Origin of the sequence: Herbaspirillum chlorophenolicum, from assembly GCF_001189955.1 — a bacterium.
Taxonomy (GTDB): domain Bacteria; phylum Pseudomonadota; class Gammaproteobacteria; order Burkholderiales; family Burkholderiaceae_D; genus Herbaspirillum; species Herbaspirillum chlorophenolicum.
This window is the reverse complement of the sequence record NZ_LFLT01000013.1, coordinates 57,000-114,670: the sequence shown is the minus strand read 5'-3', so window position 1 is coordinate 114,670 and position 57,671 is coordinate 57,000. Positions and strand designations below refer to the sequence as shown.

The 57,671-nt window shown below is 61.3% G+C and carries 44 protein-coding genes and 1 tRNA gene (1 of these 45 only partly in view); 23 read left to right on the top strand and 22 right to left on the bottom strand.

The genetic code is table 11. The annotated features are described in order from the left end of the window. On the top strand, window positions 1-3,041 hold the 3' portion of the coding sequence (carB, locus tag AKL28_RS10725; RefSeq protein WP_050468121.1) for a carbamoyl-phosphate synthase large subunit. It extends 193 nt beyond the left edge of the window; the window shows 3,041 of its 3,234 coding nt (coding positions 194-3,234); the start codon falls outside the window, past its left edge; it ends in the stop codon at window positions 3,039-3,041. Between the two features lie 393 nt (window positions 3,042-3,434). Further along, window positions 3,435-3,911: a transcription elongation factor GreA gene (gene greA, locus AKL28_RS10720; protein WP_050468120.1), complete on the top strand. Its 477-nt coding sequence runs from the start codon at window positions 3,435-3,437 to the stop codon at window positions 3,909-3,911. A 146-nt stretch (window positions 3,912-4,057) separates the two neighbouring features. Here greA and yhbY read toward each other — a convergent pair whose 3' ends face one another. Then, a complete protein-coding gene (yhbY, locus tag AKL28_RS10715) occupies window positions 4,058-4,516 on the bottom strand; it encodes a ribosome assembly RNA-binding protein YhbY (RefSeq protein WP_050468119.1) in 459 nt (152 codons plus the stop codon). Window positions 4,517-4,591: 75 nt separating this feature from the next. On the opposite strand from yhbY, the gene AKL28_RS10710 reads away from it, so the two are divergent. From AKL28_RS10710 to AKL28_RS10690, 5 genes are all read left to right on the top strand, one after another. Next, window positions 4,592-5,236 (top strand): RlmE family RNA methyltransferase, encoded by a 645-nt coding sequence (locus tag AKL28_RS10710; RefSeq protein ID WP_050468118.1) that lies wholly within the window; start codon window positions 4,592-4,594, stop codon window positions 5,234-5,236. 348 nt (window positions 5,237-5,584) lie between these two features. Beyond that, window positions 5,585-7,474, top strand: a complete 1,890-nt coding sequence (gene ftsH / locus AKL28_RS10705; RefSeq protein ID WP_050468117.1) for an ATP-dependent zinc metalloprotease FtsH — start codon at window positions 5,585-5,587, stop codon at window positions 7,472-7,474. A 192-nt stretch (window positions 7,475-7,666) separates the two neighbouring features. Beyond that, complete coding sequence (folP, locus tag AKL28_RS10700) at window positions 7,667-8,515, top strand: dihydropteroate synthase (RefSeq protein ID WP_050468116.1); 849 nt, start codon at window positions 7,667-7,669, stop codon at window positions 8,513-8,515. A gap of 128 nt (window positions 8,516-8,643) precedes the next feature. Then, the gene (gene glmM / locus AKL28_RS10695; RefSeq protein WP_050468115.1) at window positions 8,644-9,978 is read left to right on the top strand and encodes a phosphoglucosamine mutase; all 1,335 of its coding nucleotides are present in this window, start codon (window positions 8,644-8,646) and stop codon (window positions 9,976-9,978) included. A gap of 66 nt (window positions 9,979-10,044) precedes the next feature. Next, the gene (locus AKL28_RS10690) at window positions 10,045-10,743 is read left to right on the top strand and encodes a winged helix-turn-helix domain-containing protein (protein ID WP_050468114.1); all 699 of its coding nucleotides are present in this window, start codon (window positions 10,045-10,047) and stop codon (window positions 10,741-10,743) included. A gap of 67 nt (window positions 10,744-10,810) precedes the next feature. Here the strand turns inward: AKL28_RS10690 and AKL28_RS10685 are convergent, their stop codons facing one another. Both AKL28_RS10685 and AKL28_RS10680 read right to left on the bottom strand, forming a co-directional pair. After that, window positions 10,811-12,106 carry a c-type cytochrome gene (locus AKL28_RS10685; protein WP_050468113.1) on the bottom strand — a complete coding sequence of 432 codons (1,296 nt, stop codon included), beginning with the start codon at window positions 12,104-12,106 and terminating at the stop codon, window positions 10,811-10,813. Next, window positions 12,103-12,879 carry a c-type cytochrome gene (locus AKL28_RS10680; RefSeq protein WP_169801834.1) on the bottom strand — a complete coding sequence of 259 codons (777 nt, stop codon included), beginning with the start codon at window positions 12,877-12,879 and terminating at the stop codon, window positions 12,103-12,105. The genes AKL28_RS10685 and AKL28_RS10680 overlap by 4 nt, the downstream gene beginning before the upstream one ends. A 222-nt stretch (window positions 12,880-13,101) precedes the next feature. Between AKL28_RS10680 and AKL28_RS10675 the strand changes: the two genes are divergently transcribed. Further along, window positions 13,102-13,177, top strand: a tRNA-Arg gene (locus AKL28_RS10675). A gap of 55 nt (window positions 13,178-13,232) precedes the next feature. On the opposite strand, the gene AKL28_RS10670 is transcribed toward AKL28_RS10675, so the two are convergent. After that, window positions 13,233-15,680, bottom strand: coding sequence for a penicillin-binding protein 1A (locus AKL28_RS10670; protein WP_050468112.1), 2,448 nt, complete (start codon window positions 15,678-15,680; stop codon window positions 13,233-13,235). Window positions 15,681-15,920: 240 nt separating this feature from the next. On the opposite strand from AKL28_RS10670, the gene AKL28_RS10665 reads away from it, so the two are divergent. Further along, entirely contained in the window at window positions 15,921-17,834 is a 1,914-nt protein-coding gene (locus tag AKL28_RS10665; RefSeq protein WP_050468111.1) for an ATP-binding cassette domain-containing protein, read from the top strand. Window positions 17,835-17,893: 59 nt separating this feature from the next. Here AKL28_RS10665 and AKL28_RS10660 read toward each other — a convergent pair whose 3' ends face one another. Next, window positions 17,894-18,742, bottom strand: coding sequence for a SirB1 family protein (locus tag AKL28_RS10660; protein WP_050468134.1), 849 nt, complete (start codon window positions 18,740-18,742; stop codon window positions 17,894-17,896). A gap of 133 nt (window positions 18,743-18,875) precedes the next feature. Further along, window positions 18,876-20,429, bottom strand: a complete 1,554-nt coding sequence (gene murJ, locus AKL28_RS10655) for a murein biosynthesis integral membrane protein MurJ (protein WP_050468110.1) — start codon at window positions 20,427-20,429, stop codon at window positions 18,876-18,878. A 389-nt stretch (window positions 20,430-20,818) separates the two neighbouring features. Here murJ and rpsT point away from each other — a divergent pair, with 389 nt between their 5' ends. Beyond that, window positions 20,819-21,085, top strand: coding sequence for a 30S ribosomal protein S20 (rpsT, locus tag AKL28_RS10650; protein WP_050468109.1), 267 nt, complete (start codon window positions 20,819-20,821; stop codon window positions 21,083-21,085). A gap of 176 nt (window positions 21,086-21,261) precedes the next feature. Here the strand turns inward: rpsT and AKL28_RS10645 are convergent, their stop codons facing one another. The 3 genes from AKL28_RS10645 to AKL28_RS10640 all read right to left on the bottom strand — a co-directional run bounded on the left by AKL28_RS10645 (window position 21,262) and on the right by AKL28_RS10640 (window position 22,817). Continuing rightward, window positions 21,262-21,726 (bottom strand): DUF192 domain-containing protein, encoded by a 465-nt coding sequence (locus AKL28_RS10645; RefSeq protein ID WP_050468108.1) that lies wholly within the window; start codon window positions 21,724-21,726, stop codon window positions 21,262-21,264. Between the two features lie 183 nt (window positions 21,727-21,909). Next, window positions 21,910-22,080 (bottom strand): hypothetical protein, encoded by a 171-nt coding sequence (locus AKL28_RS24825; RefSeq protein ID WP_169801833.1) that lies wholly within the window; start codon window positions 22,078-22,080, stop codon window positions 21,910-21,912. Window positions 22,081-22,256: 176 nt separating this feature from the next. Next, complete coding sequence (locus AKL28_RS10640) at window positions 22,257-22,817, bottom strand: pseudouridine synthase (protein ID WP_050468107.1); 561 nt, start codon at window positions 22,815-22,817, stop codon at window positions 22,257-22,259. 188 nt (window positions 22,818-23,005) lie between these two features. On the opposite strand from AKL28_RS10640, the gene icd reads away from it, so the two are divergent. Next, the gene (gene icd, locus AKL28_RS10635) at window positions 23,006-24,262 is read left to right on the top strand and encodes an NADP-dependent isocitrate dehydrogenase (RefSeq protein ID WP_050468106.1); all 1,257 of its coding nucleotides are present in this window, start codon (window positions 23,006-23,008) and stop codon (window positions 24,260-24,262) included. A 172-nt stretch (window positions 24,263-24,434) separates the two neighbouring features. Here icd and cspE read toward each other — a convergent pair whose 3' ends face one another. Continuing rightward, complete coding sequence (gene cspE / locus AKL28_RS10630) at window positions 24,435-24,638, bottom strand: transcription antiterminator/RNA stability regulator CspE (RefSeq protein WP_050468105.1); 204 nt, start codon at window positions 24,636-24,638, stop codon at window positions 24,435-24,437. Window positions 24,639-24,969: 331 nt separating this feature from the next. Here cspE and clpS point away from each other — a divergent pair, with 331 nt between their 5' ends. Further along, entirely contained in the window at window positions 24,970-25,284 is a 315-nt protein-coding gene (clpS, locus tag AKL28_RS10625; protein WP_050468104.1) for an ATP-dependent Clp protease adapter ClpS, read from the top strand. After that, window positions 25,281-27,584: an ATP-dependent Clp protease ATP-binding subunit ClpA gene (gene clpA / locus AKL28_RS10620; RefSeq protein ID WP_050468103.1), complete on the top strand. Its 2,304-nt coding sequence runs from the start codon at window positions 25,281-25,283 to the stop codon at window positions 27,582-27,584. Before clpS ends, clpA begins: the two co-directional genes overlap by 4 nt. 166 nt (window positions 27,585-27,750) lie before the next feature. On the opposite strand, the gene AKL28_RS10615 is transcribed toward clpA, so the two are convergent. From AKL28_RS10615 to AKL28_RS10585, 7 genes are all read right to left on the bottom strand, one after another. Continuing rightward, a complete protein-coding gene (locus AKL28_RS10615) occupies window positions 27,751-28,845 on the bottom strand; it encodes a M48 family metallopeptidase (RefSeq protein WP_231602390.1) in 1,095 nt (364 codons plus the stop codon). An 11-nt stretch (window positions 28,846-28,856) separates the two neighbouring features. Further along, entirely contained in the window at window positions 28,857-29,306 is a 450-nt protein-coding gene (gene dut / locus AKL28_RS10610) for a dUTP diphosphatase (RefSeq protein WP_050468101.1), read from the bottom strand. 66 nt (window positions 29,307-29,372) lie between these two features. Further along, window positions 29,373-30,569, bottom strand: coding sequence for a bifunctional phosphopantothenoylcysteine decarboxylase/phosphopantothenate--cysteine ligase CoaBC (coaBC, locus tag AKL28_RS10605; protein ID WP_050468100.1), 1,197 nt, complete (start codon window positions 30,567-30,569; stop codon window positions 29,373-29,375). Between the two features lie 65 nt (window positions 30,570-30,634). Further along, window positions 30,635-31,150 carry a signal peptidase II gene (gene lspA, locus AKL28_RS10600; protein ID WP_050468099.1) on the bottom strand — a complete coding sequence of 172 codons (516 nt, stop codon included), beginning with the start codon at window positions 31,148-31,150 and terminating at the stop codon, window positions 30,635-30,637. A gap of 74 nt (window positions 31,151-31,224) precedes the next feature. Further along, window positions 31,225-34,119, bottom strand: a complete 2,895-nt coding sequence (gene ileS, locus AKL28_RS10595; RefSeq protein ID WP_050468098.1) for an isoleucine--tRNA ligase — start codon at window positions 34,117-34,119, stop codon at window positions 31,225-31,227. Window positions 34,120-34,242: 123 nt separating this feature from the next. Beyond that, window positions 34,243-35,220 (bottom strand): bifunctional riboflavin kinase/FAD synthetase, encoded by a 978-nt coding sequence (locus AKL28_RS10590; RefSeq protein WP_050468097.1) that lies wholly within the window; start codon window positions 35,218-35,220, stop codon window positions 34,243-34,245. A gap of 146 nt (window positions 35,221-35,366) precedes the next feature. Continuing rightward, window positions 35,367-36,092, bottom strand: a complete 726-nt coding sequence (locus tag AKL28_RS10585) for a 16S rRNA (uracil(1498)-N(3))-methyltransferase (protein WP_050468096.1) — start codon at window positions 36,090-36,092, stop codon at window positions 35,367-35,369. Window positions 36,093-36,306: 214 nt separating this feature from the next. Here AKL28_RS10585 and tkt point away from each other — a divergent pair, with 214 nt between their 5' ends. The 4 genes from tkt (at window position 36,307) to AKL28_RS10565 (ending at window position 40,879) form a co-directional block, all read left to right on the top strand. Next, window positions 36,307-38,325 (top strand): transketolase, encoded by a 2,019-nt coding sequence (gene tkt, locus AKL28_RS10580; RefSeq protein WP_414735697.1) that lies wholly within the window; start codon window positions 36,307-36,309, stop codon window positions 38,323-38,325. A 19-nt stretch (window positions 38,326-38,344) separates the two neighbouring features. Further along, on the top strand, window positions 38,345-38,899 hold the full coding sequence (locus tag AKL28_RS10575; protein ID WP_050468094.1) for a GNAT family N-acetyltransferase: 555 nt from the start codon (window positions 38,345-38,347) through the stop codon (window positions 38,897-38,899). A gap of 214 nt (window positions 38,900-39,113) precedes the next feature. Then, window positions 39,114-40,127, top strand: coding sequence for a type I glyceraldehyde-3-phosphate dehydrogenase (gene gap, locus AKL28_RS10570; protein WP_050468093.1), 1,014 nt, complete (start codon window positions 39,114-39,116; stop codon window positions 40,125-40,127). 227 nt (window positions 40,128-40,354) lie between these two features. Continuing rightward, a complete protein-coding gene (locus AKL28_RS10565; RefSeq protein WP_050468092.1) occupies window positions 40,355-40,879 on the top strand; it encodes a hypothetical protein in 525 nt (174 codons plus the stop codon). 61 nt (window positions 40,880-40,940) lie between these two features. Here AKL28_RS10565 and glnE read toward each other — a convergent pair whose 3' ends face one another. Then, window positions 40,941-43,655 carry a bifunctional [glutamate--ammonia ligase]-adenylyl-L-tyrosine phosphorylase/[glutamate--ammonia-ligase] adenylyltransferase gene (glnE, locus tag AKL28_RS10560; protein ID WP_050468091.1) on the bottom strand — a complete coding sequence of 905 codons (2,715 nt, stop codon included), beginning with the start codon at window positions 43,653-43,655 and terminating at the stop codon, window positions 40,941-40,943. 263 nt (window positions 43,656-43,918) lie between these two features. Here glnE and AKL28_RS10555 point away from each other — a divergent pair, with 263 nt between their 5' ends. The 5 genes from AKL28_RS10555 (at window position 43,919) to AKL28_RS10535 (ending at window position 52,926) form a co-directional block, all read left to right on the top strand. After that, window positions 43,919-48,190 carry a YhdP family protein gene (locus tag AKL28_RS10555; RefSeq protein ID WP_050468090.1) on the top strand — a complete coding sequence of 1,424 codons (4,272 nt, stop codon included), beginning with the start codon at window positions 43,919-43,921 and terminating at the stop codon, window positions 48,188-48,190. 98 nt (window positions 48,191-48,288) lie between these two features. Continuing rightward, window positions 48,289-49,095: a carbon-nitrogen hydrolase family protein gene (locus AKL28_RS24400; RefSeq protein WP_050468089.1), complete on the top strand. Its 807-nt coding sequence runs from the start codon at window positions 48,289-48,291 to the stop codon at window positions 49,093-49,095. Between the two features lie 39 nt (window positions 49,096-49,134). Beyond that, the gene (gene tldD / locus AKL28_RS24395; RefSeq protein ID WP_050468088.1) at window positions 49,135-50,595 is read left to right on the top strand and encodes a metalloprotease TldD; all 1,461 of its coding nucleotides are present in this window, start codon (window positions 49,135-49,137) and stop codon (window positions 50,593-50,595) included. Window positions 50,596-51,156: 561 nt separating this feature from the next. Further along, window positions 51,157-52,227 (top strand): 3-deoxy-7-phosphoheptulonate synthase AroG, encoded by a 1,071-nt coding sequence (gene aroG / locus AKL28_RS10540; protein ID WP_050468087.1) that lies wholly within the window; start codon window positions 51,157-51,159, stop codon window positions 52,225-52,227. Window positions 52,228-52,449: 222 nt separating this feature from the next. After that, entirely contained in the window at window positions 52,450-52,926 is a 477-nt protein-coding gene (locus AKL28_RS10535) for a VOC family protein (protein WP_050468086.1), read from the top strand. A gap of 76 nt (window positions 52,927-53,002) precedes the next feature. On the opposite strand, the gene AKL28_RS10530 is transcribed toward AKL28_RS10535, so the two are convergent. Then, window positions 53,003-53,488: a YajQ family cyclic di-GMP-binding protein gene (locus AKL28_RS10530; protein WP_050468085.1), complete on the bottom strand. Its 486-nt coding sequence runs from the start codon at window positions 53,486-53,488 to the stop codon at window positions 53,003-53,005. 159 nt (window positions 53,489-53,647) lie between these two features. Here AKL28_RS10530 and murB point away from each other — a divergent pair, with 159 nt between their 5' ends. Next, the gene (gene murB, locus AKL28_RS10525) at window positions 53,648-54,673 is read left to right on the top strand and encodes a UDP-N-acetylmuramate dehydrogenase (RefSeq protein WP_050468084.1); all 1,026 of its coding nucleotides are present in this window, start codon (window positions 53,648-53,650) and stop codon (window positions 54,671-54,673) included. Window positions 54,674-54,755: 82 nt separating this feature from the next. Here murB and ppnP read toward each other — a convergent pair whose 3' ends face one another. Genes ppnP through argF form a run of 3 tightly spaced genes read right to left on the bottom strand, consistent with a single transcriptional unit; the run spans window position 54,756 to window position 57,406 of the window. After that, window positions 54,756-55,070, bottom strand: coding sequence for a pyrimidine/purine nucleoside phosphorylase (gene ppnP / locus AKL28_RS10520; RefSeq protein ID WP_050468083.1), 315 nt, complete (start codon window positions 55,068-55,070; stop codon window positions 54,756-54,758). A gap of 34 nt (window positions 55,071-55,104) precedes the next feature. Further along, entirely contained in the window at window positions 55,105-56,439 is a 1,335-nt protein-coding gene (gene argG, locus AKL28_RS10515; RefSeq protein WP_050468082.1) for an argininosuccinate synthase, read from the bottom strand. 52 nt (window positions 56,440-56,491) lie between these two features. Further along, complete coding sequence (gene argF, locus AKL28_RS10510; RefSeq protein ID WP_050468081.1) at window positions 56,492-57,406, bottom strand: ornithine carbamoyltransferase; 915 nt, start codon at window positions 57,404-57,406, stop codon at window positions 56,492-56,494. Window positions 57,407-57,671 lie beyond the last annotated feature (265 nt).

The following is a 57,671-nucleotide window of genomic DNA, read 5'->3' as shown; positions in this document are numbered from 1 at the left end:
ACATCGAGCCGATCACCTGGCAGGCGGTGGAACGCATCATCGCCAAGGAAAAGCCGGACGCCATCCTGCCGACCATGGGTGGCCAGACTGCGCTGAACTGCGCGCTGGACCTGCATCGCCACGGCGTCCTCGAGAAGTACAAGGTCGAGCTGATCGGCGCCACTCCGGAAGCCATCGACAAGGCTGAAGACCGCTCCAAGTTCAAGGACGCCATGACCAAGATCGGTCTGGGTTCTGCGCGTTCGGGCGTGTCGCACACCATGGATGAGTCCTGGGCGGTGCAAAAGACCCTGGGCTTCCCGGTCATCATTCGTCCGTCCTTCACCATGGGGGGCACCGGCGGCGGCATCGCCTACAACGCCGAAGAATTCGAAACCATCTGCAAGCGCGGCCTGGAAGCCTCGCCGACCTCCGAACTGCTGATCGAAGAATCGCTGATCGGCTGGAAGGAATACGAGATGGAAGTGGTGCGCGACAAGGCGGACAACTGCATCATCGTGTGCTCGATCGAAAACCTCGACCCGATGGGCGTGCACACCGGCGACTCGATCACCGTCGCACCGGCCCAGACGCTGACCGACAAGGAATACCAGATCATGCGTAACGCCTCGCTGGCGGTGCTGCGTGAAATCGGCGTCGACACCGGCGGTTCCAATGTGCAGTTCTCGGTGAACCCGAAGGACGGCCGCATGATCGTCATCGAGATGAACCCGCGCGTGTCGCGTTCCTCGGCGCTGGCCTCCAAGGCGACCGGCTTCCCGATCGCCAAGATCGCGGCCAAGCTGGCCGTGGGCTTTACGCTGGACGAGCTGCGCAACGAGATCACCGGCGGCGCGACTCCGGCGTCGTTCGAGCCGTCGATCGACTACGTTGTGACCAAGATCCCGCGTTTCACGTTTGAAAAATTCCCGCAGGCCGACAAGCACCTGACGACCCAGATGAAGTCCGTCGGTGAAGTAATGGCCATCGGCCGTACCTTCCAGGAGTCGTTCCAGAAAGCCCTGCGCGGCCTGGAAGTCGGCGTGGACGGCATGAACGAAAAGACCACCGACCGCGAGACCATCGAGGAAGAACTGGGCGAACCCGGCCCGGACCGCATCTGGTACGTGGGCGACGCCTTCGCGCAAGGCTTCTCGCTGGAAGAAGTGCATGGCCTGACCCACATCGACCCGTGGTTCCTGTCGCAGATCAAGGAGATCGTCGACATCGAACTGTGGCTGGAAAAGGACGTGAGCCTGGAGTCGCTGGACAAGGCCACGCTGTTCCAGCTGAAGCAGAAGGGCTTCTCCGACCGTCGCCTGGCCAAGCTGCTGAAGACCACCGACACCGCCGTGCGCGAGCAGCGCAAGAAGCTGGGCGTGCGCCCGGTGTTCAAGCGCGTCGATACCTGTGCCGGCGAGTTCTCCACCGACACCGCCTACATGTATTCGACCTACGACGAAGAGTGCGAATCGAATCCGACCGACAAGAAGAAGATCATGGTGCTGGGCGGTGGTCCGAACCGCATCGGCCAGGGCATCGAGTTCGACTATTGCTGCGTGCACGCAGCGCTGGCGATGCGCGATGACGGCTATGAAACCATCATGGTCAACTGCAACCCGGAAACCGTCTCGACCGACTACGACACTTCCGACCGCCTGTACTTCGAGCCGGTGACGCTGGAAGACGTGCTGGAAATCGTCGACAAGGAAAAGCCGGTCGGCGTGATCGTTCAGTACGGCGGCCAGACCCCGCTGAAGCTGGCGCTGGACCTGGAAGCCAACGGCGTGCCCATCGTCGGCACCTCGCCGGACATGATCGACGCGGCCGAAGACCGCGAGCGTTTCCAGAAGCTGCTGCAGGACCTGGGCCTGCGCCAGCCGCCTAACCGTACTGCCCGTACCGAAGCCGATGCACTGCGCCTGGCGCAGGAAATCGGCTACCCGCTGGTGGTGCGCCCGTCCTACGTCCTGGGCGGCCGCGCGATGGAAATCGTGCACGAGCAGCGCGACCTGGAGCGCTACATGCGTGAGGCCGTCAAGGTCTCGAACGACTCGCCGGTGCTGCTGGACCGCTTCCTGAACGACGCCATCGAAGTCGACGTGGATTGCCTGTCCGACGGCGAACGCACCTTCATCGGCGGCGTGATGGAACACATCGAACAAGCCGGCGTGCACTCGGGCGACTCGGCCTGCTCGCTGCCGCCGTATTCGCTGTCGAAGGACACCATCGAAGAGCTGAAGCGCCAGACCGCGGCCATGGCCAAGGGCCTGAACGTGGTCGGCCTGATGAACGTGCAGTTCGCGATCCAGCAGGCCGAAGTCGACGGCAAGACGGTCGATACCGTGTTCGTGCTGGAAGTGAACCCGCGCGCCTCGCGTACCGTGCCGTTCGTGTCCAAGGCCACCGGCCTGCAACTGGCCAAGATCGCGGCGCGCTGCATGGTCGGCCAGTCGCTGGACAGCCAGGGCATCAAGAACGAAGTGGTGCCGCCTTACTTCAGCGTCAAGGAGGCCGTGTTCCCGTTCGTCAAGTTCCCGGGCGTGGACACCATCCTCGGCCCTGAAATGAAGTCGACCGGTGAAGTCATGGGCGTGGGCAAGACTTTCGGCGAAGCCTTCGTGAAGTCGCAGATGGGCGCGGGCGTGAAGCTGCCGACCTCGGGCAAGGTGTTCCTGTCGGTGAAGAACAGCGACAAGCCGCGCGCCGTGCAAGTGGCCCGCGACCTGGTCGCACTGGGCTTCTCGGTGGTGGCGACCAAGGGTACCGCGGCTGCCATCAGTGCCGCCGGTATTCCGGTGACTACCGTCAACAAGGTGGTCGAAGGCCGTCCGCACATCGTCGACATGGTGAAGAACAACGAGATCGCCCTGGTGATCAATACCGTTGAGGAAAAGCGCAATGCGATTGCCGACTCCGGAGCGATCCGTACCTCGGCCCTGGCAGCGCGCGTGACCACCTTCACCACCATTGCCGGCGCCGAAGCCGCAGTGGAGGGGATGCGCCATCTGGACGCGTTGAACGTCTACGATTTACAAGGCCTGCATAAAGCTATACACTAAACCCACAACACGTTACTTTGCCGGCTGAATCAGGGTCGGCAAGCGCAGAGGGCATCTGAGCAATCGATGCCCTCTCTGACTTTTAGGACGACTCCCTGCGGCCACAACATGTTCAATGTTGCAGGGCAGCGCCGTCCAGGGGCCGCTAACAAAATCCTACCGTCGCAGTGCGGCCAGTGGGATTTTGTTAGCGGCTCTGAGTCGGACGCACGTGTTGGAGACGAGCTGACGGAACATCTGCAGCGGCGTTTCGTTCATCGGTAAAGATTGTTCCCATAAAAAGACATCGACCAGTTGCCCTGTCGGCGACGGAGTTTTCTTTTTGCGTTTTCAGTCTGTCTGGTGGGCGCCGTCGGCGTTTTCCTCAATTCCCTAACCTTGAGTAAGAGACTTATGAGCACAGTTCCCATGACCAAGCGTGGTGCAGAACTTCTGAAAGAAGAGCTGCAACGTTTGAAATCCAAAGATCGTCCGGAGGTCATCAATGCGATCGCCGAAGCGCGTGCGCAAGGCGACCTGTCGGAAAATGCCGAATATGAGTCGGCCAAGGAACGCCAGGCGTTCATCGAAGGCCGCATTGCCGATCTGGAAGGCAAGCTGGGTGCGGCCCAGGTTGTCGATCCCACCGAGCTGAGTGCGGAAGGCCGCGTGGTGTTCGCATCCACCGTGGATCTGGAAAACCTGGACAGCGGCGAGAAGGTGACCTACCAGATCGTGGGCCTGGACGAAGCCGACATCAAGGAAGCCAAGGTTTCCGTGACGTCGCCCATTGCGCGCGCATTGATCGGCAAGAGCGCCGGCGATGTGGTGGCGGTGGAAGCGCCGTCTGGCGTGAAGGAGTACGAAATCCTGGAAGTGCGCTACGTCTGATGAAAACGTGTGCTGCCGCCGGCTCATGCCGCGGCGGCATGCTCCACTTCAGGCTGGTGCTGTCGTAATGAAAATGCCCGCAATCTGCGGGCATTCTGTTTTTCAGCGTTTTCCGTTTTCCCGGTCATCCCGGCAAGCGGCGATGCTCAGCCCAACGGCTTCTTGGTGCTGCGCTGGCGCGGTTTGGCCTTGCGCACGTTGCCGCCGGCGGTGACGCGCTCATTGCCCTTGAGCATGATCTTGTTGACGGTGGGGCGCTTTGTCGTATGCGTCTTGACGATGGTGACCTCGCGCAAGCCGCCCTTGCTGCCGGACGGCTTCTTTTTCTCGTCTTCCTTTTTGGGGCGATAGAGCACCAGCAGCTTGCCGATATGCTGGACCGGCGCTGCCTTGAGCTGTTCGCAGATGGTTTCGTAGATGGCAATGCGCGCCTCGCGGTCGTCGCCGAACACGCGAACCTTGATCAGGCCGTGGGAGTCGAGGCTCTTGTCGATTTCCTTCAGTACGGAGTCGGACAAGCCGCTTTCGCCGACGATCACGACGGGATTCAAGGCATGGGCCTGGGCGCGCAGTTCGCTGCGCTCGGCGGGAGTAAGTTTCAACATGGGAATGCGATGTCGGGACCGCGCCGGGCGGCGCGAAGCTGTCCCTGAAAGAGATAAAACCAGTATTCTACGCGAATGGCAAAGAACAAATTAAACAAAAACTGGTTACACGACCATATCAACGATCCTTACGTGAAGCTCGCACAGAAGGAAGGCTATCGTGCACGTGCGGCCTATAAGCTCAAAGAGATCGACGAGGAAGAGCGCCTGATCAAGCCGGGACAGATCATTGTCGACCTGGGTTGTACGCCCGGCAGCTGGTGCCAGTATGTGCGCAACAAGCTGGCCGGGGCCGAGGGTGGTGGCATCCACGGCATCATCATCGGCCTGGATATCCTGCCGATGGACCCGATCGCCGACGTGAATTTCATCCAGGGGGACTTCCGCGAGGAAGAGCCGCTGCACCAGCTGGAAGCCTTGCTGGATGGCCGCAAGGTCGATCTGGTGCTGTCCGACATGGCGCCCAATCTGTCAGGCGTGGCGATAGCCGATGCCGCACGGGTCGAGTATCTTATCGATCTGGCAATCGAATTCGCCCAGGCGCACATGAAACCCACCGGCGCGCTGCTGGTGAAATGCTTCAACGGCACCGGCTACAACGAACTGGTGCACAAATTCCGCGCCGAATTCAAGACGGTGGCATCCAAGAAACCCAAGGCCAGCCGGGACAAGTCTTCCGAAATCTTCCTGCTAGGGAAAACCCTGAAGAATCCTCGCTGAAAAATCGGATAAAGTGAATCGAAACAGGCCGTATCTCCAAATTCTCCTGTCCCAGCTTGTTTTTGCGTCTTGTTTTGCGCCGGTTCAGCCCTATATCGCTTCATAGGAAGCATCTTATGCTTGAGATGACTATTATTTCGGCAAGATCGATGTAGCTTGCTTTCATCGCATATTTCCCCGATTCGTGATTCTGATGTTGGTTTGGCAATGCCCGCAATGGCGTTAACGCGCTTGCTGCGTTGCAGGCAAGCACGATGGGATGGGCGGTTTCCTAGTAAGGGTGTTTGAATCCGGGTAAAATCGGAGCATATAAAGGCAACGTGGCGCATCGGCGTCGGAGGAGTTCCAGTGAACAACATGTTTTCCAAGGCTGCCATTTGGGTGGTCATCGCGCTCGTTCTGTTTATGGTGTTCAAACAGTTCGACAGCCGTAGCATGGCGTCGAACGCAAAGGCGATCGCGTATTCCGACTTCATCAGCGAGGTGAAGGCTGGCCACATCAAGGATGCGACCATCGAAGACCGCACCATCGTTGCCACCACGCAGGACGGCACCAAGGTCAAGACCGCCGCTACCTACCTGGACCGCGGCCTGGTCGGCGACCTGCTCAACAACGGCGTCAAGTTCGACGTCAAGCAGCCGGAAGAGCAATCCTTCCTGTCGCAAGTCTTCATTTCCTGGTTCCCGATGCTGCTGCTGATCGGCGTATGGATCTTCTTCATGCGGCAGATGCAGGGCGGCGGCAAGGGCGGCGCGTTCTCCTTCGGCAAATCGAAGGCGCGCATGCTCGATGAGAACAGCAACTCGGTCACCTTCGCCGACGTCGCCGGTTGCGACGAAGCCAAGGAAGAAGTGCAGGAGCTGGTCGAGTTCCTGCGCGACCCTACCAAATTTCAGAAGCTGGGCGGCCGCATTCCGCACGGCGTGCTGATGGTCGGTCCCCCGGGTACCGGTAAGACATTGCTGGCGCGCGCCATTGCCGGCGAAGCCAAGGTGCCGTTCTTCACCATCTCCGGTTCCGACTTCGTTGAAATGTTTGTCGGCGTGGGCGCTTCCCGCGTGCGCGACATGTTCGAAAACGCCAAGAAGCACGCACCCTGCATCATCTTCATCGACGAAATCGACGCTGTCGGCCGCCATCGCGGCGCCGGCATGGGCGGCGGTAACGACGAGCGCGAGCAGACCCTGAACCAGATGCTGGTCGAGATGGACGGCTTCGAAGCCAATTCCGGCGTCATCGTGATCGCTGCGACCAACCGCGCCGACGTGCTGGACAAGGCGCTGCTGCGTCCGGGCCGTTTCGACCGCCAGGTGATGGTCGGCCTGCCCGACATCCGCGGCCGCGAACAGATTCTCTATGTGCACATGCGCAAGGTGCCTATCGCCCCGGACGTCAAGGCCGATATCCTGGCCCGCGGTACCCCCGGCTTCTCCGGAGCCGACCTGGCCAACCTGGTCAACGAGGCTGCCCTGTTTGCCGCGCGCCGCAACAAGCGCCTGGTCGAGATGCAGGACTTCGAAGATGCCAAGGACAAGATCGTCATGGGTCCGGAACGCAAGTCGGCCGTGATGCGCGAGGAAGAGCGCCGCAACACTGCCTACCACGAGTCCGGCCACGCAGTGGTTGCCAAGCTGCTGCCCAAGGCCGATCCGGTGCACAAGGTCACCATCATGCCGCGCGGTTACGCGCTGGGCCTGACCTGGCAGTTGCCGGAGCATGACCGTGTGAACATGTACAAGGACAAGATGCTGGAGGAAATCTCCATCCTGTTCGGTGGCCGTATTGCCGAAGAGATTTTCATGCACCAGATGTCCACCGGCGCTTCCAACGACTTCGAGCGCGCTACCAAGCTGGCCCGTGCGATGGTGACCCGTTACGGCATGTCCGAGACCCTGGGGACCATGGTCTACGAGGACACCGAGCAGGATGCCTATTTCGGCCGCATGGCGTCCAAGACCGTGTCGGAAGCCACACAGCAAAAGGTCGATGCCGAAATCCGCAGCATCCTCGACGAGCAATACGCACTGTCGCGCAAGCTGCTGGAAGAGAACCGCGACAAGGTCGAAGTGATGGCACAGGCGCTGCTTGAGTGGGAAACCCTCGATGCCGACCAGATCAATGACATCATGAACGGCGACGAACCGCGCCCGCCGCGCAACGGCGTGCCGGCCAAGAAGTCCTCGTCGGACAACAACCGTCCGGGCGACGTCTCGCCCAACGCCACCGCACCGGCCTGATTATCCCGGCCGCTGGGTTTGGCAAGCGAACCGATCAAAGGGTGAGGAGCGATCCTCACCTTTTTTTCTGCCCGGCGCATCCATCGCATCCGTCGCCGCATTACCGGCTGCAAGGCGGAGCCGCCAAGGCAATACAAGAAAAACACAAGACAGCAGCAATGCAGGCAGCAAAGAGATAGGCAACAAGGCACGATGACACAAGCATTCCTGAAATGCGGCAGGTTCCGCCTGCCGATGCAGCAAGGCCGTCGCCCTCTGGTGATGGGTATTCTCAATGTCACGCCGGATTCCTTTTCCGATGGCGGACATTACAACTCGCTCGAGTTCGCGCTTTCCCATGCGGAGCAGATGATCGCCGATGGCGTCGACATCATCGACATCGGCGGCGAGTCGACGCGTCCCGGTATCGCGCCGCTGTCGCTGGAACAGGAGCTGGAGCGGGTGATGCCGGTGATCTACGCACTGCGCGACTGCGGCAAGCCGCTCTCCATCGATACTTATAAGCCAGCTGTCATGCGCGAAGCGCTGCTGGCCGAGGTGGACATGATCAATGACATCAACGGCTTTCGCGCCGAGGGGGCCATCGATGCCGTCAAGGACAGCGAAGCCGGCCTGTGTGTGATGCACATGCAGGGCGAGCCGCAGACCATGCAGCGGGAACCGCATTACGATGACGTCGTGGCGGAAGTGGAGAGTTTCCTGCGCAGCCAGGTGGACAGGATGATGGCGGCAGGTGTGGCGCGCGAGCGCATTTGTATCGATCCGGGTTTTGGCTTTGGCAAGACACTGGAGCATAATCTGGCTTTGCTCAAGAATACCCGGCGGCTGATCGGCGCGCTCGACTTGCCCTTGCTGGCCGGGATGTCGCGCAAATCCATGATCGGTGCAGTCACGGGAAAACCGCTGGAAAAGCGCATGGCAGGCAGTATCGGGGCTGCGCTGGCAGCGGCCCAGCAGGGGGCGATGATCATCCGTGTGCACGATGTGGCCGAAACCGTTGATGCAATCAACATGTGGCAAGCCGGACGGGAAGACAATTAGAAGCAGGGCGCCGGTCCGGCAGACTGCACCGGACGGACATAAAAATAGTTTGGAACAACAGGATGGCGCCAGGCCGGCATCCTGCGATGCCGCCGCAGAGCGGCAATCAATTTAGAAGGAAACGATTTATGGCAGCAAAATATTTCGGCACCGATGGCATTCGTGGCCGCGTGGGCGTCGCCCCCATCACTCCCGATTTCGTCATGCGCCTGGGCTATGCCGCGGGCAAAGTCCTGGCCAAGGCGCGGGATGGGGTTGCACGTCCTACCGTGCTGATCGGGAAGGACACACGGATCTCCGGCTACATGCTGGAAGCTGCCCTGGAGGCGGGTTTTGCCGCCGCGGGTGTCGATGTGATGCTGGCCGGCCCGGTGCCTACACCGGCTGTCGCCTACCTCACGCGCGCATTGCGCCTGTCGGCCGGCGTGGTGATTTCGGCTTCGCATAATCCCTTCCACGACAATGGCATCAAGTTCTTTTCGGCCTCGGGCAACAAGCTACCCGACGCGGTCGAGGCCGACATCGAAGCGGCGCTGGAACAGCCCATGGATTGCGTGCCCTCGGAAAAGCTGGGCAAGGCGCGCCGCCTGGATGACGCCCAGGGCCGCTACATCGAGTTCTGCAAAAGCACCTTCCCCAATGCGCTGGACCTGTATGGCATGACCATCGTGGTCGATTGCGCGCATGGCGCCGCCTACAATATCGCCCCCCACGTGTTTCACGAGCTGGGGGCCGAAGTCATCACCATCGGCAACAAGCCCAATGGCTTGAACATCAACGAAGCATGCGGCGCCACAGCGCCCCAGGCCCTGTCGGATTCGGTGCGTGCCAACCGCGCCGACCTCGGCATCGCACTGGATGGCGACGCCGACCGCTTGCTGATGGTCGACGCATCGGGCCGCATCTACAATGGCGACGAGCTGCTGTACCTGATGGTCAAGGATCGCCTTGCCACCGGCCCGGTCGATGGCGCGGTGGGCACCCTGATGACCAATATGGCGTTGCAGGTGGCCTTCAAGAAGATGGGCGTTCCGTTCGAGCGCGCCAAGGTGGGCGACCGCTATGTGCTCGAAGTACTGCAGGAAAAGGGCTGGCTGCTGGGCGGCGAAGGTTCGGGCCACTTGCTGTGCCTGGACAAGCACACCACCGGCGACGGTATCGTCTCCGCCTTGCAGGTGCTGTCGGCGTTGAAGCGCAGCGGCCAGTCGCTGGCGCAGATGACGGCCGACATCAAGCTGTTTCCGCAATCGCTGGTCAACGTCAAGATCCCGGCCGGCTACGATTGGAAGTCGAACGCAGCGCTGCAGGCCGAGAAGCTGGCCGTGGAAGAGTCGCTGGGCGATCGTGGCCGCGTACTGCTGCGTCCTTCCGGCACCGAGCCGCTGATTCGCGTGATGGTCGAAGCCGAAGATGCGGATCTGGCGCGCAGCATGGCCCAGCGTATTGCCGACAAGGTGCTGTAATTCCATGGCGCTTGCGGTTTTTCCGTGGGCGCCCAAGCCGTGATGTAGTTTCCAGACAGAAGGACAATGTCAAAAGAGTCGCCCCATATCCTGCTGGTCGAAGATGAGCCCAGCATCGCCGAATTGTTGCGTTTCACGATGCAAGGGGCGGGTTTTGCCACCACCATCGCCACCGATGTTTCGCAAGCCCGCAAATCGATTGCCGAGTCGCTGCCGCATGCGGTGCTGCTGGACTGGATGCTGCCCGACAGCTCCGGCCTGGTATTGCTCAATGAGCTGCGCCGGGAGCCGCGCACCGCTGCGTTGCCGGTGATCATGCTGACCGCCAAGGGGATGGAAGAGGACAAGGTCAAAGGCTTGAATGAAGGCGCCGACGATTATGTGACCAAGCCGTTTTCGCCCAAGGAGTTGGTGGCGCGGGTACAGGCGCTGTTGCGCCGCAAGACGCCGGAGATTGGTAGCCAGGTGCTGAAGTATGGCGGAATCAGTATCGATGTCGAACGTCGCCAGGTATCGGTGGCCGAGCGGCCGGTGGCGCTGGACCAGGCGGAATTCAAGCTGCTGCGCTATCTGGTGGCGCATCCTGACCGCATCTTCTCGCGCTCGCAACTGCTGGACAAGGTGTGGGGCGACCATACCTTCATCGAGGAGCGTACCGTGGATGTCCACATCATGCGTTTGCGCAAGTCGCTCGGCGATCTTTCGCACTATGTGCAGACGGTGCGGGGGGTGGGATACCGGTTGAGTACGGAAGCGCAGGATTGACCTGCGGATGCAGGTTGGCAGATAAAAAAAGCGATCCATCGGATCGCTTTTTTTGCGCCTGGGACGTTCAATCCAGCGGCACGCTGCGATAGCGGTTCACTTCCGATGGGGAGACGAAGCCGGCACGGTTGCTCCAATCGTTGCGGATATACGAAACCACCGCCGCCACTTCCTGGTCGCTCAGCCTCGGCCCGAAGGGCGGCATGCCGAACGGATACGGGTTGCCCGCTGTCGATGGCGGGTAACCGCCATTGAGCACGATGCGGATGGCATTGACCGGAGATGACGTAGTCACCGCCTGATTGCCATTGAGCGGCGGGTAGTTTGGGCTGGCGCCCTGGCCCTTGTCGCTATGGCAGTCGATGCATAAGTCCCCGTAAAGCTGTTTGCCGAGTTTCATGATGCGTGCGGCTTCTGCCGGCTCAGGCTGCTGTGCTGGTGGGCGTGCAGACGCGGCGTCCGGCGGTAGCGATTTCAGGTAGATGGCCATCGCTTCGATATCCGTGTCGTCCAGATATTGCAGGCTGCGCCCCACAACTTCGGCCATCGGCCCGAAGGCCGCACCACGTGGCGAGATTCCGGTCTTGAGCAGGGCGGCGAGGTGCCCGGTTTCCCAGTTGCCCAGGCCGTTTTCCTGGTCGCCGTTGAGCGGCGGCGCATACCAGTCGAGTATCGCGATCATGCCGCCTGCCAATTCCGCCTGCGAGGCGGTGGCGCCAAAGGTGTTGCGCGCGGTGTGGCAGGCGCTGCAATGTCCCAGCCCCTGCACCAGATAGGCGCCGCGGTTCCATTGGACCGATTGCCGGGTATCGGCGCGGTATTCCCCCGGTTCGAAGTACAAGGCGCGCCAGCCGGCCAGCAGGATGCGCTGGTTATAGGGGAAACGCAGCGCGTGTTCCTGGTTGGGCCGGTCCGTGGCCGGGATTGTCTGCAGGAAAGCGAACAGCGCATCGGAATCGTCGCGGCTGACCTTGGTATAGCTGGGAAAGGGGAAGGCGGGGTAGAGGAAGCTGCCATCCTTGGAGCGCCCATGGTGTAGCGCACGCCAGAAATCGTCGGCATTCCAGCTGCCGATGCCGGTCTTCTTGTCCGGCGTAATATTGGAGGAGTAAAGCGTGCCGAACTTGGTGACGATCGCGCGGCCGCCAGCATAGGCGTCGCCGCCGCGCGGCGTGTGGCAACCGATGCAATTGCCGGCGCGCGCCAGATATTCGCCGCGCTTGATCTGCTGTGCGCGGTCGGCAACGGGAGTGGCGATGCCGGGGTCTTCGCTGCGCAGCGACTGCCACGCCACGACTGCGGCAGGTACTGCGATCGCTGCGGCGATGACGGCTGCGATGATAGCGCCGAGTGCTTTCTTCATTGTTTGGGCACTCCTGCTTGCTCCATGCTGCCGCAAGCCAGCGGCAGCGGCGCGGACGGCGACGTTGCCGGCGCGGCGTTGTGCGGGACGGGTTGGGCGGATAGCCAACTGCTGGCGGCGTTGATGTCTTCCGGAGTGAGCTTATGGACGATCGTTGCCATGCAATCGGGAGACCTGGCTTTGCGCACGCCATTGATCCATGCGCCCAATTGCGCATTGATGTAGTCGCGCGGCAGGCCGAGCAGGCCGGGGATGGCGGGTTGCACGCCGGTCAGCGCCACGCCGTGGCAGGCGGCGCAGGCAGGGACCTGGCGTTCCTTGATGCCTTGCGTCACGAGCTGTTTGCCGCGTTCCAGGACGGCGGCCGAAGCATCGGATGACGCCGGCGCGGGATAAGGCGGATGCTCGTTGGCGAAGAAGGCCGCGATCTTGTGCAGGTAGTCGTCCGAAAGATTGCCGAGCAGGTAGTTCATCATCGGGTACTGGCGCCGGCCGTCGCGGAAGTTTTGCAACTGGTTGAACAGATAGGTTTCGGGTTTGCCCGCGATACGCGGATAGTAGCCATCCGGAGTGGCGCGGCCTTCCTTGCCATGGCAGGCGATGCAGGCCGCAACCCGCTCCGGCATGCCGGGAACGGCATCGGCCGCGGCCGTTGGGGAAACCGGCTGGATCTGCGCCTGCGCTGCGCCAATGGCAAGGCTGCATGCCAGCAGCGTCAGGCCTCGTACGAACCTGCTGTGGCCGCGGCGGGCCGGATACGGTATGAACGCCAACTTCGGTCTCCCTTCGCCGGCATCGGCCGGGGTTACAGGGGCCGATGCGGTTTTTTCTGGTTTTTTCTGGCGCTGCCTGGGCAGCGATCCGGCCATTGTAGTGGAAGGGCGGTTGTCTGCATTCCATACATATCCCTGCATGGCGCATACAGGCAACACTGCCGCCGTGCACGGCCTTCGCTTTCCAAGCATGGGCGCAGAGGCTACAATAGCCGCCTTGCCGCCCCCGTAGCTCAGTGGATAGAGCGATCCCCTCCTAAGGGATAGGTCACACGTTCGATCCGTGTCGGGGGCGCCAGCATAAAAAAAAGCGCAGAAGATGTCTTCTGCGCTTTTTTCTTTTCAGCCCTGCTTCAGTGTCCCTGGTAGAGGTTCTCGTTGAACTTGTTGGCGGGGGCGCTGGAGGGCGGCGCCTTTTGCGTGCCAGGCGCGTTGGGCAAGGGTTGGCCACTCGCGGCCGGCGCACTCGGCGACTGGCTCGGCGTCCAGCCGAAGAAATTGGAAATCGCATCGACCACCGTTACGCCGACGTTGGTGACCAAACCGTTCTCGGGCGTGAAGTTGTCGTAATACGGTTCGCCATCGATGAAGCGGATGCCGTCTGGCACCGGCTGGTCGAATTGCGGGACGCCCTTCAAGGCCTTCCCCATGTAATCCACCCAGATCGGCAAGGCAAGCTGCGCGCCGAACTCCATGCCGCCCAAACTCTTGGGCTGGTCGTAACCCATCCATACCACGGTAGCCAGCGAGCGCTGATAGCCGGCGAACCAGCCGTCGAACGCCTCGTTGGTGGTGCCCGTCTTGCCCGCCAGGTCGGTGCGGCCGAGGCTGTTGCTGCGTGCGCCGGTGCCGCGCTGCGCCACTGACTTGAGCAGGTTGGTCATCATGTAGCTGTTGCGTTCGGCCACTACGCGCGGCGCGCCGTTGCCAACCACCAGCGGATCGGCCTTGGACAATACCTTGCCGCGGGAGTCGGTGATCTGCGTGATCAGGTAGGGCTGGATCTTGTAGCCGCCGTTGGCGAACACCGAGTAGGCGGCGGAAAGCTGCAGCGGGTTGGTCTGGCCAGCGCCCAGCGCCATCGGCAGGTAGGGCGGAACCTTGTCGGGGTCGAAGCCGTAGGTGCCGGTGATGAAGTCCTTGGCGTAGGGTACGCCGATGTAGTCGAGCGTGCGGATGGCCACCAGGTTGACCGATTTTTGCAGCGCGGTGCGCACGCTCATCGGCCCGGCCGGGGTTTCGTCATCCCTGGGTTCCCAGTTCGGCTGGCCGGGGCCGGCCGGGTAGGAAACCGGTGCATCGTTGACGATGCTGGCCGGGGCAAAACCCTTTTCCAGCGCCGCCGAATAGATGAAGGGCTTGAAGGTGGAGCCCGGCTGGCGCCACGCCTGGGTGACGTGGTTGAAATTGTTCTGGGTGAAGTCGAAGCCGCCGATCAGGGCGCGGATGGAACCGTCCTGCGGCACCACCGACACCAGCGCCGCCTCCACTTGCGGTAGCTGCACGATCTGCCAGTTCTGCTTGGCATCCTGCATGACGCGGATCAGCGAACCCGGTTGAATGCGGACTTCCTTCTTGGCCTTGTCCGAAAGCGCGTTGGCGACGAAACGCAGGGCGTCGCCCTTGATGCTCACCTTGTCGCCCGAGCGCAGCACCGCATCGACCTGCTTGGGGCCGGCGGCCACCACCACGGCGGCCAGGATATCGTCGTTGTCCGGATGGTCGTCCATTACGTCGTCGATGGCGCTGGCGCGGTCGTCGGCGTTGGCCGGCAGCTCCACGGTCTCTTCCGGGCCGCGGTAGCCGTGGCGGCGGTCGTAGTCCATGACGCCCTTGCGCACGGCAAGGTAGGCGGCCTGTTGGTCGGCGGCGTTGATGGTGGTGTAGACGTTGAAGCCCTGGGTGTAGGTGTCTTCCTTGTATTGCGCATACACCATCTGGCGCACCATTTCGTTGACGTATTCGGCGTGGGTGCTGTACTGGCTGCCCGGTGCGCGTACCTTCAGTTCTTCCTTGGAGGCGACGTCGTATTGCGCCTGGGTGATGAAGCCCACATCCAGCATGCGCTGCAGGATGTATTGCTGGCGGATGTGCGCGCGCTTGGGATTGACGATGGGGTTGTAGGCCGACGGCGCCTTGGGCAGGCCGGCCAGCATCGCGGCTTCCGCCAGTGTGACGTCCTTCAGGTCCTTGCCGAAGTAGGTGCGGGCAGCGGCGGCAAAGCCGAAGGCGCGCTGGCCCAGGTAGATCTGGTTCATGTAGACCTCAAGGATCTGGTCCTTGGTCAGCGCGCTCTCGATCTTGTTGGCCAGCAGGACTTCATAGAGCTTGCGCGAGAAGGTCTTTTCCTTGGTCAGGAACACGTTGCGCGCCACCTGCATGGTGATGGTGCTGGCGCCCTGGGAGGCGCTGCCGCGCAGCACGTCGGTCACCAGCGCGCGGGCGATGCCGATGTAATCGATGCCGCCGTGCTGGTAGAAGCGATAGTCTTCGATGGCCAGTACGGCGTTCTTCATGTCGGCCGGAATGTCGTCCAGCTTGACCAGGCTGCGCTTTTCCTCGCCGAATTCGCCCAGCAGCACCTTGTCTTCGGAATAGATGCGCAGCGGGACCTTGGGCCGGTAGTCGGTGATCAGGTCCAGCGAAGGCAGGCGCGGGTTGATGAAGATCAGCGCATAGACCACCAGCAGGGCGCCGACGATGCCGAGGCCGAGGATGGAGAGTCCGATGAATTTGGCGATATTGGGGTTGAGGAAGCCGCGTTGACGGTGCAACCGGCCCGGAGACGTTGGAAGATGCATGGGGTAGGCGGAAATCTGGATGCGCTATCTTACAGCATCAAGCCTGCCGGCCCGGAAAGACGGGCGCCGGCAATCCTTAACAGGATGTAAAAAATGTATCGGGGAGCATTTTTATGTGCTTCCTGGCAATCATTTCGACAAACCGGCCATGCGGCGCCGCATTTCCCCGCTGCAGTCGGTACAATGCCGCTCTTTACGCACATTCCAGACGCGGTGCAGTAGGCCGCGGCACATCTCCCTATGGCAGTCATTTCCCTTAGCGACGCGCAACTGGCCTTTGGCCACGTCGCACTTCTCGACCACGCAGAATTCTCGCTGGAGACCGGCGAGCGCGTCGGCCTGATCGGCCGCAACGGCACCGGCAAGTCGTCGTTGCTGAAGGTCATCGCCGGCCGTTCCAAGCTGGACGATGGCCTGCTGGTGATGCAACAGGGCCTGAAGATCGCCTATGTCGACCAGGAGCCGCATTTCCCGGCCGAGATGACGGTGTTCGACGCCGTGGCTTCCGGCCTGGGCGAACTGCCTGCGCTCTTGGCCGAATATGAGGCGATCACCGGCCAGTTCGGCGGCGACAACGATGACGCCTTGCTGGAGCGCATGCACCAGATCCAGACCGTACTGGATGCGGCCGATGCCTGGTCTATCGGCAACAAGGTCGAAACCACGCTGGACAAGCTCAACCTGAACCGCGACGCCAGGATCGGCGAACTCTCGGGCGGCATGCAAAAGCGTGTGGCGCTGGCTTGCGGCCTGGTCGGCAATCCCGACGTGCTGCTGCTGGACGAGCCGACCAACCACCTCGATTTCGGCTCCATCCTGTGGCTGGAAGGGCTGCTGCGCGATTTCAAGGGCAGCATCCTGTTCGTCACCCACGACCGTAGCTTCCTCGATAACGTCTCGACTCGCATCATCGAGCTGGACCGCGGCAAGTTGTTGTCCTTCCCCGGTAATTTCAGCACTTACCAGGCGCGCAAGGCCGAGCTGCTGGCCAATGAAGAAGTAGAGAACGCCAAGTTCGACAAATTCCTGGCGCAGGAAGAAGTGTGGATTCGCAAGGGCGTACAGGCACGCCGTACCCGCGACGAAGGGCGCGTGCGCCGGCTGGAGGCATTGCGCGTGCAGCGCAGCGAGCGCCGCGATCGCCAGGGCCAGGTCAAGCTGGAAGTCGGCAGCGGCGAACGCTCCGGCAAGATCGTGGCGGAGCTGGAGAATGTCAACAAGGCCTACGGCCCCAAGACCATCGTGCGTGATTTTTCTTCCATTCTCATGCGCGGCGACAAGGTCGGCCTGATCGGCCAGAACGGCGCCGGCAAGACCACGCTGCTCAAACTGATCCTGGGCGAAGAAATGCCCGACAGCGGCACGGTCAAGCAAGGCACCAAGATGCAGGTGGCGTATTTCGACCAGATGCGCGCCCAGCTCAATGAAGAAGCCAGCCTGGCCGACACCATCGCGCCGGGCAGCGACTGGGTCGAGGTCAACGGCCAGCGCAAGCACGTCATGACCTACCTCAGCGACTTCCTGTTCTCGCCCGAGCGTGCGCGTTCACCGGTGCGTACGCTGTCCGGCGGCGAACGCAACCGCCTGCTGCTGGCGCGCCTGTTCGCCAAGCCGGCCAACGTGCTGGTGCTGGACGAACCGACCAACGATCTCGACATCGACACGCTGGAGCTGCTGGAAGAACTGCTGGAAGAGTATGACGGCACCGTGTTCCTGGTCAGCCACGACCGCATGTTCCTCGACAACGTGGTGACCCAGGTGATCGCCGCCGAAGGCGATGGAATCTGGCGCGAATATGTCGGCGGTTATTCCGATTGGGAGCGCGTACGCGCGGCTTCCCCTGCGTCGTCGGCCAAGCCGGCAGCGAAGGCGGACAAGAACGAAGTCAAGGCCGAGTCGAGCATGGCGGCCCCGGCGCCCGCACAGCCGAAAAAGAAGCTCAGTTACAAGGAGCAGCGCGAGCTGGAGGAATTGCCCAAGCGTATCGCTGAACTGGAAGCAGAGCAGAAGTCGATTTCGGAGAAGCTGGCCGACCCCGATCTGTACAAGAGCAATGCCGATGACGCGGTGAAGCTGAACCAGCGTTTTGCCGAGATCGACGAGGAATTGCTTGTCAGCCTGGAGCGCTGGGAAGAGATCGAGGCGCGCAAATAACCGAGTTGCCATTCCTGCGAGTGCAGGAACGGCATGGCTCTTGGAACCTGTTCAGGATCTCAGTTGGGTTTGCGCAGGGCGTCGCGCAAGTCGGGCAGCATCTCGCGCAGGTTTTGCGCATCGTCCGCATGCGGGCGTAGCGCAAGGTAGGCTTCCAGATCTTCCAGCGCAGCCTGGGGCAGGCCCAGATTGGCGCGCGCCAGCCCGCGGTCGCGCTTCTCGGTGATCTCTTCGGGAAGCAGGATCACCAGGCGTTCCTGCACGTCCAGCACTTGCTGCCAGCGCTGGCTTTCCATGAAAATGGCCTTGAGGTTGCGCAGCATGCGCGCCAGGATCTCGCGCGGGTGCGCCGCGCGCAGGTATGCCCCCAGCGGCAGTTCATCGCCGAAGTCGTGTTCCTGCTGGCGTTCCAGATAAGGTTCCAGGCGTTCTTCCAACTCTTCCCGCGACAGGCTGGAACCATTCATCGGGTCCAGCACGATTTCGCCCGATTGCACCGACAGCTTCATCAGGAAATGGCCGGGGAAAGAGACGCCCTTCATGTCCAGGCCGACCTGTTGCGCCAGTTCGATATAGACCACTGCCAGCGAGATCGGGATGCCGCGCCGCGTCGCGATGACACGGTGGATGTAGCTGTTGTCGGGGTCGTAATAATTGTTGATGTTGCCGGCGAAGGCCATTTCCTGGAAGAAGAAATGGTTGAGCATGCGCAGCTTCTGGATCTGCGAAGCATCCGACGGCAATCGCAGCCTCAGCTTTTGCGCCAGCAGGTCGAGTTCGACTTCCTGCTCGGCGAAATCCATTTCGGGATAAAAGTCCTGACCCAGCGTCAAGGCCGATTCGAACAGCGGGATCGAATCGTCCTGGCGCACCAGCGAAGCAAAATAGTCGAGGGAGGTGAGCGTCATGGCGTCCATCCTATCAAAATATTTTGGCGTGCGTCACCCTCTGCAACACGGCGAAAAAAATACTTGTTGTTTCCAGCCAGCTACTCTGGCACACAAGGCGGCTGCGGTTTATTCTGTTCGCTTGTTTTTCTTCTTAACGCCGGGCGATGCGCTTGAATTCGCGCAGCCTGAACCCCATCGCCAGCAGCGGTCCGAAATAGGCGAGCCCGCATACCGCGATCACCAGCATCAGCGCTCCGATGCGCCCCAGCGGATGCGCCCGCAAGGCGATCCAGTCGAACTGGCCGGCCATCCACAATGACACGCCTGCCAGCACCAGCAGCGCACCGGCCAGCCGCGCCAGGAAAATCCCCCAGCCCGGGCGCGGCATGTAAATCCGGCGGCGGCGCAACCCCACGAACAAGAGTGCTGCATTCAGGCAAGCGCCGAGGCCGATCGACAAGGCCAGGCCGGCATGGGCGAACATCGGCACGAAAATGCCGTTCATCAGCTGGGTGGCGATCAGTACGCCGACTGCGATCATGACCGGGGTACGGATGTCCTGCTTGGCATAAAACCCCGGCGCTAGGATCTTGACCGTGACCAGGCCGATCAGGCCGACGCCGTAGGCAACCAGCGCATGGCTGGTCATGGTCACCGACAGGTTGTCGAATTTGCCATAGTGGAACAGCGTGGCCGTCAGCGGTTCCGACAAGGTGGCCAGCGCTACCGCCGCCGGCATGGCGAGCATGAACGTCAGGCGCAGGCCCCAGTCGAGCAGGGACGAGTATTCGTCCATGTCGTCGGCGGAGTGGGCATTGGACAGGCTGGGCAGGAGGATGGTCCCCAGCGCCACGCCCAGCAGCGCGGTCGGGAATTCCATCAGGCGATCGGCGTAGGAGAGCCAGGACACGCTGCCGTGCTCCAGGCGCGAAGCGATATTGGTGTTGATCATCAGGCTGATCTGGGCGGCTGAGACGGCAAATACGGCCGGGCCCATTTTCTGCAGCACGCGCTTCACGCCGGTGTCGCGCAGGCCGATCATCGGGTTCCAGTACAGGCGCGGCAGCATGCCGATCTTCACCAGCGCCGGCAATTGCAGCGCTACTTGCAGGATGCCGCCTACCAGTACGGCGAACGCCATGGCGTAGATCGGCTGTTTCATGAACGGCGCGACAAACAGCGATGCGACGATGAAAGCCAGGTTCAGCAGCACCGAGGTAAAGGCCGGAATCTTGAATTCCTTCCAGGTATTGAGGATGCCGCCGGCCAGCGCCACAAAGGCCATGAAGCCGATGTAGGGGAACATGATGCGGGTCATCACCACCGAGGCGTTGAACGCCTCAGGGTTGTATTGCAGGCCGGTGGCGATGAAGTAGACCACGAAGGGGGTGGCCACGATGCCTGCCACACAGGTAACCAGCATCACCCACATCAGCACGGTGGCGACATGGTCTACCAGATGCTTGGTCTGCTCCTCTCCGCGCTGGTTTTTGTATTCGGCCAGGATCGGAACGAAGGCCTGGGAAAAGGCGCCCTCGGCGAACAGGCGGCGCAGCAGGTTGGGAATGCGAAAGGCGATGTTGAACGCATCGGTATAGGCGGAGGCGCCAAAGGCGCGGGCAAACAGGATTTCCCTGGCCAGTCCGGTGATGCGGGAAAGCATCGTCATGCCGGAGATGGTCGCGAGCGTTTTATGCAAGTTCATGGTGCGGCATTATAGCGGCGCAGCGCAGTCCGGCGGCCGGGAATCGGCGGTGCGGGAAAGCGTTTCGGCCTGATGGGCGGTGGCGGTAGAGTGTCTTGATTTCGAATCGGTTCGATGCATCAATGAAATTTCTTTATTGCAACATCGGCGTCCATCATTGAATCCGCATGCCCATTTGCTATGCTGGTCGGGTAGGGCATCTGGAGGCAAGTCAGGATTGCGCGCAGCGTTTTGACCTGAATGCAACGGATCGGCGCGGATTCCTCCTTGTCCAGATAAGGTATTTGCCCAAGCTGGGGAAAATGGTTATAATCCGAGGCTTTACAGAATTTGGCTTCGCGAGTCCTAAGGGTTTGCGGCGCATACGACTCTCGATTTAGGATAATTTCATGGCAAATACCGCACAGGCACGTAAGCGTGCACGTCAAGCAGTTAAGCAAAACGCGCACAACTCGAGCCAGCGTTCGACCCTGCGTACCGCAATCAAGGCTGTCCGCAAGGCAATCGCCGGTGGCGACAAGGCTGCGGCAACCAGCGTGTTCCAGGCATCGGTGTCGACCATCGACAGCATCGCCGACAAGAAAATCATTCACAAGAACAAGGCTGCTCGCCACAAGAGCCGCCTGGCTGCTGCCCTGAAGGCCTTGGCTGCTTAATTCGCCGGCCGTTGGCTGACGCCGGCCCTCCGGCGCAGTTGCAGTAAAGCAGTAGAACAAAGACCCGTCTTTTCAGGCGGGTTTTTGCGTTTGTGTCGCGTGAATTCGGTAGCGCTTCTCGCTGCTTGTACGGATGCCGGGGCGGGTTATCCCACCTCGGAGCGCTATCGCTGGACTTACTTGGGTAGGCCTTCGATTTTGGTACCAGGTTTGATGTTCTTCTGCTTGAACCAGCCTTTATTCATTTCCAGCGCATAGACGGCAGCGCGTTTGGCACAATGCGAATCCAGGGTCTGTTCCTTCATCTCCTCGATGTTGATGACCTCGCCTTTTTCATCCATGAAGGCGACCGACAACGGGATCAGCGTGTTCTTCATCCACATGCAAACGCCTGCCGGTGTGCCGAACAGGAACAGCATGCCTTCGTTATCCCCCATTTTCTCCCGGAACATCAGGCCTTGCTCGCGCTCGGCTTCGGTCTGGGCGACTTCTGCCTTGATCAGGTGAATGCCGATATTGAGCTGGGTGGTGGGGAATTTGCGGACTTGCGGCGTCTGGGCGGCAGCGTCGGCAAGGCATAGTGCCGTGAGCAGGGCTGCGGCGACGCCGGCGAACAGGCGGGGGCGATTGAGTTGGCGCATGGTCAATATTGGTTTTCGATCAATCGGGGATTTGAATCTGCAGGATTATAGCGATTCGCCGTAGTTGTGCTTTGGCGCGGGCGGCGAAGATGTCAGTCCGTCAATAACGGATAGTAGGGAATTAATCGTCCGGGCATGAAAAAAGGCAGGACTAGCCTGCCTTTTTAAATTGCGCGACGCTAATTACTTAGCTTCAGCAGCCTTCTTTGCCTTCTTTGCCTTCTTGGCTTTCTTAGCCTTCTTTGCCTTCGGAGCAGCAGCTTCTGCCTTCGGAGCTTCCGGAGCGGCAGGGGCTTGTGCGAAGGCGGCAGTTGCGAACAGGCCAGCGACCAGAGCGGCGATCAATTTTTTCATTTTGCGTCCTTCAATTCAACATGTTAGGGATGTGAGGCAAACGATGATTCGTGCGAATCACTGACAATAACGGCAGCAGACAACGAAGGTTGACAACCTTTTTGATCTTTTTTGGCAATTATCGGGCGTGCGAGGGATTATTGGTGTTGTTTTGATAATTTTCCGGGCCTTGTCGCTTAGCGCTCCAGCTCCAGCGGATCCACTTCGCGCCACTCGCCTGGCAGCAGCGGATGCGTTGCCAGCGAAAACGGACCAATGGCGATGCGAACCAGGCGCAGCGTCGGCAGGCCTACCGCCGCCGTCATGCGTCGTACCTGGCGATTCTTGCCTTCGCTGATGGTGAGTGCGATCCAGCTGGTCGGCTGGCTTTTGCGTTCACGGATGGGCGGATTGCGCGGCCATAGCCAGCCAGGTTCCTGGATCAGCCGGGCTTCGCTTTTCTGCGTGACGAAGTCACCCAGGTTGAGCGGATCGCGCAGGCGTTGCAGCACTTCCTGAGAGGCGTCGCCCTCTACTTGCGCCAGGTAGGTCTTGGGCTGCTTGTGGCGCGGATTGCTGATTTCATGCTGGAGCTTGCCGTCGTCGGTGAGCAGCAGCAGGCCTTCGCTGTCGGCATCGAGGCGGCCAGCAGGGTAGACGTTCGGGATCTTGATGTAGTCGGCGAGGGTTTCGCGCTCCGGATGGGCGGAGAACTGGCTCATCACCTGGAAAGGTTTGTTGAATAATATGAGAGGCATGCGCTAGTGTCGCAAAATCATGGGATTCCGTAAAATCCTCATGCATAATCGAGGACATATCTTATGTCTTATAGAGGACATGGCGCCTGGCCGACGATAGTTTTGCCTTCCCTGAGCATTCTTCCGACCTGCTTTCGCGAAATCTCTTAAAATTCCCCGCTTGTTCTGCTTAAACGCCGGAGACCACGATGTCGTACCAACATATCCAAGTGCCTGCTGAGGGCCGGAAGATTACCGCCAATGGCGACTTCACCCTGAATGTCCCGAATAATCCGATCATTCCCTACATCGAAGGCGATGGCATCGGCGTGGACGTTACGCCGGTCATGCTCAAGGTCGTCAATGCGGCGGTGGAAAAGGCTTATGACGGTGCGCGCAAGATCCATTGGATGGAAATTTACGCCGGCGAAAAGGCGACCAGGATCTACGGCAAGGATGTCTGGATGCCGGACGAAACGCTGGAGGCGGTGAAGGACTATCTGGTCTCGATCAAGGGGCCGCTGACGACGCCGGTCGGCGGCGGTATCCGTTCGCTCAATGTCACGCTGCGCCAGCATCTGGACCTGTATGTCTGCCTGCGTCCGGTGCGTTACTTCAAGGGCGTACCATCGCCGCTGCGTGAACCGGAAAAGACCGACATGGTCGTGTTCCGCGAAAATTCGGAAGATATTTATGCCGGCATCGAATGGCAGAGCGGCTCGGCCGAAGTCAAGAAGGTGATCGATTTCCTGGTCAATGAAATGGGCGTCAAGAAGTTGCGCTTTCCCGAGACCTCGGCGCTGGGCATCAAGCCGGTGTCGCGCGAAGGTACCGAGCGCCTGGTGCGCAAGGCGATCCAGTACGCCATCGACAATGACAAGCCTTCGGTGACCCTGGTCCACAAGGGCAACATCATGAAGTTTACCGAGGGCGCCTTCCGCGATTGGGGTTATGCGCTGGCGGCCAAGGAGTTCGGCGCCGAACTGATCGATGGCGGCCCATGGATGAGGTTGAAAAATCCCAAGACCGGGCGCTACATCATGATCAAGGATGCGATTACCGATGCGTTCTTCCTGCAGATCCTGATGCGTCCCGCCGAATACAGCGTGATTGCGACGCTGAACCTGAACGGCGACTACATTTCCGATGCCGTTGCGGCGCAGGTCGGGGGTATCGGCATCGCGCCGGGCGCCAACATGTCCGACTCGGTGGCGATGTTCGAGGCTACCCACGGCACCGCGCCCAAGTATGCGGGCAAGGATTATGTCAATCCGGGATCGGTGATCCTGTCGGCGGAAATGATGCTGCGCCATATGGGCTGGACCGAAGCGGCGGACCTGATCATCAATGCAATGCAAAAATCGGTATCGTCCAAACGCGTGACTTACGACTTCGCACGCTTGCTTGAGGGAGCGACCCAAGTTTCCTGCTCGGGATTTGGCGAGGTGATGATCGAAAACATGTGAGCCCCTTGTGCCACATGCGGGAAATGCGAAAGCCGGGCACTGCCCGGCTTTTTGTATGGCGACGCAACTGCCTGTGAGGGCTGCAGCGGTCTCGTAAAGGTATGGGTAGTGGGGTGGGGTGCGGAAATGAAAAAAGCCTCGCTATGCGAGGCTTTTCAGGAGCTGGCTGGGATTACGCCGCTTGGATGTTCGAAGCTTGCTTGCCTTTGGGGCCTTGCGTGACATCAAACTGGACTTTTTGACCTTCTTTCAGGGTCTTGAAGCCATTCATATTGATAGCCGAGAAGTGAGCAAACAGATCTTCGCCGCCGTCATCTGGGGTAATAAAGCCAAAGCCTTTGGAATCGTTGAACCACTTAACTGTACCTGTTGCCATAAAAACATCTTTCAAATTTTAAACTATCACACGAGCCGTTAAAGCAAGAAGCATCGCGCGTCACGCAGCCCCCCTTAAACAGTGCCCCCTTTCATACCATTGACAAGTAGTAACTACTAATCAATGAATCCATTGTTCTCGCTGGAAATATAAAAGTCAAGCAGTTTTCAACTTAAAGTTTGGGCGCTTGTTTCGTCGATGGCGGCGGTAGCTCTTGATTTAGGATAAATCACCGTCATCTGCGCAGCAGCGGGAAAACGCGTAATATCTCTCCATCTGGATCTTACGTAATCATTGTGCGTTGCACAGCTTTTGATGGTCAAATAAACGCATGGCAACCAAGCACGAAAATGATGGCGGTACAGTACTGGAGCGGCAAGAGGCGAAACTTAAGCCGCCTCCTATGTACCAAGTTCTTTTGTTGAACGATGACTATACGCCGATGGAATTCGTTGTCGCCGTCATCCAGGAGTATTTCAACAAAGACCGTGAAACCGCGACGCAGATCATGCTCAAGGTTCACCGAGATGGGAAGGGTATGTGTGGTGTATATCCCAAAGATATTGCATCCACAAAAGTGGAACTCGTTTTAACCCACGCTCGAAAGGCAGGGCATCCCCTGCAATGCGTGATGGAGGAAGCATGATTGCGCAGGAACTTGAAGTCAGTTTGCATATGGCCTTTGTCGAAGCCAGACAATCGCGCCATGAATTCATTACCGTGGAGCATCTGCTGCTCGCGCTGCTGGACAATCCGTCCGCGGCCGAAGTATTGCGTGCCTGCTCGGTGAATATCGATGATTTGCGCAAAACGCTGACCAATTTTATTACCGACAACACCCCGACTGTCCCTGGTACCAACGAGGTGGATACCCAGCCCACGCTGGGATTCCAGCGCGTCATCCAGCGTGCCATCATGCACGTGCAATCGGCTTCCAACGGCAAGAAGGAAGTGACCGGCGCCAACGTGCTGGTCGCCATCTTCGGCGAGAAGGATTCGCACGCAGTCTACTACCTGCATCAGCAGGGCGTGACTCGTCTGGATGTGGTCAATTTCATTTCGCACGGCGTGCGCAAGGACCAGCAGGCCGATCCGCAGAAGGCGCCGGAAGGCGCCGAGGACGTGCAAGCCGAAGGCCAGCAGAAGGAAAGCCCGCTGGACCAGTTCACGCAGAACCTGAACAAGGCCGCCGCCGAAGGCAAGATCGACCCGCTGATCGGCCGTGAGTCCGAGGTCGAGCGCGTGATCCAGACCCTGTGCCGCCGCCGCAAGAACAATCCGCTGCTGGTCGGCGAAGCCGGCGTGGGCAAGACCGCCATCGCCGAAGGGCTGGCATGGCGCGTGACCCAGGGCGATGTGCCGGAAATCCTCAAGAACGCCGTCGTGTATTCGCTCGACATGGGCGCGCTGCTGGCCGGCACCAAGTATCGCGGTGACTTCGAGCAGCGCCTGAAGGCAGTGCTGAAGCAGTTGAAGGACAGCCCCAACGGCATCCTGTTCATCGACGAGATCCATACCATCATCGGCGCCGGTTCGGCGTCGGGCGGTACGCTGGATGCATCTAACCTGCTCAAGCCGGCGCTTTCCAGCGGCCAGTTGAAGTGCATTGGCGCGACCACTTATACCGAGTTCCGCGGCGTGTTCGAAAAGGACCACGCGCTGTCCCGCCGCTTCCAGAAAATCGATGTCAACGAACCGACCGTCGAACAGACTATTCAGATCCTGCGCGGCCTGAAGTCCAAGTTCGAAGAGCACCACGGCGTGAAGTATTCCGCTTCGGCGCTGACCTCGGCGGCCGAACTGGCGGCCCGCTTCATCAATGACCGCCATCTGCCTGACAAGGCGATCGACGTGATCGACGAAGCCGGTGCGGCCCAGCGTATTCTGCCGAAGTCGAAGCAGAAGAAGACCATCGGCAAGTCCGAGATCGAGGAAATCATTTCCAAGATCGCGCGTATCCCGCCGCAATCGGTCAACCAGGACGACCGCGTCAAGCTGCAGACCATCGATCGCGACCTGAAGAACGTCGTGTTCGGCCAGGACCCGGCCATCGAAGCATTGTCGTCGGCCATCAAGATGGCGCGCGCCGGCCTGGGCAAGACCGACAAGCCGATCGGCTCCTTCCTGTTCTCCGGCCCGACCGGTGTGGGCAAGACCGAAGTGGCGAAGCAGTTGGCCTTCATCCTCGGCATCGAACTGGTGCGTTTCGACATGTCCGAATACATGGAGCGCCATGCGGTGAGTCGCCTGATCGGCGCGCCGCCGGGTTATGTCGGGTTCGACCAGGGCGGCCTGCTGACCGAGGCGATCAACAAGAAGCCGCATGCCGTGCTGCTGCTGGATGAAATCGAAAAGGCGCATCCGGATATCTTCAATATCCTGCTGCAGGTGATGGACCACGGCACGCTGACCGATAACAACGGCCGCAAGACCGACTTCCGCAACGTGATCATCATCATGACCACCAACGCGGGCGCCGAGAGCTTGCAGAAGCGCACCATCGGCTTCACCGAGAAGAAGGAAGCCGGCGACGAGATGGTGGATATCAAGCGCATGTTCACGCCTGAGTTCCGCAATCGCTTGGATGCGATCATCAGCTTCCGTCCGCTGGATGAGGACATCATCCTGCGCGTGGTCGACAAGTTCCTGATGCAACTGGAAGAGCAGTTGCATGAGAAGAAGGTGGAAGCCGTCTTCTCCGACAGCCTGCGCAAGTTCCTGGGCAAGAAGGGCTTCGATCCGCTGATGGGCGCACGTCCGATGTCGCGCCTGATCCAGGACATGATTCGCAAGGCCTTGGCCGACGAGCTGCTGTTCGGCAAGCTGGTCAACGGCGGCCGCGTCACTGTCGAGATGGATGACAAGGACCAGGTCAAGCTGGAGTTCCCGGAAGGCGACGACTCGGCTCCGCCCGAAGAGCCGCAGGAAAAGCTGGAAGTGGAATAAGCTTCAGGTTGCAGGCACGAAAAAGCCGGAACATCGTTCCGGCTTTTTTATTGGTTTCATCGCCATCGTCCTGGCGAAAGACGGTGCTTGGGGTGGCGCAGGCTGAAAACAAAAACGGCGCGGAAGAATCATTCTTCCGCGCCGTTCCTGCTTGAGCGGTAACCGCTCAGGGCATCAGCGGTTTGTCGGACTGCTGTTTGGCCTTCACGATCTGCGTCACCTTATCGATCATCGAAAGGCGATAAGCCGTCGATGGATGTAAGGCCGTGTAGCCATTGGCCACGCTGGCCGGATATTGATCCGACAGGCGCTTCCAGAAGGCCGGCACGTTGTCGATGCTGTAGCCGGCGCGTGCCAGCAGGTAGAGCGAGAGCGTATCGGCCGCAGCGTCGAGATCCTGGGGATAGACGCGGATGCCGGCAGTACCGGCCGTGGTGGTCGGGTCCGGATGCGGCAGCAGCAGGTTATCGATGACTTCGGCAATGGTCGACACCATGCGCTGGCGGATCGCGTGGCCGAGGATATTGTGGGCCATGTCCTTGGCGATCAGGTAGGCCAGTTCCTCGTCGGTCTGGGTGAATTTCAGCATGCCGCGGGTGATCAGCACGCGGCGGCCGTCGGCATAGGTATTGACGTTGTCGGCGTTGCCCAGCTCGATGCTGAAGGCGCAGGCAAACGTCAAAGGAACATTGATGGTGAGTTGCTGGCCGTTGCGCTGCACGCCCAGGCTGATCGGTGCTTTCTTCACCACCAGCGGGCTCAGCAGTACGGCGGCCTGGCGCTCTGCGTCGGTGCCTTGCGGCATCGGCTTGCCGGCCAGCATGACCAGCAGGTCGCCACGCTGGATACCGGCTTGCTCGGCGCCGCTGCCGGGCAGCACACCCGTCACCTGCAGGCGATCGTCATAGCCCAGGCTGCGTGCGGTATCGGCATATTCGATGGGGAACGAATACCTGTTCTTGGCGGTGAAGCCAAGCAGGTTGCGCGCATTGCCGCGGCACAGTTGCGCATTGCTGGTCAACAGCGGCGCTGCCACACGATACAAGCGATCCTGTTGCGCGATCAGGTCGCGCAGTTCCTTTTTCTGAGGGGTGTCAGCCGACTTGGGGGCCTGCGCCACGACTGCGGCAGGGCTGCTGGTGGTAGCGGGGGCAACAGGCGACCCCGTTTCCTGCGTGGCGCAGGCAGCCAATACGGCCAGCGGCGCCAGTACGGCAATACTTCTGATCTTCTGCCACGCGGGCAGGTAGGGTGCGGACATTCGGTTCTCCATCAGTGTTTGCCTGTGCTGCCGAAGCCGCCGGCGCCGCGCTCGCTGCTATCGAATTCTGCCACCACATTGAAGCCGATTTGCAGTACCGGGACGATCACCAACTGGGCCAGGCGTTCCATGGGGTTTAGGACAAATTCGGTCGCACCGCGGTTCCATGTCGAGACCATCAATTGGCCCTGATAGTCGGAATCGATCAGGCCGACCAGGTTGCCGAGCACAATGCCATGCTTGTGGCCCATGCCGCTGCGCGGCAGGATCACGGCGGCATAGTTGGAATCGGCCAGGTGGATCGCCAGGCCGGTGGGGATCAGATGGGTGCTGCCGGGAGCGATCGTCAGCGGCGCGTCGATGCAGGCGCGCAGGTCCAGGCCGGCGCTGCCGGGGGTGGCGTAGGCGGGCAACTGGTCTTGCATGCGCGGGTCGAGGATCTTGATGTCGATGGTCTTCATGGAGGCGGTTGTCCGGTTCAATAGGATAAAAAAACATGGCCCGCGAAAGACGCGGGCCGCGGGGATTCAGGCTGCCATGCGGCGCGCGATTTCACGCACCAGCTGGCGCGCCAGTGTCAGTTTGTCGGCATGCGGCAGGCTGGTATGGCCTTGTTCGTCGAACAGCATCAAGGTATTGTCATCGCGCCCAAAAGTCTGGGGGCCGAGGTTGCCCACCAGCAGCGGGATGTTCTTCTTTGCCCGCTTGGCTGCGCCGTATTGCGCGAGGTTTTCCGATTCGGCGGCAAATCCTACGCAATAGGGGCACCGGGGCAGGGCTGCGACTTCGGCGAGGATGTCGGGATTCTGCGTGAATTGCAATTGCGGCGCGCCGCCATCGGCATTCTTCTTCAGTTTTTGCGTGCTGGCATTGGCCACGCGCCAGTCGGCCACCGCCGCTACTGCGACGAACAGGTCTTGCCCGGCAACGTTGGCCATCACGGCGTCATGCATTTGCTGCGCGGTCTGCACGTCGATGCGCTGTACGCCGTGAGGTACCTCCAGCGCGGTCGGGCCGGATACCAGCATGACGTCGGCGCCGGCCTCGCGCGCGGCGCGCGCCAGTGCGTAGCCCATCTTGCCGGAGGAAAGATTAGTGATGCCGCGCACCGGGTCGATCGGCTCGAACGTCGGGCCGGCAGTAAGCAGCACCCGGCGGCCGGCCAGCAGCTTGGGCTGGAACGCGGCAATGATGTCTTCCATCAATTGCGCAGGCTCCAGCATGCGGCCTTCGCCCATTTCACCGCAGGCTTGCGCCCCGGCGTCGGGGCCCAGCAGCAGGATGCCGTCCTGACGCAGCTGGCGCGCATTGCGCTGGGTGGCCGGGTTCTGCCACATCTCCACATTCATGGCCGGCGCCACCATCAGCGGCACGCGCGCCGGACGCGCGATGCACAGCGTGGAGAGCAGGTCGTCGCAGGCGCCATGCGCCAGCTTGGACATGAAATCGGTGGAGCAGGGCACGATCACGATGGCGTCGGCATCGCGTGTGAGGTCGATGTGCGGCATGTTGTTGGCGATGCGCGCATCCCACTGGTCGGTGTAGACCGTGTTGCCGGTCAGTGCCTGCATGGTGACCGTGGTGATGAACTGCGTGGCCGCCTGCGTCATGACAACCTGCACGGTAGCGCCGGCGCGGCCCAGTTCACGCGCCAGCATGGCGGCTTTGTAGCAGGCCACGCCACCGGTCAGGCCGAGTACGATTTTCTTGCCAGCGAGATCCATGTCTTGTTCCTTGCTCCCGGAATGAGGCGAAGCATGCGCTTCGCATGAGCCGAACGGCGGATTCTTTACTTCTTGGAAACCCGGCGCAATTCGTCCACGACGAACAATACCGCACCTACGCAAATCGCACTATCGGCCAGGTTGAAGGCCGGCCAGTGCCAGTTGCCGACAAAGACGTCAAGGAAGTCGATCACATGGCCGTAGGCGACGCGGTCGATCACGTTGCCGATGGCACCGCCCAGGATCAGCGCCAGCGCCCAGCAGAACATGCGCTGGCCGGGGTGCTTGCGCAGCAGGTGGATGATGAAAACCGCTGCCGCGATGCCGATGGCGGTAAACAGGTAACGCTGCCAGCCGCCGCTGGCGGCCAGGAAGCTGAAGGCCGCACCCTTGTTGTAGACTAGGACGAGGTTGAAGAAACCGGTCACCGGCAGCGATTCGCCGTAGTGGAACAGCTTGAGGATGGTGATCTTGGTGAGCTGGTCCAGCAGCAGCACGATGGCGGCAATGCCGATCCACGGCAAGAGGCCCTGCACCGAGGCGGTCGGACCGGAAGAGGAAGAGCGCTTTTTGGTTGCCATGAGAGTTCTTGTTGAAGGCTGGGATGCCGTTCTTCGCCAGGGAGCCGGGCGAAGAACGGCTTGCATCGGTCGGGTCAGGCGAAGCGGCGTTGCTCGCCCTGGCCGAACAGGTTGGCGAAGCAGCGGCCGCACAGGCCAGGATGCTCGGCATGAGACCCGACATCGGCGCGATAGTGCCAGCAGCGTTCACATTTCTGGTAGGTCGAAGGCGTGACGACCACGGTTTCCTCTTCCGCCGAGCCCACCTCGGTCACTTTGGCGCCGGAGGTGATCAGTACGAATTTCAGGTCGTCGCCCAGGCTTTCCAGTACGGCCGCCTTGTCGCCGGCCGCCTTGAGTTCGACTTCGGCCTGCAGCGAGGAACCGATGCCGCCGGCAATACGCACTTCTTCCAGTTGCTTGGTCACTGTCGCACGCACGTCATGCAGCACGGCGAACTTGGCCAGCAGCGCGTCGGCATCCGCTACCTCGGGCAGGGTGTAGTACGTCTGCGAGAAGATGGTTTCGCCGCTTTGCTCGAAGGCGTCCTTGCCGGCGAAGAAGCTCCATGCCTCTTCCGCGGTGAACGACAGGATCGGGGCCATCAGGCGCAGCAGCGCCTGGGTGATGTGCCAGATCGCAGTCTGCGCGGAGCGGCGTGCAGCCGAATCGACGCCACTGGTGTACAGGCGGTCCTTGAGGATGTCGAGGTAGAAGCCGCCCAGGTCTTCCGAGCAGTACATCTGCAGCTTGGCCACCACCGGATGGAATTCAAACGACTCGAAGTGCGTCAGCACCTCGGCTTGCAGGCGCGTCATGTTGGCGATCGCGTAGCGGTCGATTTCCAGCAGCTCGGCCAGCGGCACGGCGTGTTGGGCCGGATCGAAGTCGGAGGTGTTGGCCAGCAGGAAGCGCAGCGTGTTGCGGATGCGGCGATAAGATTCGGTGACGCGCTTCAGGATTTCATCGGAGATCGAGATCTCGCCGGAGTAATCGCTCGACGCTACCCACAGGCGCAGGATTTCCGCGCCCAGCGAGTCGGCGACTTTCTGCGGCTCCACGCCGTTCTTGAGCGACTTCGACATCTTGCGGCCTTCGCCGTCCACCACGAAACCGTGCGTGAGCAAAGCCTTGTAGGGCGCGCAGCCGTTGAGCATGGAAGAAGTCAGCAGCGACGAGTGGAACCAGCCGCGGTGCTGGTCCGAGCCTTCCAGGTAGAGGTCGGCCGGGAACTGCAGCTCCTGCTTGTGGGAGCCGCGCAGCACGGTCTGGTGGGTCGAGCCGGAGTCGAACCAGACGTCCAGCGTGTCCTTGTTCTTGAGGTACTGGTCGGCCTCGTCGCCCAGCAATTCCTTGGGGTCCAGCGCTTGCCAGGCTTCGATGCCGCCTTGTTCGATGCGCTGCGCGACCTGCTCGATCAGTTCGGGCGTGCGCGGGTGCAGCGCGCCGGTTTCCTTGTGCACGAAGAAGGCCATCGGCACGCCCCATTGGCGCTGGCGCGACAGCGTCCAGTCCGGACGGTTGGCGATCATGCCGTGCAGGCGCGCCTTGCCCCAGGCGGGGAAGAAGGCGGTGTCTTCGATGCCTTGCAGCGCGGTTTCGCGCAGGCTCTTGCCGCCATCCTTGGGCGTGTTGTCCATGGTGGCGAACCATTGCGAGGTGGCGCGGTAGATGATCGGCGTCTTGTGGCGCCAGCAGTGCATGTAGCTGTGGTCGAACATGACCAGTTTGAACAGCGAGCCGGCTTGTTCCAGCGCCGAGCAGATCGGCTTGGAGGCTTCCCAGATGGTCATGCCGGCAAACAGCGGCAGCGAAGAGGCGTAGCGGCCGTCGCCCATGACCGGGTTGATGAAGTCGTCGTCCTTCATGCCGTGCGCCTTGCACGAGATGAAGTCTTCGATGCCGTAGGCCGGTGCCGAGTGGACGATGCCGGTGCCGCTGTCGGCGGTCACGTAGTCGCCCAGATAGACCGGCGACAGGCGGTCATAGCCCTTGTTGGCGGCGGCCAGCGGGTGGCGGAAATTGATCAGCGAAAGCTTCTCGCCCTGGGTGGTGGCGATCACGCTGCCTTCCAGGCCGAAGCGCTGCAGGCAGGACTCGACCAGATCCTTGGCCAGGATCAGCAGCAGCGGCTCGCCGTTGCGGGTGGTCTGCACCAGCGCGTAGTCGAATTCAGGATGCACGTTCAGCGCCTGGTTGGACGGGATGGTCCAGGGCGTGGTGGTCCAGATGACGATGTAGCCCTTGTCGGTCGGCAGCTTGGGCAGGCCGAAGGCGGCCGCGATCTTGTCCGGCTCGGCAAACGGGAAGCCGACGTCGATGGCCGGATCGCGCTTGTCCTGGTATTCCACTTCAGCCTCAGCCAGCGCCGAGCCGCAGTCGAAGCACCAGTTCACCGGCTTGAGGCCGCGGTAGACGTAACCCTTCTCGAGGATGGTGCCGAGCGCGCGCAGCTCGTCGGCTTCATTGGAGAAGTTCATGGTCTTGTACGGGTTGTCCCATTCGCCCAACAGGCCCAGGCGGATGAAGTCCTTCTTTTGCAGTTCGATCTGCTCGTTGGCATAGGCGCGCGCCTTGGCTTGCACTTCGGCCACCGGCAGGTTCTTGCCGTACTTCTTCTCGATCTGGATCTCGATGGGCATGCCGTGGCAGTCCCAGCCCGGCACGTAGGGCGCGTCGAAGCCGGCCATGTTGCGGGCCTTGACGATCATGTCCTTCAGGATCTTGTTGACGGCGTGGCCCAGGTGGATCTCGCCGTTGGCGTATGGTGGGCCGTCATGCAGGATGAACTTGGGGCGGCCGGCGGAAGCCTTGCGGATGCGGTCGTAGATTTTCTTTTCCTGCCATTGCTTGACCCATTGCGGTTCGCGCTTGGCCAGGTCGCCGCGCATAGGGAACGCGGTTTCGGTCATGTTGACCGGGTACTTGGAGGGCGCCTTGCCTTGTTTTTCCTGCTTGCCCGGCTTGGCCGGCGATTCATTGTTGGACATGACAAATTTCTCTGATGGATGCTGGTTGATTCTGATGGCGCCGCATGGGGCGCGGCGCAAATACGGAGAACTGGAGCGGAGAGCTGGACGGCGGCTGGCGTGGAGGCCGGCCGGCTGCCAGCGTCAAATTCGGTCGGTCGCCGAAATGGCGAAGCCGGCGTTTTCGCGGAAATAGGCGCGTGCCTGTTCGGCATCGCGTGCAATCGCCGCAGTCAGCGTGGGCAGGTCGACGTACTTCTCTTCGTCACGCAGTTTTTTCAGGAAATCCACGCGCAGGAGCTTGCCGTAGCAGTCGCCCTCGAAGTCCAGCAAATGGGTTTCCAGCAGCACGCGGCCGCTGTCGTCCACGGTCGGGCGCACGCCCAGGCTGGCCACCGCCGGCAGCGGACGGTCGCCGAGGCCGTGCACTTGTACCACGAAGATGCCCGACAACGCCGGATGCTTGTGGCCCACGCGCATGTTCAGCGTAGGGAAACCGATGGTGCGGCCCAGTTTCTTGCCGTGGACCACATGGCCGCTGATCGAGTAGGGATGGCCCAGTAACTGGCGCGCCAGGTCAAAATCGCCCTTGGCCAGCGCTGCGCGCACGGCCGACGAAGAAATGCGCACGCCGGCATTGGTCACGGTCGGCATGGAGTGCACTTCAAAGCCGTATTTCTTGCCCGCTTCGATCAGGGTGTCCAGATTGCCGGCGCGGCGCGCGCCGAAGCAGAAGTCGTCGCCGACCATCAGCCAGCGAACGTGCAGGCCTTGCACCAGGATCTTTTCAATGAAGTCTTGCGGCGAAAGCGCGGCGAAGTGGCTGCCGAAATGTTCGACGATCACCCGGTCGATGCCGGAGTCGGCCAGCGACTGAAGCTTGTCGCGCAGGTTGGCGATACGCGCCGGTGCGTTTTCCGGCTTGCCTGCCAGTTGCGCGAAGAATTCACGCGGGTGCGGCTCGAAGGTCATCACCGCGGCATCCAGGCCGAGGCGGCCGGCAGCTTCGCGCACGCGCGCCAGCAGGGCCTGGTGGCCGAGATGCACGCCGTCGAAATTGCCGATCGTCAAAGCGCAGGGCGCTCGTGATTCGGCATTGGGAAGTCCGCGAAATACCTTCATTGAAAAGCTGATTGAAACGCTGGAAAGTGACTCTGTTGCAAAAGCCTTCCATTATAAATGTTTTCGGAGGCTTTCCTTGATTTGATGGCTGGAATCGGCGCAATCGGGTCGGTACAGATAATTTCCTTGTGGAAATAATTGGATGTCTACATCTCTCCCCAAATCGCATTCAAGGCCGAAAGGGCCGCCATGCCGGCCGTCTCGGTGCGCAGCACGCGAGGCCCCATGGACAGCATCAAGGCGCCTTGCGCGCAGGCGAGTTGTTCCTCTTCTTCATTGAAGCCGCCTTCGGGGCCGACGATCAGGGTCACCGCTTGCGGCGGATGATGGCGCGCCCAGCCCGACAGGGGCTGCTCGCCGCGCGGCGACAGCAGGATGCGGCGGTGCAGGTCGCTCTGGGCGATCCAGCGGCGGAATTCTGACAATTCGGCCAGGTGCGGCAAGCGGTTGCGGCCGCATTGTTCGACGGCGGACTGCACGATGCCCTGCCAATGCACCTGCTTTTTCTCGGCCCGTTCGCCCGACAGCCGCACCACGCAGCGCTGCGCGGCCAGCGGGACGAGGGCGGTGGCGCCCAGTTCGACGGCTTTTTCCACGATCCAGTCCATCTTGGCGCCTTCCGGCAGCGCCTGCGCCAGCGTCAGCGCGTAGGGCAGTTCGGCTTCGCGCGGAGAGAAGGTCTTGACTTCGGCATGGGCGCGCTTCTTTTCAATGGCGGTCAGGGTGGCGGTGTACTCGCCGCCTTCGCCGTTGAACAGCGTGACATGGTCGCCCGGCTGCAGCCGCAGCACCTGGACGTGATGGGCTACATGGTCGGGCAGAACCAGGGAGGCCCCGATGCTGAGGGCTTGCGGACAAAAGAAACGGGGCATGGATTGGATCTTGGCGATAATGATGGAGCGATCCCGGATTTTACCTCTGCATCGGCTTCCGGCCCATTTGTGGCGTGAGTCCGGACGCTCTCTGGTAAAATATAGCCCCGCGCGACCCCGGACATTTCCGGGGTTTGCATTTGAATGGCAGCATCGGAGCCGGCGGCAACAGGGCGTTGGCTCCCCGATACAGGTTTTTGGCGCCTGCGGGCGCATCCAGCAACTCTCTGACACCGACATGATTTCCACTCTCCCCACCGATAAGATGGCCAACGCGATCCGCGCGCTGGCGATGGACGCTGTACAAAAAGCAAATTCTGGACACCCGGGCATGCCGATGGGGATGGCGGAAATCGCCGTGGCGCTGTGGGCCAAGCATTACCGCCACAACCCTGCCAATCCGCAATGGTCCAACCGCGATCGCTTCGTGCTGTCCAACGGCCACGGTTCGATGCTGCACTACGCGCTGCTGCACCTGACCGGCTACGACCTGCCGATGGAAGAGATCAAGAACTTCCGCCAACTGCATTCCAAGACTGCCGGCCACCCGGAAGTGCACATCACCCCGGGCGTGGAAACCACCACCGGCCCGCTGGGCCAGGGCATCACCAATGCCGTGGGCATGGCGCTGGCCGAGAAGCTGCTGGCCGCCGAATTCAACAAGCCCGACCTGGCCGTGGTCGACCATTACACCTACGCCTTCGTCGGCGACGGTTGCCTGATGGAAGGCATTTCGCATGAAGCCTGTTCGCTGGCTGGCGTGCTGAACCTGTCCAAGCTGATCGTGCTGTACGACGACAACGGCATTTCCATCGACGGCCACGTCGAAGGCTGGTTCAAGGACGATACCCCGAAGCGCTTCGAAGCCTATGGCTGGCACGTCATCCCCGCCGTGGACGGCCACAACGTGGAAGCGGTCAACGCCGCCATCCACCAGGCCAAGCTGGCCGACAAGCCGACCCTGATCTGCTGCCGTACCGTGATCGGCAAGGGTTCGCCCAACCTGGCCGGCACCGACAAGGTGCACGGCGCCGCGCTGGGCGACAAGGAAATCGCTGCCGTGCGCGAAGCGCTGGGCTGGACTTCCGCACCGTTTGAGATCCCGGCCGACGTCTATTCGGCATGGGATGCCAAGGCCAACGGCGCGCAACTGGAAGGCGAGTGGAACAAGCTGTTCGCCGCCTATTCCGCCAAGTTCCCGGCCGAAGCCGCCGAACTGCAGCGCCGCATCAAGGGCGAGCTGCCGGACGATTTCGACAAGACCGTGGCCGCCTATATCGCCTCCACCGTCGAGAAGAAGGAAAACATCGCCACCCGCAAGGCCAGCCAGAACGCCATCCAGGCCTATGCGCAGGTGCTGCCGGAATTCCTGGGCGGTTCGGCCGACCTGACCGGCTCCAACCTGACCAACTGGAAGGAATCGGTGGCAGTGCGCGCCAACCAGGCCGGCAACCACATCAACTACGGTGTGCGCGAATTCGGCATGAGCGCCATGATGAACGGCATCGCCCTGCACGGCGGCTACCTGCCGTTCGGCGCTACTTTCCTGACTTTCTCCGACTACAGCCGCAATGCGTTGCGCATGGCTGCGCTGATGAAGATCCGCTCGCTGTTCGTGTTCACCCACGACTCGATCGGCCTGGGTGAAGACGGCCCGACCCACCAGTCGGTGGAACACGTCTCCAGCCTGCGCCTGATCCCCAACCTGGACAACTGGCGTCCGTGCGACACCACCGAATCCGCCGTGGCCTGGGCTGAATCCATCAAGCGCAACGACGGCCCCAGCACCCTGATCTTCTCGCGCCAGAACCTGCCGTTCCAGGAGCGCACCGACGCCCAGATCAAGGACATCGCGCGCGGCGGCTACGTGCTGCGTGATGCGGCTGATGCCAAGCTGGTGATCATCGCCACCGGTTCCGAAATCGAACTGGCGACCAAGGCTGCCGATGCGCTGGCTGCCGACGGCATCGCCGTGCGCCTGGTGTCGATGCCGTCGACCGACGTGTTCGACCGCCAAGACGCCGCCTACAAGGCATCCGTGCTGCCCAAGGGCTTGCCGCGCCTGGCCATCGAAGCCGGCGTGACTGCCTTCTGGTACAAGTACGTGGGCCTGGAAGGCGCCGTGGTCGGCATCGACACCTTCGGCGAATCGGCGCCGGCCGGTGTGCTGTTCAAGCATTTCGGCTTCACCGTCGAGAACGTGGTGGGCAAGGCCAAGCAGCTGCTGGCCTGATCCCCCGAAGGACAACGCAATGACACAAGCAGTACCAACGGGCGCATCGACCGAGCAAGTGACGATCCGGCGCGCCCGTGCTTCGGACGCGGCATCGATTGCCGGCGTGCGCATCGATAGCTGGCGTGCCAGCTATCGTGGCCTGGTGCCCGACAGCTACCTGGACAGCTTGCAGCCCGAGCAGAGCGTGAAGCTGTGGGAGCAGGTGCTGGGCGCCTCGTCGGACGCGGCCTGCACCTTCGTGGCCGAAGCCGGTGGCGAGATCATCGGTTTCGCCTCGGGCATGACGCTGGCCGACAGCAAGTTCGGCTGCGACGCCGAGCTCTCTGCCATCTGCGTGCTGCCTGACGAGCAGCGCCGCGGCCTGGGCAAGAAACTGCTGGCCAACGTGGCGGCGACCCTGATCAGCGCCGGCGCTACCGGCCTGATGGTCTGGGTGCTGGCCAAGAACGAAGGCGCACGGGAATTTTTCAAGGCGCTGGGAGCCGAACAGTTGTTCGAGCAGACCTTCACCTGGGACGACGGCACCGAGCTGGACGAAGTCGGTTTCGTCTGGCGCCAGCTGAAGTCCTGAGCGCTGGCAGGGAATCATCAGCCGGAAGGTTTGCCGAGACGCAGATCATCCGGCGGCAGTGCAGGCAGGGCCAGAACAATACGCAAGAACAAGGCCGGAAAAGACCGAAAAATGGCCGGGAGCGACCCGGCCGCCCCAGTAGGCTCTCTTGCTGTGGGCGGTTTTCCGGCAGAACCGATTTGCATTGATTTTTTAATACCTTAAGGAGAAGAGCATGGCAATTCGCGTCGCAATCAACGGTTATGGCCGCATCGGCCGCAATATCCTGCGCGCCCACTACGAAGGCGGCAAGAAGCACGACATCGAGATCGTCGCCATCAATGACCTGGGCGATCCGAAGACCAACGCCCACCTGACCCAGTACGACACCGCGCACGGCAAGTTCCCGGGCACCGTGACCGTCGACGGCGACTCGATCGTGGTCAATGGCGACCGCATCAAGGTGCTGGCGCAACGCAACCCGGCAGAACTGCCGTGGGGCGAGCTGGGTGTGGACGTGGTGCTGGAATGCACCGGCTTCTTCACCACCAAGGAAAAGGCCAGCGCCCACATCAAGGGCGGCGCCAAGAAAGTGATCATCTCCGCTCCGGGCGGCAAGGACGTGGATGCGACCGTTGTGTTCGGCGTCAACCACGGCGTGCTCAAGGCCAGCGATACCGTGATCTCGAACGCTTCCTGCACCACCAACTGCCTGGCGCCGCTGGTCAAGCCGCTGAACGATCAGATCGGCGTGCTGAATGGCCTGATGACCACCGTGCACTCCTACACCAATGACCAGGTGCTGACAGACGTCTACCACGAAGACCTGCGCCGCGCTCGCTCCGCCACCATGAGCATGATTCCGGCCAAGACCGGCGCTGCCGCTGCGGTCGGCCTGGTGCTGCCTGAGTTGAACGGCAAGCTGGACGGCTTCGCGATCCGCGTGCCGACCATCAATGTTTCGCTGGTCGACCTGTCGTTCGTCGCTGCCCGCGATACCACTGTGGACGAAGTCAACGCCATCATGAAGGCCGCTGCCGAAGCCGGCCCGCTCAAGGGCATCCTGACTTACAGCACCGAGCCGCTGGTATCGGTCGACTTCAACCACAACCCGGCGTCGTCGAATTTCGACTCCACCCTGACCAAGGTCTCCGGCCGTCTGGTCAAGGTTTCGTCCTGGTACGACAACGAATGGGGCTTCTCGAACCGTATGCTGGACACCACCGTGGCACTGGTGACTGCCAAGTAATACCCCGCCGATACCGGCCTCGGGAGGTTTTCCCGGCCGGTATCGTCAATTTCCGGGCTGATTCGGGTTCTTTTCCTCGGATGCAAGCTTGCGCATGCCGGTGAAAATATGTCATCAGCCTGCAAAAGATCGAAAGGCTGTTGCAAACTTCGGTTTGCAATGGCCTTTTGTCCGTTTGCGGCATTGCATTTCAAACAAGATCAATTCGAATTCACAAGAGGGACGTAATGTCAGCAACCTCATTCCAAGCACATCGCCTCGTTGCCAGGCTGGCCCTGATCGCCGGTGTCGCCTTTTCGCTTTCCGCGTGCGATTACATCAGCAGCTTCTCCAAGCCCAAGCAGACGCCAGAGGAGGCCAAGGCCGAAGGCATCGCCCTGGGCGCCGGCTGCCGCCAGGCCGGCCAGTCACTGGAAGACTGCTACCAGCGCAATCCGGACGCCCTGAAGGCGGGTATCTTTGCCGGCTGGAAGGATATGCACGAATACATGGCGGCCAAGAACATCCAGACCGTTACGCCGCCACCTCCAGCGCCGCCACCTGAGCCCGCCAAGGACAGTAAAGACAACAAGGACGGCAAGGATGCCAAGGATTCGTCCAGCCGGTCGCGTGACCGCGACAGTACCCGCGACAGCAGCCGTTCGCGCGACCGCGACGGTGGTTCCTCATCACGTGACAGCAGTTCCTCGCGCGATAGCGGTTCCAGCGATCGCAGCTCCAGCCGCGACGACAAGCCCACGCCCAAGTACTGAGGCGAAGCAAAGCAAAAACGCCCCGTGAGGGGCGTTTTTGCTTTTCCGGCAAGCGGTTTGTTCAGCCAAACACCAACTGCCACAGCCGAATCACGCAGGCGCGCTCATGCTCCACACGCTCGGCGTCGATGTGGGCACGTTCCGCGCCCTGCAACCGGATCTGGTGCTGCAGCTTGCGGAAGAGCCGGTAGGCATTGGCGGCTTCGGCCGCCAACGCTGTATCGATCAAGCCCAGTTGCCCCGCCAGCTTCAGCAGCGCGATGTTGCCGATGTCGCCGGTCAACTGCGGATGTTCCGGCGCATGGCGCAGCACCAGGTATTGGACGATGAACTCGATATCGATCATGCCGCCTTCATCGTGCTTCAGGTCGAACTGGGTACTGCGGTTGGGATGGGCGTCGCGCATACGGTGACGCATCGATAGCACTTCCTCCTCCAGCTTCTGATAGTCGCGCGGCTGGCGCAGCACGCGTTCGCGTAGCGCTTCGAAACGTTCGCCGATGGCGCTGTCGCCGGCGCAGAAGCGTGCGCGCGTGAGCGCCTGGTGTTCCCAGATCCAGGCCGAGTTGAGCTGATATTTCTCGAACGAGCTTACCGGCGACACCAGCAGCCCGCTGGCGCCGTCCGGGCGCAGTGCGATGTCGATATCGAACAGCGTGCCGGCCGGGGTGTGGCTGGTCATCCAGGTGATGAAGCGTTGCGCCAGCTTGGCGTATAGCGCAGGGGCTTCCTGGTCGTCGTCGTCGTACAGGAATACCACGTCGAGGTCGGACACGTAACCCAGTTCCTTGCCGCCCAGCTTGCCGTAGGCGATCACGGCGAATTGCGGTACCTCGCGGTGGCGCTGGGCGATGGTTTGCCATACCGCCTTGATGGTGGCGTCGACCAGGATGTCGGCCAGTGCCGAGAGTTCGTCAGCCAGCTTCTCTACCGACAGGTCGCCTTCCAGATCCTGCGCCAGCAGGCGGAACAGTTCCGTGTGGTGCAGTTCGCGCAGGATATCCATCTGGCGCTCGGTATCGCCCGGCGCGGTGTCGAGCTGGCGTTGGCAGTTCTCGGCGAAGGCGGCCCAGTCGGAATCCGCTTTCAGGTTGCGGTCGTCCAGCAGTTCGTCCAGCAGGATGGGATGCTGCGTCAGATAGGTAGCGGCCCAGCCGCTGGCGCCGATCATGCGGATCAGGCGCGTGAGCGCATAGGGGTATTCGGTCAGCAGCGCCAGGTAGGCGGCGCGGCGCGCGATAGCCTCAAGGAAGTCGAGCAGGCGGCCCAGCGTCGGCAACTGGTCGTAATGCAATGCCGCAATCAGCGGCAGGGCAGCGTTGATTACCGTATTGAGGCGGTTGCGGCTCTGTTCCGGCAGGCTTTGCATGCGCGGCGACTGCCAGGTCAGTTGCAGGCGTTTGGCGCCGGCTTCGATATCGGCCTCGGGAAAACCCACCAGCGTGAGCGCGTCGGCGATGGCTTCCAGGCCATCTGCATCGTTGATGCCCGGGGTTTCGTTCTCGTTGTCGGGCGCGGCTTGCTTGTCGTTGAAAATGGCATCGAACTGTGCCGCCACAATGCGGCGATGCGCTTCCAGCGCCTGCAGCAGGGCCGCGGTGTCGGTGTAGCCCATCATGCGCGCCACCAGCAGCAGGTCATCGGGATTGACCGGCAGGGTGTGGGTCTGCGCATCTTCCAGGTATTGCAGGCGGTGTTCGAGGTCGCGCAGGAACGTATAGGCCGCCAGCAACTGCTCCACCACGTCCGGCGCGAGCAGGTTCTTGGCGACCAGCGTACGCAGGGTGGTGCGGGTGGAGCGGTCGCGCAGCTCCGGGTCGCGGCCGCCCCGGATCAACTGGAATACCTGGCTGACGAATTCGATCTCGCGGATGCCGCCGCGTCCCAGTTTGACGTTGTTGCTGCGGTCCGGATGCAGCGCTTCCTGGCGTTTGACCTCGGCGCGGATTTGCGCGTGCATCGAACGCAGCGCGTCGATCGAGCCGAAGTCCAGGTAGCGGCGGAAAATGAAGGGGCGGCTGATGGCTTCCAGTGCGGCAATATCTTCCGGGTCCCCGGTCAGTGCGCGCGCCTTGGTCCAGGCGTAGCGTTCCCATTCGCGGCCCTGGCGCACCAGGTATTCCTCGACCATGTTGAAACTGGCCACCAGCGGGCCGGAATTGCCGTTGGGGCGTAGCGCCATGTCGACGCGGAAAGTGAAGCCGTCTTCGGTGATCTCGGCCAGGGCGCCGATCAGTTTCTTGCCCAGGCGCACGAAGAATTCATGGTTGGAGAGCTGCTTCTGGCCATCTTCCACCCGGGTGTCGCCGTCTTCGGGGTAGACGAAGATCAGGTCGATGTCGGAGGAAACATTGAGCTCGCCGCCGCCCAGCTTGCCCATGCCCAGTACGATCATCTGCTGCGCTCGTCCGGATTCCTCGCCGATGGGCACGCCATACAGCGCAGTTTGCTCGCGCATGAGGGCCGCCAGGTGGGTCTGCACCGCGAAGTCGGCGAACTCGGTCATGGTGGCGACCACCTCTCCCAGGTCGGCGCGGCCGGCGAGGTCGCGCTCGATCAGCGTACACACGACCAGGTTGCGCAGGCGGCGCATGGCGGCATTGAGCGCAAGGCCGGTATCCAGGTCGGTTTGCAGGCGGCGTGCGAAGAAAGCGCGGTCCATGGCCTGGGCGGCTGTTTCGGCGACCAGCGCCGGACGGGCGGCATCGGCCTGGGTCCAACGGGTGAAATAACGCGAAGCCTGGGCGTTGGCGAGAGGGGCAGTCGAATCTGGCATAAGGGCGCGAATGGGTCGGGGCAGGTGTAAAAGAAGGAAAACAGAGCGTAAAACAGGTTCAGGCTTGGCCGGCGACGACCGAGAATAGAGCAAGCCTGACGCGGCACTGACGATTTTTTCTCCAAAGGCGGATTTTATCGCCCGTTTTTAAACTTATCGCTGTTTTTGCCGCTCCTAGCTACTCCGTTCACATGGCAACAGCATGTTTTCCATGCGATCATGTCATTCGCGCGAATTATTTCATATCGAGTTGCCTTAGCCTGATGTCCGAAGAACAACATAACGCCACATCGAAGACTGCCCATTGGGCGCTATGCTGGCGAATCGTGCGGGGCACCTATTTTCGCCTGAACCAGGCTACCTATCACGTCCTCGGCTTCACCTTCAAGTTGCTGCTGGCGGCTTATTTCGTTTTCTGCGCGCTGTTCCTGGTGCTGCGTTATGCCGTGCTGCCCGAAATCGGCCACTATAAGCCGCAGATCGAGGGTGTGGCTTCCAAGGCTGTCGGCCGTGCGGTCTCCATCGATGCCATCGATGCCTCCTGGAGCGGCTTGCGCCCGCAGTTCTCGCTGTCCAATATCACCGTGCATGACGAGGCCGGCCAGCCTGCGCTGACCTTGCCGCACGTGTCCGCGACCCTGTCGTGGAGCAGCGTGCTGGTGGCCGGCCTGCGGCTGGAGAGCCTGACCATCGAGAAAGCCGACCTTTCTATCCGGCGCGATGCCTCCGGCAAGCTGTTTGTGGCCGGCATTCCGATACCGACCGGCGGTAACGGCAGCACGCTGGACTGGCTGCTGTCGCAGCGCGAGATCGTGATCCGCGACAGCAAGCTGCGCTGGAACGACGAAATGCGCAATGCACCCGAGCTGGCGCTGGACGATGTCGACCTGGTGCTGCACAACCACTGGCTGCGCCACCGCATGGCTTTACGCGCCACGCCGCCGGCTGCGTATGCGGCGCCGCTGGATGTGCGCGCCGATTTCAGCCATCCGGCCTTTGCCAGCCGCATTTCCGACGTCACGCACTGGACCGGCACCATCTATGCCGACCTGCGCCAGACCGACCTTTCGGTGTGGCGTGCCTGGTTCGACTATCCGATCGAGATCACCCAAGGCAGCGGCTCGGTGCGCGCCTGGCTGGCGCTGGATCGTGCCAAGGTGGCCAATTTCACCGCCGACCTCGCCTTGTCCGATTTCACCGCGCGCCTGTCGAAGAAGCTGGAGCCGCTGAGCCTCAAGCGCGTCAATGGCCGCATTGCGGCCAGCGAGAGCCTGGGCGGCACGCCCGACGATGGCGTACCCACCTTCGGAGCCAACGGCCACAAGGTGGCGCTCACGAATTTCTCCATTGAGATGCCGGATGGTTTCAGCCTGCCGTCCACCTCGATTTCTGAAAGCTATGAACCGGCCACGCCGCTTAAAGCCGAACATACCAGCGTCAAGGCTACCCACCTGAACCTGGAGGCGCTGTCGCAGCTGGCGACGCGCCTGCCGCTGACCGCATCGCAACGCAAGCTGCTGGATGACCTGGCCCCGCGCGGCGAGCTGAATGATTTCACCGTGCAGTGGCAGGGGACTTACCCCGAGTTGACTTCTTACCGTATCCAGGGCGGCTTCACGGGCCTGGGCCTGAAGGCGCAGGCGCGCCACGTTGAGGTGCGCAAGGCCACGCTGCAGCAGGCCGCACCGGCGCAGTGGGCCGGCACGCCCGGCGTCGAGAACCTGGACGGGGAAATCGATGCGACCGAGAAAGGCGGCACGGTGCGCTTGTCTTCGAAGAAGATGGCCGTGCAATTGCCGGAGCAGACGTTTGCCGGGCAAAGCATGCCCTTCGACAGCCTTGAGCTGAAGGCGCACTGGCAATACCAGAAGGACCAGACCCTGCTGGTCGAGCTGGACGATATGCAATTCACCCAGCCGGGCGTGGCGGGCCGCTTGCGCGGCACGCACTTGCTGCCGTTGCAGGGCCAGTCCCTGGGTAGCGTGGATATCACCGGCGAACTGACTACGTTCGACCTTAAGACGGTACGGCGCTACCTGCCGGAACATATCAGCGAGCCGCTGCGGCGCTGGCTCACCGAAGGGCTGGTAGATGGCACGATGCGCAATGTGCAGCTGAAAGTCAAAGGCGCGCTGGCCGATTTTCCTTTCCACGCGGCAAAGCCGGGTGATAAGCCCAAGGGCCAGTTCTTGGCCAGTGGCGACTTCGATGGACTGAAGATCAACTACACGCCGGGCCATGTGAACAAGGATGGCAAGGAACCGGAATGGCCCTTGCTGGAAGAAGGGCGCGGCAAAGTCAGCATCGATCGCACGCAGCTGGAAGTGAAGGCCGACAGCGCCAGGACGATGGATGCGAAGCTGAGCCAGGTCACGGCGCGTATCGCCGACCTGGCGTCGCATGATGCAGTGCTGGAGATCGATGGTGTGGCCAACGGCCCGATGTCGACCTTCCTGCAATATGTCAGGCAAAGCCCGGTGGCGCACTGGACCGGCAATGTCATGGAGCAGGCCAGCGCCACGGGCAACGCCCGGCTGGACCTGAAATTCCAGATGCCGCTGCATCATGAGATCGACACCAAGGCGCAGGGCGTGTTCAGTTTCGCCAACAACGATGTCGACCTGCTGCCTACGTTGCCCATGATGTACCGCACCGTCGGCAAGGTCGAGTTCAACGAGCGCGGTTTCAACCTTAACGGCATCCGCGGCCAGTTCATGGGCGACAGCGTGGCCATCACCGGCGGTACGCAGCGCGACGGCAGCAGCCAGATCCGCATGGATGGCGCGATCAATATCGAGGCCTTGCGCAAGCTCTATCCCGAAGCTTCGATGCAACGCCTGCTGGCACGCTTGTCCGGCGGCGCCCGCTATACCGCATCGGTGCTGGTGCGCCAGCACCATCCCGAGGTGATTGTCGAGTCCAGCCTGGCCGGACTGGGTTCGGATTTGCCGGCGCCGCTGAGGAAGTCGCCGCAGGACAGCCTGCCGATGCGTTTCGAGTTGCAGCCCGTACCGTCCAACGATCCGCTGATCGAACGCGAGGACATCAAGGTCACGTTGGGCCAGAGCATCGCATCGCATTATTTGCGCGAGAAGGTTGCGGCCCGGTCCGACGACTGGCGTGTGGTCAGCGGCGGCATCGCCTACAACCAGCCGCTGCCGTCGCCGGCGTCGGGCTTGAAGCTGGCATTGGCCGCCGACAGTTTCGACATGGATGCCTGGGAGGCTTTCAAGGCCGAGATCGTAGGCAAGGGCAATACCGCATCGGCGGCCGGGCAAAGCAAGCTGACCAGTTCTGAGATGGCCCAATACCTGGAGCCGGATACGGTCTCGGCGCGCGTAGGCGAATTCACGCTGATGGGCAAGAAACTCAATAAGCTGGTGCTCAACGCCACGCACCAGAAGAATGCCTGGCAAATGAAGCTGGAGTCGCAGCAGGTTTCCGGCAACATTACCTGGGATGAGCCTGGCGGCAATCGCGGGCCGGGCAAGATCACTGCGCGCTTGTCCTCGCTGGTGCTGCCCAAGGGGAATGGCGCGGCCGACGCCGCCAATGCCGATGCATCCGGCAGTGGCGGTTCGGCGCAAATGCCGGCGCTGGACATTCGCGCGGAGCAATTTGAACTGGCAGGCAAGAAGCTTGGCAGCCTGGAGCTTGACGCCAACAACATGATGACTGCGGTGGGCCGTGAATGGCGCATCAACCGGCTGGTGCTGGCCAATGAGGATGCGCAGTTCCGCGCCGCCGGCAACTGGATGTCTTTCGGCGCCAGCAATACCACCAACATCACCTACGCACTGGATATCAACGATGCCGGCAAGTTGCTGGACCGTTTCGGTTATCCGGGCACGATCAGGGGCGGCAAAGGCAAGCTGGATGGCGACCTGAGCTGGAAGGGACTACCTTATGCCATGGATGTGGCCAGCCTGAGCGGGCAACTGCATATGGATGTGCACTCAGGGCAATTCCTGAAGGTCGATCCGGGGGCTGCCAAGCTGCTGGGCGTGCTTAACCTGCAGGCGCTGCCGCGCCGCCTCACGCTGGATTTCCGCGATGTGTTCTCTGAAGGTTTTGCGTTCGACAACGTGGTCGGCACCGCTTCCGTCAACAAGGGCATCGCGACCACCGACAATCTGAAAATGACCGGCGTCACCGCCTCGGTGCTGATGAATGGTTCCGCCGACATCGCCAGGGAAACGCAGGACCTGCATGTCGTGGTGATTCCGGAAATCAACCTCGGCACTGCGTCGGTGGTGGCGATGGCAGTCAATCCGGTGGTCGGCGTAGGCACCTTGCTGGCCCAGTTGTTCCTGCGCAATCCGGTGATGAAGTCACTTACCTTCGAGTACAAGGTCACCGGCCCGTGGAGCGACCCTATCGTAGTCAAGCAAGGGCAGGTATCGCAGGTTGGACCCGAGCGCGTGCCGGATAACAGCAAGCCTGTGCCGGGCGCGCCATCGACACCGGCCGAGACCTCGGCGACTGCGCGCCGCCGTGTGCAGGATGTCGGCCCGCCGATCAACGTGGGCCACTGATTCAGTGGATGAGCCGGGCCGGTTGACGCTGCCGGCGCGGCAGGCAGTTCTGCGCGATACTTGAGGCAACGCAGGCATTTCCGATGAGGCATGACAACATGACGCAAGCATTCAAGGTGGCGGCGATACAGATGGTGTCGACGCCCGAGGTAGAGCAGAATTTCGAGAGCGCCGCGCGCCTGGTCGGCCAGGCCGTGGAGCAGGGTGCGAGATTGGTCTTGCTGCCGGAATATTGGCCGATCATGGGCATGCATGAGCGCGACAAGCTCGGCCATGCCGAGTCCGACCAGGCCGGCCGTATCCAGGAATTCATGGCTGCGCTGGCGCGCAGGCACGGCATCTGGCTGATCGGCGGCACGCTGCCGATGGCCGCCGCCACCGACGGCAAGGTGCTCAATACTTCGCTGGTCTACGATCCCCAGGGCCAGCGCGTCGCACGCTACGACAAGATCCACCTCTTCAGTTTCGTCCGTGGCGAAGAGAACTACGACGAGGCGCGCACCATCGAGTACGGTAACGAGGTCAAGACGTTCGAAGCGCCGTTCGGCCGCGTGGGTTTGTCGGTTTGCTACGACTTGCGTTTTCCCGAACTGTACCGGGCCATGGGCGACTGCGCATTGATCGTGATGCCGGCCGCCTTCACCTACACCACCGGCAATGCCCATTGGGAAACCCTGTTGCGCGCCCGTGCCATCGAGAACCAGTGCTATCTGCTGGCCTCGGCCCAGGGCGGAAAACATGTCAACGGGCGCCGCACATGGGGCCACAGCATGCTGGTCGACCCCTGGGGAGAAATCATTTCCGTATTGCCGGAAGGCGAAGGCCTTGTGATCGGCGATATCGACCCCCATCGTCTACAATATGTCAGAGAAAGCCTGCCGGCGTTGCGCCACCGCAAGCTTTGAGACGCTGTTGATGTGTTGTTAAGCCTTCCAGAAGATCCTATGAAATTATTTGAACCGAATATGGGCGCCCTGCAAGTGGCGCGCGATGTGCTCCTGACTCCTTTCGGCCTGGACGAGTCCAAGCTGTTGAAAGCGCTGGGCAGCATGTTCACCCATAAAGTGGATTACGCCGACCTGTACTTCCAGTTCACCAAGAGCGAAGGCTGGAGCCTGGAAGAGGGCATCGTCAAGACCGGCAGCTTTTCCATCGACCAGGGTGTCGGCGTGCGCGCCGTGTCTGGCGACAAGACTGCATTTTCCTATTCCGACGAAATTTCCGAGCGCGCCTTGCTGGATGCCGCGGCTGCCACGCGCACCATCGCGCGCCAAGGCGCGGGCAAGGTCAAGGTTGCCGGCAACATGATTCCCGGCGGCGGCCGCGCGCTGTACCTGCCGCATGATCCGCTGGTATCGCTGGACGCCACCGCCAAGGTGCAGTTGCTGGAGCGCGTCGAGCGCATCGCGCGCGCCAAGGACCCGCGCGTGGTGCAGGTGATGGCCAGCCTGTCGGGCGAATACGATGTGGTGCTGGTGGCACGCGCAGATGGCGTGCTGGCGGCCGACATCCGCCCGCTGGTGCGCGTGTCGGTGACGGTCATCGCCGAACAGAATGGGCGCCGCGAAATGGGCAGCAGCGGTGGCGGCGGCCGCTACAGCTATGGTTATTTCACTGACGCGCTGCTGGAGAAGTACGCGTCCGAAGCGGTTGCGACCGCACTGGTCAACCTGGAGTCGCGTCCGGCGCCGGCCGGCCCGATGACGGTCGTGCTCGGCCCAGGCTGGCCCGGCGTGCTGCTGCATGAGGCGATCGGCCACGGCTTGGAAGGCGATTTCAACCGCAAGGGATCGAGCGCCTTCTCCGGCCGCATCGGCGAACGCGTCGCGGCCAAGGGCGTGACCGTGGTGGACGACGGCACGCTGGCCGACCGCCGCGGTTCGCTCAACATCGACGACGAAGGCAATCCGACCCAGTGCACCACGCTGATCGAAGATGGCATCCTGAAGGGATATATCCAGGACACCATGAACGCGCGCCTGATGAAGATGCCGGTGACCGGTAACGCTCGTCGCGAGTCGTTCGCGCACCTGCCGATGCCGCGCATGACCAACACCTACATGCTGGCTGGCGACAAGGATCCGGCCGAGATCCTGGCGTCGGTCAAGAACGGCTTGTACGCGGTCAACTTCGGTGGTGGCCAGGTCGACATCACCAACGGCAAGTTCGTGTTCTCGGCCAGCGAGGCCTACATGATCGAGAACGGCAAGGTGACCTATCCGGTCAAGGGCGCCACCCTGATCGGTAACGGCCCGGACGTGCTCAACCGTGTCTCGCTGATCGGCAACGACATGAGCCTGGATTCAGGCGTGGGCGTGTGCGGCAAGGAAGGGCAGAGCGTGCCGGTGGGGGTAGGCCAGCCAACCTTGCGCTTGGATGGCGTGACGGTGGGCGGCACCGCCTGAGCGTTTTTCGTATGCTTCACAAAAAGCCGCCGGTATTTCCGGCGGCTTTTGTTTTTTGTGGGGCAGATTTGCGGGGAAGCGATGTGCATTTGCAATATCGGTGAAGTCAAAATATGAGGGATAGAGTGAATTTCACCGACTTTTTGCATGTTTGCCACACTGCAGGTAGTCAAATACAGGCCAAATTCCGTGCATGGGCATTGTTTTTTTATTGTATTTAAAGCCTGGATTTAATGTTTAATGCGATTTAATTTTTATTAAATGCCTAATTTTTGGATATTTTGTGCGATTAATTCATGAAAAGCCATTTTGATGGCCTCGCTTGCCAAAGCCTGGAATTTGTAGCACTATGAGGACTGCTTCAATTTATCCATGCAGCCAAAGATGTCTTTCTTCCGCGCTTACTTTTATTTTTACTTTAGCTATTCCAGCCCCACGGCGGTGAAAAGCGGTAAGCGTTCGTAAAAAGACAAAACCGAATTTCCTAAAAAACCGCCAGTGATGGCGGTTTTTTTTTGGTCGATTTCCAGCTAACCAAGCTAAAGCAATTCAGGAGAAAAAATGCCGCGCACTGACGATCTTCGCATCAGAGAAATGAAAGAACTGCTTCCTCCTTCGCATTTGATCCGTGAGTTTGCCTGCACCGAAAAGGTCGAGAGCACCACGGCCGAAGCGCGTACCGCATTGCATCGCATCCTGCACGGCCAGGATGACCGCCTGATGGTGGTCATCGGCCCGTGCTCCATCCACGACACCAAGGCAGCGATGGAATACGCGCGCCGCCTGGTGGTCGAGCGCGAGCGCCACAAGAACGAACTGGAAATCGTGATGCGCGTCTACTTCGAAAAGCCGCGCACCACCGTTGGCTGGAAGGGGCTGATCAACGACCCGTACATGGACAACAGCTTCCGTATCAACGACGGCCTGCGCACTGCACGCGAACTGCTGCTCAACATCAACGAGCTGGGCCTGCCGGCCGGCACTGAATTCCTCGACGTGATCAGTCCGCAATACATCGCCGACCTGGTCAGCTGGGGTGCGATCGGCGCCCGCACCACCGAATCGCAAGTGCACCGCGAGCTGGCGTCCGGCCTGTCATGCCCGGTCGGTTTCAAGAACGGCACCGACGGCAACGTCAAGATCGCCGTGGATGCCATCAAGGCCGCTTCGCAGCCGCACCACTTCCTGTCGGTCACCAAGGGCGGCCACTCGGCCATCGTCTCCACTGCGGGCAACGAGGACTGCCACATCATCCTGCGCGGCGGCAAGACGCCTAACTACGACGCTGCCAGCGTGGAAGCGGCGTGCCAGGACATCGCCAAGAGCGGCCTGGCCTCGCGCCTGATGATCGACGCTTCGCACGCCAACAGCTCCAAGAAACCGGAAAACCAGATTCCCGTGTGTGCTGACATCGGCAGCCAGATCGCCGCCGGCGACACCCGCATCGTCGGCGTGATGGTCGAGTCGCACCTGGTGGCCGGCCGCCAGGACCTGGTGCCGGGCAAGGAACTGACCTACGGCCAGTCCATCACCGATGGCTGCATCAACTGGGAAGAAAGCCTGCAAGTGCTGCAAGGCCTGGCTGACTCGGTCAAGCAGCGCCGCCTGATGGGGGAGCGCGACGCAGCCTGAGCGTTCACTGCTTTTTGAATGGACAAGCCGCCGTGATCCTGGTCACGGCGGTTTTTTTTCGTCCGTCGGACGATGCTGGTTCCTGGTTTTCGCCGTGATGACGGGCTTGCCAAGTATCAAGATGAAGGCTTCGTGGAAGAGCTTTGTTTTACGTTCTTCCGGGTGCAAAATGGGCATCCCCAAGCTTCAACGCTTGCCCGACAACCCCGCAAGGAGACGCGCATGTCCACCCCATCCAAAGTCAAACCGATTCCCACTGGCATGCATTCGCTCACGCCGCACCTGGTCTGTGCCGGCGCGGCCGAAGCCATTGAGTTCTACAAGAAAGCCTTCGGCGCCGTCGAAGGTGCCCGCCTGCCCGGCCCGGACGGCAAGCTGATGCACGCGAATGTGACTATCGGCGATTCCAGCCTGATGCTGGTCGATGAAATGCCCGAATGGAAGAGCCTGGGGCCGAAGGCGCTGGGCGGCTCGCCGGTTACCATCCACCTGTACGTGGAAGACGTCGATGCCGTCTTTGCCCAGGCAGTGGCGGCTGGCGCACAGGTGGCCATGCCGGTGGCCGATATGTTCTGGGGCGACCGTTACGGGCAACTGGTCGATCCCTTCGGCCACAAGTGGTCGGTGGCCACGCATATCCGCGACATGACGCCGGATGAGATCCGCAATGCACTCGACTGCCCGGGCGCCGGCCAGTAAGCAAGACGCATCGATGCGCCAATAAAAAACGCCGGCATTGCGCCGGCGTTTTCATTCGGGCTGCAGGCAGGGAGGATCAATCGCGGAAGTTGTTGAATTCCAGCGGGATGTCCTTCACTTCCTTGCGCAGCAGCGCCATGGCGGCCTGCAGGTCGTCGCGCTTGGCGCCGGTGATGCGCACGGCATCGCCCTGGATGCTGGCCTGCACTTTCATCTTGCTGTCCTTGATGACGCGCACGATCTTCTTGGCATCGTCGCTCTCGATACCGTTCTTGACCTTGATCACCTGCTTGACCTTGTCGCCGCCGATCTTCTCGATCTTGCCTTCGTCGAGGAAGCGCACATCGACGTTGCGCTTGGTCATCTTGTTGGTCAGCACGTCGCGCACCTGGCTCAGCTGGAAGTCCGAATCCGCATACGCGGTCAGTTCACGCTCTTTTTGCTCGACGCGGGCATCGGTGCCCTTGAAGTCGAAGCGGGTGGAGATTTCCTTGTTGGCCTGCTCGACGGCATTCTTGACTTCGACCAGGTTGGCTTCGCAGACGGTATCAAATGAGGGCATGGCAATATCCTTTTATTCTTGCAACCGGAGGGTTCCGGCGTTACGAACGAGATTTTAACGGACTGGCGGCGGCAGGGCTATGGCATGTGCGCCGACAGACACTGTCTGGCGGGACAGGCCGTGCGATGGCGCTGCGCGAGCGGCTATAATCCAGCCCTTATGTTCCCAATCCCCGTACAGCGCGATTTTTCCCTGCGCGCACTCAATACCTTCGGCATCGATGCCTGTGCGCAGGCCTACCTGGCTGTGGATGGCCCCGATATCCTGCGCGCGGTGCGCAACGACGCCGGGCTGTCCGGCTTGCCGCGCCTGGTGCTAGGCGGCGGCAGCAACCTGCTGCTGACGCGCGACTTTCCCGGCCTGGTGCTGCACATGTGCGGCCGCGGCATCGCCGTGGTTGGCGAAGACAGCGAATTCACCTACGTGCGCGCAGCGGCCGGCGAAAACTGGCACGGCTTCGTGCAATGGACGCTGGCCCAGGGGTTGGGCGGACTGGAGAATCTGTCGCTGATTCCGGGCAGCGTGGGTGCCGCGCCTATCCAGAACATCGGCGCCTACGGAGTCGAGGTCAAGGACCGTTTTCATTCCCTGACTGCCTTCGATTTTTCCACCGGCGAAGTGATCGTTCTGGACGGCCCAGCCTGCCGCTTCGGCTATCGCGACAGCGTGTTCAAGCATGCGCTTCGCGATAACGCCGTGGTGCTGGATGTCACATTCGCCTTGCCCAGGAAATGGCAGGCTAATGCAAACTACGCCGACGTGGCGCAGGCCCTGGCCGACAGGCAGATCACCGAACCCAGCGCGCGCGACATCGCCGATGCCGTCATCACCATCCGCACGCGCAAGCTGCCCGATCCGGCGCAGATCGGCAATGCCGGCAGTTTCTTCAAGAACCCCATCGTCAGCGCGCAGCAGCGCGAAGCCCTCTTGGCGCAGCATGCCGGCCTGGTGAGTTATCGCCAGGACGATGGCCGCTACAAGCTGGCCGCAGGCTGGCTGATCGACCAGTGTGGCTGGAAGGGCAGGTCGCTGGGCGCGGCCGGTGTGTACGAGAAGCAGGCGCTGGTGCTGGTCAATCGGGGCGGCGCCAGCGGGGCTGAGGTGGCGGCGCTGGCGCGGGCGATTCAGGCGGATGTGCGCGGGAAGTTCGGGGTGGAGCTGGAACCGGAACCGGTGTTTGTCTGAGCTGAGCCGATTGAAATGCTTGTCCAATAAAAAAACGCCGGTCGAGACCGGCGTTTTTTCATGTCGTTGCCAGCGCAGGCGATCAGCCGTAATGGCAGACGTAATCCACGGTCTCCGTTACTTCGATATCGAAGGACGAATTGCCCGGAACGCTGAACTGGGTGCCGGCGCCATAGGTATTCCAGGCTTCCTCGCCCTTGAGGCGGATACGGCAGCTGCCGCTGACGATTTCCATGATTTCCGGCGAAGCGGTGCCGAAATTGAGCGACGAGGGCAGGATGACGCCCAGGGTCTTCTTGGTGCCGTCGGCAAACAGCACAGTGTGCGAAACACACTTGCCATCAAAATAGACATTGCCCTTTTTCAGGACGGTGACGTTGTCGAATTGGGTGCTCATCAGAAATTCTTTCAGATCTCTCGGTTGAAGACGGTTACTTCGAATCCTTGTCCAGCAGCGGCAGCGAGACGGCGGTGCTGTTGTCCAGCAGGCCGGTGCTTTGATAGATCGCCAGCTTCTGGCGGGTGTCGATGATGTCCAGGTTGCGCATGGTCAACTGGCCGATGCGGTCGGCCGGGGTGAAGGCGCCTTCGCCCTTTTCCATGGTCAGGCGTTCCGGCTGGTAGGTCAGGTTGGGCGACTCGGTGTTCAGGATCGAGTAGTCGTTGCCGCGGCGCAGTTCGATGGTCACTTCGCCGGTGATGGCGCGTGCTACCCAGCGTTGCGCGGTTTCGCGCAGCATGATGGCTTGCGAGTCGAACCAGCGGCCCTGGTACAGCAGGCGGCCCAGCTTGCGGCCGTTGTCGCGGTATTGCTCGATGGTGTCTTCGTTGTGGATGCCGGTGATCAGGCGCTCGTAGGCGATGAACAGCAGCGCCAGGCCCGGGGCTTCGTAGATGCCGCGGCTCTTGGCTTCGATGATGCGGTTCTCGATCTGGTCGCTCATGCCCAGGCCGTGGCGGCCGCCGATGCGGTTGGCTTCCAGGATCAGGTCGGTCATGTTGGCGAAGGTCTTGCCGTTCAGGGCGACCGGACGGCCTTCCTCGAAGCGCACGGTAACGCTCTCGGCCTTGACTTCGACATCGTCGCGCCAGAAAGCCACGCCCATGATCGGCTGCACGATCTTGATGCCGCTGTTCAGGAATTCGAGGTCCTTCGCTTCATGGGTCGCGCCCAGCATGTTGGAGTCGGTCGAGTAGGCCTTTTCGACCGACATCTTGTAGTCGAAGCCGGACTTGATCATGAACTCGGACATTTCCTTGCGGCCGCCCAGTTCCTCGATGAAGGTGTTGTCCAGCCAGGGCTTGTAGATCTTCAGGTTGGGATTCACCAGCAGGCCGTAGCGGTAGAAGCGCTCGATGTCGTTGCCCTTGAAGGTGCTGCCGTCGCCCCAGATGTCGACATTGTCTTCGCGCATCGCGGCCACCAGCATGGTGCCGGTTACGGCGCGGCCCAGCGGGGTAGTGTTGAAGTAGGTCACGCCGGCGGTGGAGATGTGGAAGGCGCCGCTTTGCAGCGCGGCGATGCCTTCGTTGGCCAGTTGTTCGCGGCAGTCGATCAGGCGCGCCAGTTCGGCGCCGTATTGCAGTGCCTTCTTGGGGATGGCGTCGTAATCCGGTTCATCCGGCTGGCCCAGGTTGGCGGTGTAGGCGTAAGGGACGGCGCCTTTCTGGCGCATCCAGGTCAGCGCAGCGCTGGTGTCGAGGCCGCCGGAAAAGGCGATGCCGACTTTTTGATTGACCGGAACGGATTGCAGGATGTTGGACATGATCTTGACTGTTGCGAGTGTGTTGATATGACTTGTTTGCGGTGTGGCAGGCTCAGTCGAACTTGCCGTGCACCAGGTATTCGAGCAGGGCCTTCTGGACGTGCAGGCGGTTTTCCGCCTCTTCCCAGACCACCGACTGCGGGCCGTCGATCACTTCGGCGGCGACTTCCTCGCCGCGGTGCGCCGGCAGGCAGTGCATGAAGAGGGCGTCTTTCTTGGCGCGCGCCATCTTGGGGCCATCGACGATCCAGCCGTCGAAGGCCTTCAGGCGTGCGGCGTTCTCATCTTCGTAACCCATGCTGGTCCACACGTCGGTGGTGACCAGGTCGGCATCCTGGCAGGCGTCGGCCGGGCTGGCGAAGAAGGTGTAGTTCTTGTTGCCCGGGGTGACTTGCGCCGGGTCGATGTCGTAGCCCTTGGGGGTCGAGACGTTGACGTGGAAGCCGAACACCTCGGCCGCCTGCAGCCACGAGTACAGCATGTTGTTGGCGTCGCCGATCCAGGCCACGATCTTGCCCTTGATGCTGCCGCGATGTTCGATATAGGTGAACACGTCGGCCAGCACCTGGCAGGGATGCTGCTCGTTGGTCAGCCCGTTGATCACCGGCACGCGCGAATACGCGGCGAAGCGTTCGATGATTTCCTGGCCGTAGGTACGGATCATGATCACGTCGCACATGCGCGACATCACCTGCGCGGCATCCTCCACCGGTTCGCCGCGGCCCAACTGGCTGTCGCGCGTATTCAGGTAGATCGCCGCGCCGCCCATCTGGTGCATGCCGGCTTCGAAGGAGAGGCGGGTACGGGTCGAATTCTTCTCGAATACCATCACCAGCGTACGGTCGGCCAGCGTGTGGTGGGGCTCGTAATTCTTGAACTTACGTTTGATCACACGAGAACGTTCAATTACGTATTCGTATTCATCAAGCGTAAAGTCGGAAAATTGAAGGTAGTGTTTGATTGCCATAAATGAAAACGGCGGCTAGCGTGGCGCCTGCCGCCGATCGTTATAACTGCTTAGATTATAAGGGATTCAGGGCAAAAAGATACCCAACGGGGTTGCCTTGAAGAAACCGGGCCGCAGCCCGCGCTGTGCCTGCGGCGACGTATCGCTGTCCTGGACGGATGGAGGTTGGGTGGCGACGAAAAGGAGCAATGTCGGCTTGCCGTCGGTCCCGCATGTCAAAAAATCAAGCTTCAGAAATACATCTGGGAGTTTCTTTCATTTGTTG

Bases quoted from the DNA above. Each gene is read 5' to 3' on its own strand.
- greA (WP_050468120.1), top strand. From the start codon at position 3,435: ATGAGCACAGTTCCCATGACCAAGCGTGGTGCAGAACTTCTGAAAGAA.
- yhbY (WP_050468119.1), bottom strand. From the start codon at position 4,516: ATGTTGAAACTTACTCCCGCCGAGCGCAGCGAACTGCGCGCCCAGGCC.
- AKL28_RS10710 (WP_050468118.1), top strand. From the start codon at position 4,592: ATGGCAAAGAACAAATTAAACAAAAACTGGTTACACGACCATATCAAC.
- folP (WP_050468116.1), top strand. From the start codon at position 7,667: ATGACACAAGCATTCCTGAAATGCGGCAGGTTCCGCCTGCCGATGCAG.
- glmM (WP_050468115.1), top strand. From the start codon at position 8,644: ATGGCAGCAAAATATTTCGGCACCGATGGCATTCGTGGCCGCGTGGGC.
- AKL28_RS10690 (WP_050468114.1), top strand. From the start codon at position 10,045: ATGTCAAAAGAGTCGCCCCATATCCTGCTGGTCGAAGATGAGCCCAGC.
- AKL28_RS10685 (WP_050468113.1), bottom strand. From the start codon at position 12,106: ATGAAGAAAGCACTCGGCGCTATCATCGCAGCCGTCATCGCCGCAGCG.
- AKL28_RS10670 (WP_050468112.1), bottom strand. From the start codon at position 15,680: ATGCATCTTCCAACGTCTCCGGGCCGGTTGCACCGTCAACGCGGCTTC.
- AKL28_RS10665 (WP_050468111.1), top strand. From the start codon at position 15,921: ATGGCAGTCATTTCCCTTAGCGACGCGCAACTGGCCTTTGGCCACGTC.
- AKL28_RS10660 (WP_050468134.1), bottom strand. From the start codon at position 18,742: ATGACGCTCACCTCCCTCGACTATTTTGCTTCGCTGGTGCGCCAGGAC.
- murJ (WP_050468110.1), bottom strand. From the start codon at position 20,429: ATGAACTTGCATAAAACGCTCGCGACCATCTCCGGCATGACGATGCTT.
- rpsT (WP_050468109.1), top strand. From the start codon at position 20,819: ATGGCAAATACCGCACAGGCACGTAAGCGTGCACGTCAAGCAGTTAAG.
- AKL28_RS10645 (WP_050468108.1), bottom strand. From the start codon at position 21,726: ATGCGCCAACTCAATCGCCCCCGCCTGTTCGCCGGCGTCGCCGCAGCC.
- AKL28_RS24825 (WP_169801833.1), bottom strand. From the start codon at position 22,080: ATGAAAAAATTGATCGCCGCTCTGGTCGCTGGCCTGTTCGCAACTGCC.
- AKL28_RS10640 (WP_050468107.1), bottom strand. From the start codon at position 22,817: ATGCCTCTCATATTATTCAACAAACCTTTCCAGGTGATGAGCCAGTTC.
- icd (WP_050468106.1), top strand. From the start codon at position 23,006: ATGTCGTACCAACATATCCAAGTGCCTGCTGAGGGCCGGAAGATTACC.
- cspE (WP_050468105.1), bottom strand. From the start codon at position 24,638: ATGGCAACAGGTACAGTTAAGTGGTTCAACGATTCCAAAGGCTTTGGC.
- clpS (WP_050468104.1), top strand. From the start codon at position 24,970: ATGGCAACCAAGCACGAAAATGATGGCGGTACAGTACTGGAGCGGCAA.
- clpA (WP_050468103.1), top strand. From the start codon at position 25,281: ATGATTGCGCAGGAACTTGAAGTCAGTTTGCATATGGCCTTTGTCGAA.
- AKL28_RS10615 (WP_231602390.1), bottom strand. From the start codon at position 28,845: ATGTCCGCACCCTACCTGCCCGCGTGGCAGAAGATCAGAAGTATTGCC.
- dut (WP_050468101.1), bottom strand. From the start codon at position 29,306: ATGAAGACCATCGACATCAAGATCCTCGACCCGCGCATGCAAGACCAG.
- coaBC (WP_050468100.1), bottom strand. From the start codon at position 30,569: ATGGATCTCGCTGGCAAGAAAATCGTACTCGGCCTGACCGGTGGCGTG.
- lspA (WP_050468099.1), bottom strand. From the start codon at position 31,150: ATGGCAACCAAAAAGCGCTCTTCCTCTTCCGGTCCGACCGCCTCGGTG.
- ileS (WP_050468098.1), bottom strand. From the start codon at position 34,119: ATGTCCAACAATGAATCGCCGGCCAAGCCGGGCAAGCAGGAAAAACAA.
- AKL28_RS10590 (WP_050468097.1), bottom strand. From the start codon at position 35,220: ATGAAGGTATTTCGCGGACTTCCCAATGCCGAATCACGAGCGCCCTGC.
- AKL28_RS10585 (WP_050468096.1), bottom strand. From the start codon at position 36,092: ATGCCCCGTTTCTTTTGTCCGCAAGCCCTCAGCATCGGGGCCTCCCTG.
- AKL28_RS10575 (WP_050468094.1), top strand. From the start codon at position 38,345: ATGACACAAGCAGTACCAACGGGCGCATCGACCGAGCAAGTGACGATC.
- gap (WP_050468093.1), top strand. From the start codon at position 39,114: ATGGCAATTCGCGTCGCAATCAACGGTTATGGCCGCATCGGCCGCAAT.
- AKL28_RS10565 (WP_050468092.1), top strand. From the start codon at position 40,355: ATGTCAGCAACCTCATTCCAAGCACATCGCCTCGTTGCCAGGCTGGCC.
- glnE (WP_050468091.1), bottom strand. From the start codon at position 43,655: ATGCCAGATTCGACTGCCCCTCTCGCCAACGCCCAGGCTTCGCGTTAT.
- AKL28_RS10555 (WP_050468090.1), top strand. From the start codon at position 43,919: ATGTCCGAAGAACAACATAACGCCACATCGAAGACTGCCCATTGGGCG.
- AKL28_RS24400 (WP_050468089.1), top strand. From the start codon at position 48,289: ATGACGCAAGCATTCAAGGTGGCGGCGATACAGATGGTGTCGACGCCC.
- tldD (WP_050468088.1), top strand. From the start codon at position 49,135: ATGAAATTATTTGAACCGAATATGGGCGCCCTGCAAGTGGCGCGCGAT.
- aroG (WP_050468087.1), top strand. From the start codon at position 51,157: ATGCCGCGCACTGACGATCTTCGCATCAGAGAAATGAAAGAACTGCTT.
- AKL28_RS10535 (WP_050468086.1), top strand. From the start codon at position 52,450: ATGTCCACCCCATCCAAAGTCAAACCGATTCCCACTGGCATGCATTCG.
- AKL28_RS10530 (WP_050468085.1), bottom strand. From the start codon at position 53,488: ATGCCCTCATTTGATACCGTCTGCGAAGCCAACCTGGTCGAAGTCAAG.
- murB (WP_050468084.1), top strand. From the start codon at position 53,648: ATGTTCCCAATCCCCGTACAGCGCGATTTTTCCCTGCGCGCACTCAAT.
- ppnP (WP_050468083.1), bottom strand. From the start codon at position 55,070: ATGAGCACCCAATTCGACAACGTCACCGTCCTGAAAAAGGGCAATGTC.
- argG (WP_050468082.1), bottom strand. From the start codon at position 56,439: ATGTCCAACATCCTGCAATCCGTTCCGGTCAATCAAAAAGTCGGCATC.
- argF (WP_050468081.1), bottom strand. From the start codon at position 57,406: ATGGCAATCAAACACTACCTTCAATTTTCCGACTTTACGCTTGATGAA.